Origin of the sequence: Paenarthrobacter sp. NPDC090520 (assembly GCF_044769205.1) — a bacterium.
In the GTDB taxonomy this organism is placed as follows: domain Bacteria; phylum Actinomycetota; class Actinomycetes; order Actinomycetales; family Micrococcaceae; genus Arthrobacter.
The window spans coordinates 111,682-168,253 of the sequence record NZ_JBIVXM010000004.1 but is presented as its reverse complement, the minus strand read 5'-3'; the positions used below and the strand labels follow the sequence as shown (position 1 = coordinate 168,253).

51 protein-coding genes and 1 tRNA gene (1 of these 52 cut by a window edge) are annotated in these 56,572 nt (G+C 64.3%); 26 read left to right on the top strand and 26 right to left on the bottom strand.

The window, feature by feature from the left end; genetic code table 11:
• Positions 1 to 88 precede the first annotated feature (88 nt).
• Both ACIQTZ_RS07210 and ACIQTZ_RS07205 read right to left on the bottom strand, forming a co-directional pair.
• Positions 89 to 1,183: a LacI family DNA-binding transcriptional regulator gene (locus ACIQTZ_RS07210; protein WP_402944870.1), complete on the bottom strand. Its 1,095-nt coding sequence runs from the start codon at positions 1,181 to 1,183 to the stop codon at positions 89 to 91.
• Positions 1,183 to 2,208, bottom strand: a complete 1,026-nt coding sequence (locus ACIQTZ_RS07205) for a hydroxyacid dehydrogenase (RefSeq protein ID WP_402978876.1) — start codon at positions 2,206 to 2,208, stop codon at positions 1,183 to 1,185. The genes ACIQTZ_RS07210 and ACIQTZ_RS07205 overlap by 1 nt, the downstream gene beginning before the upstream one ends.
• Before the next feature lie 256 nt (positions 2,209 to 2,464).
• Here ACIQTZ_RS07205 and ACIQTZ_RS07200 point away from each other — a divergent pair, with 256 nt between their 5' ends.
• The 5 genes from ACIQTZ_RS07200 to ACIQTZ_RS07180 all read left to right on the top strand — a co-directional run bounded on the left by ACIQTZ_RS07200 (position 2,465) and on the right by ACIQTZ_RS07180 (position 9,486).
• A complete protein-coding gene (locus ACIQTZ_RS07200; RefSeq protein ID WP_402978873.1) occupies positions 2,465 to 3,505 on the top strand; it encodes an ABC transporter permease in 1,041 nt (346 codons plus the stop codon).
• A complete protein-coding gene (locus ACIQTZ_RS07195; protein ID WP_402978870.1) occupies positions 3,489 to 4,436 on the top strand; it encodes a carbohydrate ABC transporter permease in 948 nt (315 codons plus the stop codon). The genes ACIQTZ_RS07200 and ACIQTZ_RS07195 overlap by 17 nt, the downstream gene beginning before the upstream one ends.
• 29 nt (positions 4,437 to 4,465) lie before the next feature.
• Positions 4,466 to 6,115 carry an extracellular solute-binding protein gene (locus tag ACIQTZ_RS07190; protein ID WP_402978867.1) on the top strand — a complete coding sequence of 550 codons (1,650 nt, stop codon included), beginning with the start codon at positions 4,466 to 4,468 and terminating at the stop codon, positions 6,113 to 6,115.
• Positions 6,116 to 6,184: 69 nt separating this feature from the next.
• Positions 6,185 to 8,134 carry a DUF2264 domain-containing protein gene (locus ACIQTZ_RS07185; protein ID WP_402978864.1) on the top strand — a complete coding sequence of 650 codons (1,950 nt, stop codon included), beginning with the start codon at positions 6,185 to 6,187 and terminating at the stop codon, positions 8,132 to 8,134.
• Entirely contained in the window at positions 8,131 to 9,486 is a 1,356-nt protein-coding gene (locus ACIQTZ_RS07180) for an alpha-L-fucosidase (RefSeq protein WP_402978861.1), read from the top strand. Before ACIQTZ_RS07185 ends, ACIQTZ_RS07180 begins: the two co-directional genes overlap by 4 nt.
• Positions 9,487 to 9,638: 152 nt before the next feature.
• On the opposite strand, the gene rarD is transcribed toward ACIQTZ_RS07180, so the two are convergent.
• The gene (gene rarD / locus ACIQTZ_RS07175) at positions 9,639 to 10,718 is read right to left on the bottom strand and encodes an EamA family transporter RarD (protein ID WP_402979164.1); all 1,080 of its coding nucleotides are present in this window, start codon (positions 10,716 to 10,718) and stop codon (positions 9,639 to 9,641) included.
• A 130-nt stretch (positions 10,719 to 10,848) separates the two neighbouring features.
• Between rarD and ACIQTZ_RS07170 the strand changes: the two genes are divergently transcribed.
• The 6 genes from ACIQTZ_RS07170 (at position 10,849) to ACIQTZ_RS07145 (ending at position 18,701) form a co-directional block, all read left to right on the top strand.
• Positions 10,849 to 12,288: an FAD-dependent oxidoreductase gene (locus tag ACIQTZ_RS07170; RefSeq protein WP_402978858.1), complete on the top strand. Its 1,440-nt coding sequence runs from the start codon at positions 10,849 to 10,851 to the stop codon at positions 12,286 to 12,288.
• Positions 12,289 to 12,418: 130 nt separating this feature from the next.
• Positions 12,419 to 13,780, top strand: a complete 1,362-nt coding sequence (locus ACIQTZ_RS07165; RefSeq protein WP_402978855.1) for a GAF domain-containing protein — start codon at positions 12,419 to 12,421, stop codon at positions 13,778 to 13,780.
• Between the two features lie 100 nt (positions 13,781 to 13,880).
• Positions 13,881 to 15,404: an aldehyde dehydrogenase family protein gene (locus ACIQTZ_RS07160; protein WP_402978852.1), complete on the top strand. Its 1,524-nt coding sequence runs from the start codon at positions 13,881 to 13,883 to the stop codon at positions 15,402 to 15,404.
• A gap of 95 nt (positions 15,405 to 15,499) precedes the next feature.
• The gene (adhP, locus tag ACIQTZ_RS07155; protein ID WP_400328852.1) at positions 15,500 to 16,522 is read left to right on the top strand and encodes an alcohol dehydrogenase AdhP; all 1,023 of its coding nucleotides are present in this window, start codon (positions 15,500 to 15,502) and stop codon (positions 16,520 to 16,522) included.
• Positions 16,522 to 16,953 carry a DUF779 domain-containing protein gene (locus ACIQTZ_RS07150; RefSeq protein ID WP_400328855.1) on the top strand — a complete coding sequence of 144 codons (432 nt, stop codon included), beginning with the start codon at positions 16,522 to 16,524 and terminating at the stop codon, positions 16,951 to 16,953. The genes adhP and ACIQTZ_RS07150 overlap by 1 nt, the downstream gene beginning before the upstream one ends.
• 239 nt (positions 16,954 to 17,192) lie before the next feature.
• Complete coding sequence (locus tag ACIQTZ_RS07145) at positions 17,193 to 18,701, top strand: amino acid permease (RefSeq protein WP_400328858.1); 1,509 nt, start codon at positions 17,193 to 17,195, stop codon at positions 18,699 to 18,701.
• Here ACIQTZ_RS07145 and ACIQTZ_RS07140 read toward each other — a convergent pair.
• From ACIQTZ_RS07140 to ACIQTZ_RS07125, 4 genes are all read right to left on the bottom strand, one after another.
• On the bottom strand, positions 18,698 to 19,333 hold the full coding sequence (locus tag ACIQTZ_RS07140) for a DUF2461 domain-containing protein (protein ID WP_402944839.1): 636 nt from the start codon (positions 19,331 to 19,333) through the stop codon (positions 18,698 to 18,700). The two genes, ACIQTZ_RS07145 and ACIQTZ_RS07140, sit on opposite strands and share 4 nt — an antisense overlap.
• Positions 19,334 to 19,453: 120 nt before the next feature.
• Complete coding sequence (locus tag ACIQTZ_RS07135; RefSeq protein ID WP_402944837.1) at positions 19,454 to 20,935, bottom strand: catalase; 1,482 nt, start codon at positions 20,933 to 20,935, stop codon at positions 19,454 to 19,456.
• A gap of 7 nt (positions 20,936 to 20,942) precedes the next feature.
• On the bottom strand, positions 20,943 to 21,419 hold the full coding sequence (locus tag ACIQTZ_RS07130) for a Fur family transcriptional regulator (protein WP_400272665.1): 477 nt from the start codon (positions 21,417 to 21,419) through the stop codon (positions 20,943 to 20,945).
• Positions 21,420 to 21,449: 30 nt separating this feature from the next.
• Entirely contained in the window at positions 21,450 to 22,280 is an 831-nt protein-coding gene (locus tag ACIQTZ_RS07125) for a hypothetical protein (protein ID WP_402944835.1), read from the bottom strand.
• A gap of 92 nt (positions 22,281 to 22,372) precedes the next feature.
• Between ACIQTZ_RS07125 and ACIQTZ_RS07120 the strand changes: the two genes are divergently transcribed.
• Both ACIQTZ_RS07120 and htpX read left to right on the top strand, forming a co-directional pair.
• Positions 22,373 to 23,644 (top strand): MFS transporter, encoded by a 1,272-nt coding sequence (locus tag ACIQTZ_RS07120; protein WP_402944832.1) that lies wholly within the window; start codon positions 22,373 to 22,375, stop codon positions 23,642 to 23,644.
• 93 nt (positions 23,645 to 23,737) lie between these two features.
• Positions 23,738 to 24,607 (top strand): zinc metalloprotease HtpX, encoded by an 870-nt coding sequence (gene htpX / locus ACIQTZ_RS07115; RefSeq protein ID WP_400328871.1) that lies wholly within the window; start codon positions 23,738 to 23,740, stop codon positions 24,605 to 24,607.
• 85 nt (positions 24,608 to 24,692) lie between these two features.
• Here the strand turns inward: htpX and efeB are convergent, their stop codons facing one another.
• The 5 genes from efeB to ACIQTZ_RS07090 form a co-directional block, all read right to left on the bottom strand.
• Positions 24,693 to 26,126: an iron uptake transporter deferrochelatase/peroxidase subunit gene (efeB, locus tag ACIQTZ_RS07110; RefSeq protein WP_402944828.1), complete on the bottom strand. Its 1,434-nt coding sequence runs from the start codon at positions 26,124 to 26,126 to the stop codon at positions 24,693 to 24,695.
• A complete protein-coding gene (gene efeO / locus ACIQTZ_RS07105) occupies positions 26,123 to 27,319 on the bottom strand; it encodes an iron uptake system protein EfeO (protein WP_402944825.1) in 1,197 nt (398 codons plus the stop codon). Before efeO ends, efeB begins: the two co-directional genes overlap by 4 nt.
• A 38-nt stretch (positions 27,320 to 27,357) precedes the next feature.
• Positions 27,358 to 28,212, bottom strand: a complete 855-nt coding sequence (gene efeU / locus ACIQTZ_RS07100; RefSeq protein ID WP_402944822.1) for an iron uptake transporter permease EfeU — start codon at positions 28,210 to 28,212, stop codon at positions 27,358 to 27,360.
• 223 nt (positions 28,213 to 28,435) lie between these two features.
• Complete coding sequence (locus ACIQTZ_RS07095; RefSeq protein ID WP_402978848.1) at positions 28,436 to 28,780, bottom strand: type II toxin-antitoxin system HicB family antitoxin; 345 nt, start codon at positions 28,778 to 28,780, stop codon at positions 28,436 to 28,438.
• 304 nt (positions 28,781 to 29,084) lie between these two features.
• Complete coding sequence (locus ACIQTZ_RS07090) at positions 29,085 to 29,576, bottom strand: YajQ family cyclic di-GMP-binding protein (RefSeq protein ID WP_397324373.1); 492 nt, start codon at positions 29,574 to 29,576, stop codon at positions 29,085 to 29,087.
• Positions 29,577 to 29,775: 199 nt separating this feature from the next.
• Between ACIQTZ_RS07090 and ACIQTZ_RS07085 the strand changes: the two genes are divergently transcribed.
• On the top strand, positions 29,776 to 30,042 hold the full coding sequence (locus ACIQTZ_RS07085) for a hypothetical protein (protein WP_397324371.1): 267 nt from the start codon (positions 29,776 to 29,778) through the stop codon (positions 30,040 to 30,042).
• A gap of 129 nt (positions 30,043 to 30,171) precedes the next feature.
• A tRNA-Tyr gene (locus ACIQTZ_RS07080) sits at positions 30,172 to 30,253 on the top strand.
• 363 nt (positions 30,254 to 30,616) lie between these two features.
• Here the strand turns inward: ACIQTZ_RS07080 and ACIQTZ_RS07075 are convergent.
• A complete protein-coding gene (locus ACIQTZ_RS07075) occupies positions 30,617 to 31,378 on the bottom strand; it encodes a potassium channel family protein (protein ID WP_402978845.1) in 762 nt (253 codons plus the stop codon).
• Between the two features lie 43 nt (positions 31,379 to 31,421).
• Positions 31,422 to 31,643, bottom strand: a complete 222-nt coding sequence (locus tag ACIQTZ_RS07070) for a hypothetical protein (protein WP_400328893.1) — start codon at positions 31,641 to 31,643, stop codon at positions 31,422 to 31,424.
• A gap of 177 nt (positions 31,644 to 31,820) precedes the next feature.
• Between ACIQTZ_RS07070 and ACIQTZ_RS07065 the strand changes: the two genes are divergently transcribed.
• The gene (locus ACIQTZ_RS07065) at positions 31,821 to 32,402 is read left to right on the top strand and encodes an acyl-CoA thioesterase (protein WP_402978842.1); all 582 of its coding nucleotides are present in this window, start codon (positions 31,821 to 31,823) and stop codon (positions 32,400 to 32,402) included.
• Here ACIQTZ_RS07065 and ACIQTZ_RS07060 read toward each other — a convergent pair.
• From ACIQTZ_RS07060 to ACIQTZ_RS07050, 3 genes are read right to left on the bottom strand one after another with little or no spacing between them, the layout of a single operon-like run.
• Complete coding sequence (locus ACIQTZ_RS07060) at positions 32,399 to 33,199, bottom strand: ABC transporter permease subunit (protein ID WP_402978839.1); 801 nt, start codon at positions 33,197 to 33,199, stop codon at positions 32,399 to 32,401. The genes ACIQTZ_RS07065 and ACIQTZ_RS07060 overlap by 4 nt on opposite strands.
• Positions 33,192 to 34,202 carry an ABC transporter ATP-binding protein gene (locus ACIQTZ_RS07055; RefSeq protein ID WP_402978836.1) on the bottom strand — a complete coding sequence of 337 codons (1,011 nt, stop codon included), beginning with the start codon at positions 34,200 to 34,202 and terminating at the stop codon, positions 33,192 to 33,194. Before ACIQTZ_RS07055 ends, ACIQTZ_RS07060 begins: the two co-directional genes overlap by 8 nt.
• Positions 34,168 to 34,875 (bottom strand): TetR family transcriptional regulator, encoded by a 708-nt coding sequence (locus tag ACIQTZ_RS07050; protein ID WP_400328905.1) that lies wholly within the window; start codon positions 34,873 to 34,875, stop codon positions 34,168 to 34,170. The genes ACIQTZ_RS07055 and ACIQTZ_RS07050 overlap by 35 nt, the downstream gene beginning before the upstream one ends.
• Before the next feature lie 258 nt (positions 34,876 to 35,133).
• On the opposite strand from ACIQTZ_RS07050, the gene ACIQTZ_RS07045 reads away from it, so the two are divergent.
• Together ACIQTZ_RS07045 and ACIQTZ_RS07040 are read left to right on the top strand one after the other, a co-directional pair.
• Complete coding sequence (locus tag ACIQTZ_RS07045; RefSeq protein WP_402978833.1) at positions 35,134 to 36,864, top strand: GDSL-type esterase/lipase family protein; 1,731 nt, start codon at positions 35,134 to 35,136, stop codon at positions 36,862 to 36,864.
• Between the two features lie 184 nt (positions 36,865 to 37,048).
• Complete coding sequence (locus ACIQTZ_RS07040; RefSeq protein ID WP_400328912.1) at positions 37,049 to 37,429, top strand: thioredoxin family protein; 381 nt, start codon at positions 37,049 to 37,051, stop codon at positions 37,427 to 37,429.
• Between the two features lie 91 nt (positions 37,430 to 37,520).
• Here the strand turns inward: ACIQTZ_RS07040 and ACIQTZ_RS07035 are convergent, their stop codons facing one another.
• Entirely contained in the window at positions 37,521 to 37,799 is a 279-nt protein-coding gene (locus tag ACIQTZ_RS07035) for a putative quinol monooxygenase (protein WP_385665677.1), read from the bottom strand.
• 83 nt (positions 37,800 to 37,882) lie between these two features.
• Here ACIQTZ_RS07035 and ACIQTZ_RS07030 point away from each other — a divergent pair, with 83 nt between their 5' ends.
• A complete protein-coding gene (locus ACIQTZ_RS07030) occupies positions 37,883 to 39,559 on the top strand; it encodes an AMP-binding protein (protein WP_402978830.1) in 1,677 nt (558 codons plus the stop codon).
• On the opposite strand, the gene ACIQTZ_RS07025 is transcribed toward ACIQTZ_RS07030, so the two are convergent.
• From ACIQTZ_RS07025 to ACIQTZ_RS07015, 3 genes are all read right to left on the bottom strand, one after another.
• A complete protein-coding gene (locus ACIQTZ_RS07025; RefSeq protein ID WP_400328918.1) occupies positions 39,560 to 40,372 on the bottom strand; it encodes an ABC transporter permease in 813 nt (270 codons plus the stop codon).
• Entirely contained in the window at positions 40,372 to 41,340 is a 969-nt protein-coding gene (locus ACIQTZ_RS07020) for an ATP-binding cassette domain-containing protein (protein WP_402978827.1), read from the bottom strand. The genes ACIQTZ_RS07025 and ACIQTZ_RS07020 overlap by 1 nt, the downstream gene beginning before the upstream one ends.
• A 111-nt stretch (positions 41,341 to 41,451) precedes the next feature.
• Positions 41,452 to 42,426 carry a DNA-3-methyladenine glycosylase family protein gene (locus ACIQTZ_RS07015; protein ID WP_402978824.1) on the bottom strand — a complete coding sequence of 325 codons (975 nt, stop codon included), beginning with the start codon at positions 42,424 to 42,426 and terminating at the stop codon, positions 41,452 to 41,454.
• A gap of 141 nt (positions 42,427 to 42,567) precedes the next feature.
• On the opposite strand from ACIQTZ_RS07015, the gene ACIQTZ_RS07010 reads away from it, so the two are divergent.
• From ACIQTZ_RS07010 to ACIQTZ_RS06985, 6 genes are all read left to right on the top strand, one after another.
• Complete coding sequence (locus ACIQTZ_RS07010; RefSeq protein ID WP_397324358.1) at positions 42,568 to 42,960, top strand: VOC family protein; 393 nt, start codon at positions 42,568 to 42,570, stop codon at positions 42,958 to 42,960.
• Between the two features lie 66 nt (positions 42,961 to 43,026).
• Positions 43,027 to 44,412 (top strand): cystathionine beta-synthase, encoded by a 1,386-nt coding sequence (locus ACIQTZ_RS07005; RefSeq protein WP_402944804.1) that lies wholly within the window; start codon positions 43,027 to 43,029, stop codon positions 44,410 to 44,412.
• 34 nt (positions 44,413 to 44,446) lie between these two features.
• The gene (locus ACIQTZ_RS07000; RefSeq protein ID WP_402978821.1) at positions 44,447 to 45,616 is read left to right on the top strand and encodes a cystathionine gamma-synthase; all 1,170 of its coding nucleotides are present in this window, start codon (positions 44,447 to 44,449) and stop codon (positions 45,614 to 45,616) included.
• Between the two features lie 4 nt (positions 45,617 to 45,620).
• Positions 45,621 to 46,928 carry a glycosyltransferase 87 family protein gene (locus tag ACIQTZ_RS06995; RefSeq protein WP_402978818.1) on the top strand — a complete coding sequence of 436 codons (1,308 nt, stop codon included), beginning with the start codon at positions 45,621 to 45,623 and terminating at the stop codon, positions 46,926 to 46,928.
• Positions 46,929 to 47,076: 148 nt separating this feature from the next.
• A complete protein-coding gene (locus ACIQTZ_RS06990) occupies positions 47,077 to 47,604 on the top strand; it encodes a winged helix-turn-helix transcriptional regulator (RefSeq protein WP_400328935.1) in 528 nt (175 codons plus the stop codon).
• Positions 47,601 to 48,935: an MFS transporter gene (locus ACIQTZ_RS06985; RefSeq protein ID WP_402978815.1), complete on the top strand. Its 1,335-nt coding sequence runs from the start codon at positions 47,601 to 47,603 to the stop codon at positions 48,933 to 48,935. Before ACIQTZ_RS06990 ends, ACIQTZ_RS06985 begins: the two co-directional genes overlap by 4 nt.
• A gap of 71 nt (positions 48,936 to 49,006) precedes the next feature.
• Here the strand turns inward: ACIQTZ_RS06985 and ACIQTZ_RS06980 are convergent, their stop codons facing one another.
• The 4 genes from ACIQTZ_RS06980 to ACIQTZ_RS06965 are packed head-to-tail and all read right to left on the bottom strand — an operon-like array spanning position 49,007 to position 55,300.
• Positions 49,007 to 52,090, bottom strand: coding sequence for a glycoside hydrolase family 2 TIM barrel-domain containing protein (locus tag ACIQTZ_RS06980; protein ID WP_402978812.1), 3,084 nt, complete (start codon positions 52,088 to 52,090; stop codon positions 49,007 to 49,009).
• Complete coding sequence (locus ACIQTZ_RS06975) at positions 52,090 to 53,022, bottom strand: carbohydrate ABC transporter permease (protein WP_402978810.1); 933 nt, start codon at positions 53,020 to 53,022, stop codon at positions 52,090 to 52,092. Before ACIQTZ_RS06975 ends, ACIQTZ_RS06980 begins: the two co-directional genes overlap by 1 nt.
• Entirely contained in the window at positions 53,019 to 53,969 is a 951-nt protein-coding gene (locus ACIQTZ_RS06970) for a carbohydrate ABC transporter permease (protein WP_402978807.1), read from the bottom strand. The genes ACIQTZ_RS06975 and ACIQTZ_RS06970 overlap by 4 nt, the downstream gene beginning before the upstream one ends.
• On the bottom strand, positions 53,966 to 55,300 hold the full coding sequence (locus ACIQTZ_RS06965) for an ABC transporter substrate-binding protein (protein ID WP_402978805.1): 1,335 nt from the start codon (positions 55,298 to 55,300) through the stop codon (positions 53,966 to 53,968). Before ACIQTZ_RS06965 ends, ACIQTZ_RS06970 begins: the two co-directional genes overlap by 4 nt.
• A 152-nt stretch (positions 55,301 to 55,452) precedes the next feature.
• On the opposite strand from ACIQTZ_RS06965, the gene ACIQTZ_RS06960 reads away from it, so the two are divergent.
• Positions 55,453 to 56,088 (top strand): TetR/AcrR family transcriptional regulator, encoded by a 636-nt coding sequence (locus ACIQTZ_RS06960; protein WP_402978802.1) that lies wholly within the window; start codon positions 55,453 to 55,455, stop codon positions 56,086 to 56,088.
• Positions 56,089 to 56,142: 54 nt separating this feature from the next.
• Here the strand turns inward: ACIQTZ_RS06960 and ACIQTZ_RS06955 are convergent, their stop codons facing one another.
• Positions 56,143 to 56,572: the end of an acyl-CoA dehydrogenase family protein gene (locus ACIQTZ_RS06955; RefSeq protein ID WP_402978799.1), read on the bottom strand. 737 nt of this gene lie beyond the right edge of the window; the window shows 430 of its 1,167 coding nt (coding positions 738-1,167); the start codon falls outside the window, past its right edge — the gene reads right to left on this strand; the stop codon is at positions 56,143 to 56,145.

Genomic DNA, 56,572 nt, shown 5'->3' with positions numbered 1-56,572 from the left:
ACTAGTGCCAGTTACATGGGTGCGGCGGAAATTTTCAGCAACCCTACGATCAGGCGAGGCCCACCTCAACAGAAGTGAACAGAAGTGCTCAGGATCTGCTGGGTGGTGACACCGAATCGCGGATCACGATGTGCGTTCCGACGGTGAGGGTGTTGTCTGCGGTGGCACCGGCGTCGTGGGGAGTGGCTGCCAGTGCCAGCCGGACGGCTTCGCGCCCGAGTTCTTCCAGGGGGACCCGCACCGTGGTGAGGCGTGGCCGGAGTTCACTGGCCACCGGAACGTCGTCGTAGCCCACCACGGAAATGTCCTGGGGTACCCGGAGGCCCCGCTCTTCCAAGGCTTCCAGGATTCCGGCGGCAACAAGGTCGTTGGCGCCGAACACGGCCGTGAAGTGGAGGTCCTGGTCCAGCAGTTCCCTCATCCGGCTGTAGCCGAAGCCCCGGCCAAAGGCGCCCTCGTGTACCAGATCAGGATCCCGCTCGATGCCCCGGGCATCCAAGGCGCGGTAGAAACCTGCCAGCCGTGAGGCCGTGGTGGAGAAATCGCGGGGGCCGCCTACGTACAGGATCCTGCGGTGCCCCTGCGAGATGAGGTAGTCGGTAATAGCGAAGGCGCCTCCTTCGTTGTCATAGGTGACCATCTTGGTGGGGACACCAGGGCCCAGGGAAGGGCGGCCGCACAACACCAACGAGGAACCGGCGGCTGCCAGTGCCCGCGCGCGGTCGGCCATCTGCTTGCGGTACCGGGGATCGTCCGAGGCTCCACCCACCACGATCACGGCATCCGTCCGCTGCTCGCGCATGAGGTCCACCAGGGCAAGTTCGCGTTCCTTGTCCCCATGGGTTGCCGTGATCAGGCATAGCCGGCCTTCAGCGCTCGCCTGCCGTTCAACACCGCGGGCGATGTAGGCAAAGAAGGGGTCCGCAACATCATTGATGATGATGCCCACCGTGCGCGTGGTGGCTCCTGCGAGGGCCCTTGCGTGGGCATTGGCCACGTAGCCCAGTTCTGTCACGGAACGGAAGATGCGCTCACGGGTGGCCTTGGCCACGGGATAGTTGCCGCTGAGGGCCCGTGACACGGTGGCCACTGACACCCCGGCGGCCTGCGCGACGTCGGCAATGGTTGCGCCGGTGCCGCTGCGTCCGGGGAGCTGGTCTGTGGGGGAACTCTTTTCAGTCACTAGGCGATTCTCGCAAGATCCGCGGCCAATACCGGATAAGCCAGGGGTAAGCCCTCGCTCAACCTGCGAACTTCGGTCACCGCATGGCTGCCCAGGCGGTGCACCTCATTCCCCAAGGCGCCTGCGATATGGGGTGTGATGACCACGTTGGGCAGCCCATGGAGCGGAGAGCCCGACGGGAGGGGCTCGGGATCTGTGACGTCGAGGTAGGCATCCAGCCGGCCGGATACCAACTCTTCGGTCAAGGCGGCGGAGTCGATCAAGGCTCCCCGGGCCGTGTTGACCACCAGGGTCCCGTCCTTCATGAGTTCCAGTTGTCGCCGGCCGATCAGGCCACGCGTCTCGGCGATGTCCGGGGCGTGGACACTGACCACATCCGACAGTGAACAGAGTTGGTCCAGCCCCACAGACTCCACTCCCAGGCGGGAAGCCTCGACGGCGTCCAGGTAGGGATCGTAGACCAGGACCCTTGCGTCGAGGTTCTTGAGCAGGCCGATCACCAACCTGCCCACGCGGGAGGCTCCGATGAGCCCGATGGTGACGCCGTTGGTTCCGATGGACGGGAATCCCAAGGTGCTTCGTGAGGCGCCTGTGGTGCGGAGTTGCTCGCTGAAACGCCGGGCACGCTTCAAGCCCATGACGATCGCAGCAAACGTGAACTCCGCGACCGGGACGGCATTGGCTGAGGCCGACGACGACACGTCGATGCCGCGTTGGTACACCTCGGGTGTCAGGAAGGTCTTGACCGTTCCGGCGGCGTGGACAATGCAGCGAAGGCGGGGGAGTTGGTCCAGCACGCGGCCGTCGATGACGGGCGCACCCCAGCCGGTGATCAGGAGCTCCGTATCTGCGAGCTCCCCCAGGGCGCCAGGTGCCGAGAAGTCGCTGACAGGCTGGTCCCTGACAAGCCTCACGATGCCGCGCAACCTGGCTTGGTCCTCCGTGCTGAACAAGGTGGGCAGGACGTTGCGGCCCATCACAAAGGCGGCCTTGATGGTGCCGGCCTGCTGGAGCTTGGTGGTCACGTGGATCCCATCGCATCTCGTAGAAAGTTATAGAAAGCGTTTGCTATTTGATCGCCACAGTAGGTGCGTGATCTGCCGCCTGTCAATCGCTCTACATGCCGTAAAGTGCGGCTTTGGGCATGTTATTGACATCACATAAGTTCTCTGGATAGTTTGTCACGCATAGTAAGCGCTTACTATTCCAACGCGGGGCGCCAGAGTACCCCAGCCACTCCACACCGCCCCGCACGCCAAGGGGCGCAGACAGAGGACAAGCATGAGCACCAACAGCCAGACACTGCCGCCCCAGGCGAGGTCCGACGTCGGCGGGCAGGCCCCGGTGGCGGAAGGCCGCCGTCGTTCACGGCCTCCGGGCGCAACGCTGCCCGGGCACCGCAAGCAAAGCCTCCTGGCCAGGATCCGGCGCGACAAGGTGATGTTGCTGCTGATCGCCCCGGGGTTCCTTTACTTCGTGGTGTTCCACTACATCCCGCTGGCCGGCAACATCATCGCGTTCCTGGACTACAAGCCCTACCTCGGCTTCATGGACAGCGTGTGGGTTGGCCTGGAAAACTTCGCGGCGATGTTCCAGGACGGCGCCTTCTGGGAAGCCCTCCGCAACACGCTGGTAATCACGGGACTCCAGTTGGCGCTGTTCTTCCCGGTGCCCATTTGCCTGGCGCTGCTCTTGAACAGCATCGTCTCGGACAGGATCCGGAAGTTCGTCCAAAGCGTGGTCTACCTGCCGCACTTCATCGGCTGGGTGATCATCGTTGCGGTGTTCTCCGAAGTCCTGGGTGCCACGGGCGCCGTTCCGCACCTGCTGGACAACCTCGGGCTGCCGCGCTTCGACGCGATGACCACTCCCGAATTCTTCCCCTTCCTGGTGACCATCCAGTCCATCTGGAAGGACGCTGGCTGGGGAACCATCATCTTCCTGGCGGCGCTCATGAACGTGGACCAGGAACTGTATGAAGCGGCCGCCGTGGATGGCGCGAGCGCGCGTCACCGCTTGTGGCACATCACGCTCCCCGGAATCATGCCGGTGATCATCCTGCTGCTCATCCTCAACCTCGGCAGCATCCTCTCGGTGGGCTTCGAACAGATCGTGCTGCAGCGGGACAACGTGGGCCCGGGCGCCGGTGAAGTGCTGGACACCTATGTCTACTTCCACGGCATCCAGGACGGACAGTGGGGCCCGGCCGCGGCGGTGGGACTCGTGAAGGGCGTTGTTGGTCTGGTCCTGGTCCTTGGCGCCAACAAGCTCGCGCATTTCTTTGGACAGGAAGGTGTCTATTCCAATGGCAAGTCAAAGTAGCACCCTGGTGGCCCGTCCGGGGCGCGCCGGCGCCAAGGCCAGGGTAAACCGCCGCAGCCAGCGGCCGGCCTGGATGGAGAAGCCCAACACTGCTGTCCAGTTGTCCAAGGCCATCGCCCTGGTGGCCATTTGCTTCCTGGCCCTCTATCCGCTGCTCGCCGTGCTGGCCACGAGCCTGTCCAGCCAGTCGGAGATCGCCGCCAACAACGGACTGGTGCTCTTCCCGAACGAGCCCACGTTCGCCGCGTACCAAACCATCTTTGCCGGGGGCGTGGTCACGGACGCCTTGGTCCGTTCGCTCCTGATCACGACCGTTGGAACGGCCCTTTCCCTGCTGGTCACTGTTGCCATGGCGTACGGCCTGACCCGTCGGGACCTCGTAGGCGGGCGCTTCTTCCTCATGACGGCACTGTTCACCATGCTCTTCAGCCCCGGCATCATTCCCAGCTTCCTCATGGTCAAGGAACTCGGCTTGCTGGACAGCTACGCCGCACTGGTCCTCCCCACGCTGATGAGCGCGTTCAACCTGGTGGTGGTCCGCTCCTTCTTCATGAACCTCCCGCAGGAACTCTTCGAGGCCGCAAGGATCGACGGTGCCGGGGACTTCCGCATCCTGGTCCAGATGGTGCTGCCCCTCTCCCGGGGTGTGCTGGCCGTCGTCGGGCTTTTCTACGCGGTGGGGTACTGGAATGCCTTCTTCAACGCGATGCTCTACCTCAACGACGACAAATGGCCGCTGTCCATGATCCTTCGCCAGTACGTCCTCCTCGGCCAGCCCATGGGGGACTCGGCAGTCGCCGAAGTGGCGGTGCCGTCCCAAGCGATCCAGATGGCCGTCGTCGTGATTTCCCTGGTCCCGATCGTGATCGTTTTCCCGTTCCTCCAGCGCTACTTCACCAAGGGCGTCCTCACCGGCGCCATCAAAGGCTAATCAACCATTCCACTTGAAAGGGAAGCCCCATGAACGCAGTACCCTCTGCCGGCCCCAGCCGCCGGAACTTCCTCTCGGTCGCAGGCATCGGCGCCTTGGCCCTGTTCGGCGGCGGCGCCCTGGCCGGTTGCGGCCAGCGAACCACCGGCGTGGCCTCCAACGCGAGCGAAGCCCTGCTGCCCACCACCGTTCCGCTGAAGGCGTCCATGGCAGACATTCCAGGCACTGCCGAGGGCGTTCCGGCCGCGTTCTACAAGTACCCCGCCCCTTTCCGGAGCGTCGCGAAGGCGCCCTTGAACGGCGGCAGGATCACGGCGATCACCAACCTCTTCGGCACGGCCCCGAATGGCCGTGCCGACAACCCGGCATGGCAGGCGATCGAAAAGCGACTGGGTGGGCAAGTGGACATCACGTCCGTGTCCTCGGACGATTACGCCACCAAGTTCAACACCATCATTGCCGGCGGCGAACTGCCGGACCTCATGCTCAACGACGGTGCCGCCGTGCCGAACATCGTGGAGTTTCTCCAAGCGAAATGCGCTGATCTCACTCCGTTGCTGGGCGGGGACAAAGTCAAGGACTACCCCAACCTGGCTGCCATCCCGGAGGTCTTCTGGAAGCAGACCGTCCAGGCCGGAAAACTGTACTCCTTGCCCATCCCGCGGAACCTCACGGGCGGCTCGGGCTTCGTCAACCAGACTCTCCTGGAAGCCGTGGGCCTGAAGTCCACCGAGGACATCAAGGACAAGGACGATTTCTACCGTGTGGCCAAGGAACTGACCAACCCTGCCAAGAACCAGTGGGCCCTGGGCAGCACCAAGTTCGGGCTGACGATGCTCCACCACATGTTCCGCACCCCGAACGTCTGGAAGAACGACGGCGGCAAACTCACCAGGGCGTTCGAAACGGACGAATACTTTGCCGCGATCGAATTCGCCGCCAAGCTCTACAAGGACGGCCTGTATGTCCCGGGTTCCGAGGGCTGGACCAAGTCGCAAATGGTGAACTCCTTCATCTCAGGCAAGGTAGCCATGATCTATGACGGCTTGCCCGCGTACATCGGTCCCACGGGCTACGGGCGCAGTGTTCCGGCAGCGAACAAGGCCAACAAGGCGGTCCCGTTCATTCCGGTGGGCCACGACGGCGGCAAGGCCCAGACGTGGCTGGACAACATCACTTTCGCCACCGTGATGCTCAAGAAGGCCGATGAGGCCAAGCTCAAGGAAGTCCTGGCCGTGGCCAACTTCCTGGCCGCACCGTTTGGCAGTGAAGAGTACCTGCTGCTCAACTACGGTGCAGAGGGCGTGGACTACACGCTGGATGCCAACGGCAACCCCGTGGTCACCGACCGCGCGCTCCTGGACAACGCCGTGCCGTGGAAGTACCTCGCAGCTCCCCAGCAGGTGGTCTACGATCCCAGCAACAAGGACATTGTGGACGTCATGCACAACGCCTATTCCAAGCTCATTCCCCTGGGCGTGGAAGATCCGTGCGGCACGTTGTTCAGCCCCACGAATGCGAGCAAGGGGGCCAAGCTCGGCCAGCCAGTCTCCGATGCTGCCACGGCGGTCATTGCGGCCCGTGGTTCCATGGACGCACTCAAGACTGCGGTGGCGGACTGGAAGAAGAACGGCGGAGACACCATCCGCGGCGAATACGAATCGGCCCTGGCCAAGTAGCGCTCCGGCCGCAAACAGACTCATCAGCGTGCGTCAGCCCTCCCGCACCAGACCCAAGGACCCAGCACCGTGAAACAGCCCTTCCCCACCAACCTGCCCTGGCTGCCCAAACCACAGACCGCACCCTCCCCGTTCACGGGCTGGACGCGGGCACAGTGGGAGGCCACAGCCGACCACTGGCTGGAGCACATCCGGAACTATTCCAGCCCGCTCAAGGCCAGTCCAAGGCTTCCCGGGCACGTGACCCGCGACGGCGAGCGCCGCGAGGGCATGGAAACCATTGGCCGGAGCCTGTTGCTGGCGGCTCCGCGCATCGCCGGAGCCCGCGGCCAGGACCGTTTGGCTTTGGCGGAGTGGTACCGCGGGGCGTTGCTGGCCGGTACCGATCCAGTGGGCCCGGAACGGTGGCCGTTGGGTGTGACCTGCAAGTCGCCGTTGCTGGGGGTGACCAATTCGATCGTCGAGGCAGCCAACATTGCCTTCTCGCTGTTCATTGCCCGTGAGTGGTTGTGGGATCCGTTCACGGAGTCGGAGAAGAAGCAGGTGGCCGGCTGGTTGCGGCACCACGCCCGCTTGGAGGTGTGGGGCAACAACTGGCAGCTGTTCCCTGCGATGGCCGAGGGGTTCCTTCGCTCGGTGGGCGAGGATGTCTCCGGCTGCACGGGCGGGCGCAACGTTGCCCGGGTGGAATCCTGGTACCTGGGCGATGGGTGGTACACAGATGGTCCGGAACACGCCATCGACTACTACAACGCGTGGGCCATCCATCCCTATCTCTGGGCCTGGTACAAGATGACAGGGCGGGAGGAAACCCCCGACGGGCAGCGGCATCTGGAGCGCTTGCGTGAGTTTGTGTCGACGCAGAGCCTGATGTTTGCCACGGACGGGGCGGTGCTCCATGTGGGGCGTTCCCTGGCATACCGGACAGCCGTCCTGGCGGCGTTATGGTGCGCTGAAATGTCCGGAGTGAATCCGTTGTCCTCCGCGGCCACGCGAAGGTTGGCGTCAGGGGTCTTGGCGAACTTCACTGCCCACGGAGTGGGTGTCGACGAACCCCTGAGCCTGGGGTGGTACGGCCCGCATGAAGGATCGTGCCAGGCCTACAGCGGTTTTGGCTCGCCCTACTTGGCCGGCATTGGTTTCCTGGGGCTGGCCCTCCCACCGGAACACCCGGTGTGGCAGGACGTGGAGGAGCCGCAGCCCAGCGATGGTCCGCCCATCGTTCGCCCGCTGCCGGACCTGGGGTGGACGTTGAGTACCCACGGAGGCCTGTCCCGCCTGACCAACCATGGCAGCGACCATTGCGGCCTGCCAGTTGGCGGTGGCACGGATCCGGACGATCCGCACTATGCCAAGTTCTCCTATTCCACCCACACCGCGCCGGGAACGGGACAGGCGTGGATGGACAACATTGACGGCCACCTCGCGTTGCTGGGATCCGACGGCGTGGCGAGCCGGCGTTGTGCGCTCCGAGGCAGCCGCACGGACGGCGTGGTCAGCGGCTCGGTCCATGTTCCCCAGTTGTACGGCAAGGCGCTCGCGGGTACTGCCGTCACCACGGTGTCCGTGACCAGGGGGATCCACGAAGTGCGCTGCCATCTGGTGCGCGGTCCGGTGGATTACCGGGTCCGTGAGGGTGGCCACGCGGTTGCCGGAAACCAGCCTGTGTCCGCGGGGACGTCAGGTGCCACAGCATGGGTGAACAACGGGGACGTTTTCGCAGCCGTCACGGGGATGCATGGTTGGGAGGACGCTGGAACCACCGGATACACGGGGTCCAACGCCATGGGTGAACACTCGGCGGTGCCGCATCTCTCTGCCCGGAGGACCACGGAGCAAACAGTGCACGTCGCTTTGCACACACTCACCCGGGACCCTGCCCCGGCACCCGAATCGCTGGAGGCGATGGCCGCCGTCGTGGTTTCCGGTACGGAAGTCACGGTGAGGTGGGCGGACGGCAGTACCCAATCCGTTGACCTGGCGTCGTTCGTGCCGTGGGACGGGCAGGTGGGGAAGTGATCGAGCTCAAGTACGGTGCTTCACGCGAGAATCCCCGCGAGGATGACGCCATGCGGCGCTTCCGCGGACACCGCGTGGGCCAATTCATCCACTGGGGTCTCTACGCCTTGCCAGCGGGCCGGTGGGAGGGCAAGGACGTGGAGTTCGCGGCCGAGTTCCTCCCGCGGATCGCCGGCATTCCGCAGGCGCGGTGGGAGGCGCTGGCCAACGACTTCACGCTGGCGGACTTCGACGCCGGCGCGTGGGCAGACACAGCGGTGGCCCTCGGAGCCAAGTACATGACCATCACCACCAAACACCACGACGGTTTCTGCCTCTGGCCGAGTGCCTACACGGACTTCCACATGGGCAACACTCCGTCCGGCCGTGATGTCCTGGCCGAACTCATCGAGGCCTACACGGCCCGTGGGATCGATGTCTGCTTCTACTATTCCGTGCTCGATTGGCACCACCCGGACTGGCGCTTCACGTTGGAGAACGACGGCGACCACGCGGCTTTCGCGCGCTACCTCGACTTCGCGATGAACCAGTTGGAAGAACTGGCGGACAGGTATCCGGACGTGAAGGGGTTCTGGTTCGACGGGACCTGGGACGAATCGGTGAAAGCCAACGGCTGGTGGACGTGGGAAGTGGAGCAAATGCTCAAGGAACGCATCCCCGGCGTGGTGGTCAACAGCCGCTTACGGGCCGACGATTTCGGTGCGCGGCACATGGATTCCAACGGCCGGCTCATGGGCGACTACGAGAGCGGATACGAACGCAGGCTGCCCGAACCGTGGAACACCGGCGTTGCCAAGCGCGATTGGGAAGCGTGCATGACCATTCCGCAAGCGTCGTGGGGTTACCACCAAGGCGAATGGGCGCAGTCCACGCTCAAGCACCCCCTGGACATTGTGGACATGATCGCCCACTGCACTTCCCTGGGCGGGAACCTGCTCTTGAATTTCGGGCCCCGTGGCGACGGTTCCATGGCTCCCGCCGAGGTGGAGATCGCACGCGGGGTGGGTGGATGGCTCGCGGTGAACGGTGAGGCGGTGTACGGCTGCGGCTTTGCTGACGGTTGGGAATACCCCGGTTGGGGGTACTTCACCGAGGACCAGTCCACGGGCAGGGTGTTTGCGATCGTCACGCGTGTGCCGGCCTCAGGGCGGATCCGGATCCAGCTCCCGGGTGGATTGGCCCTCGTGGGCCTCCGCTTGCTGGGCTCTGGAGCCCATTCGTTCAAGCCGTTGGCGGATTCCTTGGTGGAGGTGGACGTTTCCGGGATGCGGGGTGTGCCCGTGTTGGGCCTGGAAACCGCCGAGCGCGCGGGGGAGGGCTTAAGGGAGCCAAACCCGGACGTGCTCACGTAAGGGCCCGTACTGTTCCCACGAATCCGGCGAACTCCCGGGAAGCCTGCGCTTTCGCCGGGAAACTTCCAGCGAACCTGCAGGGTTCCCACGAACGCGGCGAAACCCGGCGCAACCCGGCGCAGCGTTCCCAGAACCCGGCGAAACCCCGGGACTCAGGCAGCCGCGAGCTTCGCCTGCCTCCGGAGCACCGCGTTCTTCCGGGCGGTCCGGAGCATGTCGATGGTGAGGAGCACCAGGGCCAGCCATACCACGCAGAAACCGATCCAGCGGGCCGTGGTCATGGCCTCGTGGAACACGGTGAGCGCCACGATGAACTGGAGCACCGGGGCAAAGTACTGGAGCAGGCCGATGGTGGTCATGGGCAGACGGCGGGCGGATGCTCCAAAGAACAGCAAGGGAACCGCGGTGATGACGCCCGAGGCCAGGATGAGCCAGAAGTGTCCCGGACCTTGGGTGGTGAGCGTGGCAACGCCGGTAGCTCCGAGGACCACCATGGTGATTGCTGCGAAGGGGGCCAGCACCACGGTTTCAACGGAGAGGCTGGTGAGCGCGTCCACCTTGGGTCCCACCTTCTTCTTGACGAAGCCGTACAGGCCAAAGCTGAAGGCCAGGAGCAAGGCGATCCACGGGAGCTGCCCGTAGGAGAACGTCAGCACGCCAACGGCGACGAAGCCGATTCCCACGGCGGCCCACTGCAGTGGCCGCAGCTTTTCCTTCAGGACGAACACGCCGAGGAGCACGGACACCAAGGGGTTGATGAAGTAGCCGAGGGAGGTCTCCACCGCGTGGCCGGTGGTGACACCGAAGGTGTAGGTGAGCCAGTTGACCGCGATCAGGCCTGCTGCCAAGGCCAGCGGTCCCATCACTGAGCGATCCTTCACCGCAGCAAAAAGGGTTCTCCAGGACCGCGTGATCGTGATCAGGAGGGCACAGAAAACCAAGGACCAGACAATCCGGTTGGCGACGATCTCGATGGCTCCGGCCGGTTGCAGCACGAAGAAGTAGAGGGGGAGCAGACCCCAGAGCCCGTACGCGCCGATACCAAACAACACACCCGTGGTGGTCTCACTCCGAACCGGTTTCACCGCAACAGCACCCGAATCCGTACTGCTGCCACCGCCGCCCCCAGCTGCCGCCGTCGTGGGCTGGTTCGAAGAGGACGTGGCTGCGGTGGTTTGTTCGGGTGTCGACACAAAAGCGCCAACACCACCCGCGGACGCAATATTCCGCAATATTCCCTGAAACATTAGGAATTTGTGTGACTCCTGCCATATGAGCGGCCGGGGCAGGGGTCGAGATCTAGAATTGGAAACCTGCGCGCCCCAACAACGGGCGTGGCTCACTGCTTCGGAAGGGCTCCCGGTGTCTGACTCAGCCGCAACAACCCCCAGTCGTCCACTTCGCGTTGCGATCGTCGGCGCAGGCCCGGCCGGTGTGTACGCCGCGGACATCCTGACCAAGTCCAACGAGGTCAAGGACGGGCAGGTGGACGTCAGCATCGACCTTTTCGAGGCGTACCCCGCGCCGTATGGCCTGATCCGTTATGGCGTAGCGCCGGACCACCCGCGCATCAAGGGAATCGTCAACGCGCTCCACAAGGTGCTGGACCGGGGCGATATCCGCTTCCTGGGCAATGTGACGTACGGCCGGGACCTGACGCTGCATGATTTCCGGGCTTTCTACGACGCCGTGATCTTCTCCACCGGAGCCATCAAGGACGCCGACCTGAACATTCCGGGGATCGAACTCGAAGGTTCCTTCGGCGGCGCGGACTTTGTCTCCTGGTACGACGGCCACCCGGACGTTCCCCGCGACTGGCCCCTTGAAGCCAAGGAGATCGCGGTGATCGGCAACGGCAACGTCGCACTCGACGTCGCCCGCATGCTGGCCAAGCACCCCGAAGAACTCCTGGTCACCGAAATTCCGGACAACGTGTACCAGGGCCTGAAGAAATCGCCGGTCACGGACGTCCATGTGTTTGGTCGCCGCGGCCCCGCGCAGGTGAAGTTCACCCCGCTGGAACTGCGCGAACTCTCGCACTGCAAGGACGTGGACATTGTCCTCTACCCGGAGGACTTCGAGTTCGACGACGCCTCGGAGGAGGCCATCCGCAGCAACAACCAGATCAAGACCATGGTCAACACCCTGACCAACTGGCTGGTGGAGGAACACGCCGAGTCGGAGCAGCCGTCCTCCCGCCGCTTGCACCTGCACTTCCTGCACAGCCCCGTGGAGATCCTGGATTCGCCCGATAACCCGGGCACGGTGTCCGCCATCAAGTTCGAACGCATGGAATTGGACGGCACGGGCAACGCCAAGGGCACCGGCGAATTCATCGAGTACCCCGTCCAGGCCGTCTACCGGGCCATCGGCTACCACGGCTCGCCCCTTGAGGAACTGCCGTACGACGCCCGCCGCGGCGTCATCCCGAACGACGGCGGTCGCGTCCTGGGTGCCGACGGCCAACCCGTACCGGGAATCTACGCCACAGGATGGATCAAGCGCGGTCCCGTGGGGCTGATCGGGCACACCAAGGGGGACGCACTGGAAACCATTGGCTGCCTGCTCGAGGACAGGCTGAACCTGCCCCCGGCCGAGAACCCGGATCCGAAGGCCATCATCAACCTCCTGGAGGAGCGTGGCGTCGAGTACACCACGTGGGAGGGGTGGAACCGGCTGGACGCCCACGAGGCCGCCCTGGGTGAGGCGTGGTCCGGCGGCGCGGACAACGGCGACGGCGTGGTCCGCGAACGCATCAAGGTGGTCCCGCGCGAGGAAATGATCCGCATCTCCCGCGGCTGAACCCCGGCGTAACCCGGCCGGCAGCAGGCATCGCTGTACCCAAAGCCCGGGTGCCGAACTAGACTGGCCCGTACCGCCCGCCGTGAACGCCGCCCCGTTACCGCGGCATGTACCGCAGCCAGGGAGTTCGATGAAGAGCCCAGTCCACCCGCCGCTTCCGGGTAGCGAAGCCGCCAAGCTGCTGCAGCGGCGTGCCCTTGCGGGCCACGAGCACCTGGAGTCCGGGGATCCGGCGGACCTGGCCGGCCTCCGCAGCCTGGTGCGCGAGTCCTGGCAACGTTCGGCCATCTTGCAGGCCAACCCGGACGTGGCCGAAGCGCCGCTCGCCATGGACCTTGACGAACTTGAGGACTACCGCGCGCGGCATCCGCTGGCCACCATCATGCCGGTGATCCGCAAGCTCCTGATCCAGCCCAGCCATGACAGCGGCCTGCTGGTGGCCGTAGGGGACGACGTCGGCCGCCTCCTCTGGGTTGATGGCGACCCCGTGATGCAACGCAGGGCTGAAGGCATGATGTTCGTTGCCGGTTCGGATTGGTCCGAGGCCTCCGTGGGGACCAGCGCACCCGGTACCGCGCTCGCCTTGGACCGCAGCATCCAGATCTCCGGCGCTGAACACTTCAAACGTTCGGTCCATCCGTGGAGCTGCACGGCCGTTCCGTTCCACGATCCCGATTCCGGGGCCCTTCTGGGTGTCGTCGACATCACGGGCACGGAGACAGCCGTAGCCCCACACACGGTTTCGCTGGTGGAAGCCACCGTGGCGGCGGCCCAGGCACAGTTACGGATCGAACGCCTGCAACTCGCTGCGACGGCAAACGCAAAACCACGACGCCGGAGCTCGCCTTCCGCCGCAAGCGCCGGTTCCGGGGACAAACCTCACAAGCATTCGCTGTACCGCAACAGCCTCCAACTCCTGGGCCGCGACCAGGCGTTGCTCAGCATCGACGGCAGGACTGCGACGCTGTCCGCACGGCACAGCGAAATCCTCGCCATCCTCGGCAACCACCCCGCAGGCCTGAGTGCAGATGACCTATGCACCCAGCTGTACCCCGGGGAAGGTTCAGCCGTGACGCTCCGGGCCGAGATGGTCCGGCTGCGCAAGGTCATCCACGAACTCAGCCCGGAAGCGGTCCCTGAATCCCGGCCCTACCGCTTGCCTGTGGAACTCCTGCCCGACTCGGGCCAGGTCCTCACCTGCTTGCAGCGCGGAGCCCACCGGATTGCCTTGGAGATCTACAAAGGTGCTGTCCTCCCACGATCGGAGGCGCCCGGCGTCGTGCAGTTGCGCGAACGGGTCTCGCACCTGCTGCGCGAGGCGCTGCTGAGCGACGGCAGCGCCGATTCGCTGCTCAAGTACGCCGAACTGCCCGAGGCAAGGTTCGACGTCGAACTCCGCCTTGCGATCCTGAAGCTCCTGCCGCCGCGCTCGCCCAAGCGGGCCGCGATCGTGGCCGATCTTGAGCGGCTGGAGGACGAGTTGGCCGTCTGAGTGACCTGACTCACAGGGTTGCAACGTAGCTGCAACCTTCCCGCTCCTAGGCTCGGATCAATGGCGACAGCCACCGTGATTCGCAGCAAAGGAGCTAGCAATGACTGTTTATGCACAGCCAGGTGCAGAGGGATCGAAGGTCACCTTCAAGGACCGTTACGAGAACTGGATCGGCGGGGAATGGGTGGCCCCGGTCAAGGGCGGCTACTTCGAAAACATCACTCCTGTCACTGGCAAGGCCTTCTGCGAAGTTGCCCGCGGCACGGCCGAAGACATCGAATTGGCCCTGGATGCCGCGCACAAGGTGGCGCCGTCGTGGGGCAAAACCTCAGCCACTGAACGCGCAGCCATCCTCAACAAGATCGCCGACCGGATCGACGAGAACGTGGAGCTCCTCGCCGTCGCTGAGACCTGGGACAACGGCAAACCAATCCGCGAGACCCTCAATGCGGACATCCCTCTGGCTGCCGACCACTTCCGCTACTTCGCTTCCGCGATCCGTGCCCAGGAAGGCCACCTGTCCCAGCTCGACGATGACACCACGGCCTACCACTTCCACGAACCGCTCGGCGTGGTGGGGCAGATCATCCCTTGGAACTTCCCCATCCTCATGGCCGTGTGGAAGCTCGCCCCGGCGCTGGCCGCAGGCAACGCAGTGGTCCTGAAGCCGGCAGAGCAGACGCCGACGTCCATCCTGGTCCTCATGGAACTCATCGGTGACCTGCTTCCCGCCGGTGTCGTGAACGTGGTCAACGGGTTCGGCGTCGAGGCGGGCAAACCCCTCGCTTCCAGCCCGCGCATCAGGAAGATCGCCTTCACGGGCGAGACCACCACGGGTCGCCTGATCATCCAGTACGCTTCCAACAACCTCATCCCCGTCACGCTGGAGCTGGGCGGCAAGAGCCCCAACATCTTCTTCGACGACGTCGCATCCCAGAACGATGCCTTCTACGACAAGGCCCAGGAAGGCTTCACGCTTTTCGCGTTCAACCAGGGCGAAGTGTGCACCTGCCCATCCCGTGCTCTGGTCCAGGAAGGCATCTACGACTCCTTCATGGCCGACGTCGTCGCCCGGACCAACAAGATCATCCAGGGCAACCCGCTGGACACCGAGACCCAGATCGGTGCGCAGGCCTCCAACGACCAGCTCGAGAAGATCCTCTCCTACATCGACATCGGAAAGCAGGAAGGCGCAAAGGTCCTCACCGGCGGTGCCCGGGCCGAGCTTCCAGGCGACCTGGCCGGCGGCTACTACGTCCAGCCCACCATCTTCGAAGGCCACAACCGGATGCGGATCTTCCAGGAGGAAATCTTCGGCCCCGTGGTCTCGGTGACGCGCTTCAGCGACTACAACGACGCCATCGGCATCGCCAACGACACCCTCTACGGCCTCGGCGCCGGCGTCTGGTCCCGCAACGGCAACGTCGCCTACCGGGCGGGCCGCGAAATCCAAGCCGGACGCGTCTGGGTCAACAACTACCACGCGTACCCCGCAGGAGCTGCCTTCGGCGGGTACAAGTCATCAGGCATCGGCCGTGAGAACCACGCCATGATGCTGGACCACTACCAGCAGACCAAGAACCTGCTGGTCAGCTACAACGAGAACAAACTCGGCTTCTTCTAAAGAGCTTGTGCACGGCAGCCGTCCGTCAGCTGGTCCCTGTGGCGGCCGCCGTGCACAACACATCCTGTTGTTCATCTGAAAGAGGGAGATCGTCAATGTCGACGACCATGCAAGCAGCAGTAGTTACCGAATTTGGAACCGACCTGAAGGTCATGGAAGTGGAACGTCCGACGCCGGGTCCCGGCCAGGCGCTGGTCCGCCTCCTGACGTCGGGGGTCTGTCATACCGACCTGCACGCCGCCGAAGGCGACTGGCCGGTCAAGCCGACGCCACCCTTCGTTCCCGGCCATGAGGGTGTGGGCGAAGTGGTGGAACTGGGCGAAGGCGTCACGGACGTTGCCGTAGGAGACCTCGTAGGCAACGCCTGGCTCTGGTCCGCTTGCGGCGACTGCCAGTACTGCCGCACAGGCTGGGAGACGCTGTGCGAGTCGCAGAAGAACGGCGGCTACAGCATCGATGGCTCGTTCGGGGAGTACATGCTGGTGGACACCCGTTTCGCCGCGCGCATCCCGGAAGGCTCGGACCCCGTGGAAGTTGCTCCCGTGCTCTGCGCCGGAGTCACCGTCTACAAGGGCCTGAAGATGACCGAAGCCAAGCCCGGCCAATGGGTCACCATCTCCGGAATCGGTGGACTGGGCCACATCGCCGTCCAGTATGCCGTGGCCATGGGCTTGCGGGTGGCGGCCGTGGACATTGCGGATGACAAGCTGGCACTCGCCCGGGAACACGGCGCTGAACTGACGGTCAATGCCCTGCACGAGGATCCAGCCGAGGTCATCCAGCGGGAAACCGGCGGTTGCCACGGAGTCCTGGTCACCGCAGTCCATCCCTCCGCCTTCGGCCAGGCGATCGGCATGGCCAGGCGCGGCGGAACGATCGTCTTCAACGGACTGCCTCCCGGAGACTTCCCGGCGCCGATCTTCGACATCGTCTTGAAGGGCCTCACCGTCCGGGGTTCGATCGTAGGCACCCGGCAGGACCTGGAGGAAGCGCTCGAGTTCTACGCGCAGGGGAAGATCAAGCCAACGGTCTCCACCCGCGAACTCTCTGAAGTGAATGCCGTCTTCGACGAGATGAAGCACGCCAAGATCGACGGCCGAGTGGTCTTGAAGTTCTGATGACCGCGGCCCCGGACATCCTGGAAGCTTCGGTGACACTGCCGGGGGAGGACTTCTCCCGGGTGGCACTGACCCCGGCCGCAGTGGAACTGCTGCGCAAGCTCTGGGAGCAACACGGACCCTTGATGTTCCACCAGTCCGGTGGCTGCTGCGACGGGTCTGCGCCCATGTGCTATCCGGCCGGTGACTTCCTGACGGGAGACTCCGACGTCCTGCTGGGCAGGTTCGATCTCGGCGATGACGGAGACTCCATTGGGGCCAAGCCCCTTGAGTTCTGGATGTCCAGGGAACAGTTCGCCTACTGGTCCCACACGCACCTGACAGTGGATGTTGTCCAAGGCCGGGGGAGCGGCTTCTCCGTGGAGGCGCCCGAAGGGAAACGGTTCCTGATCCGCTCCACCATCATGGACTGGGACGTGCCAGGTGTCTGACAGCAAGCATTCCTGAACGTCCAAGCCTGAGTAACTGGAAGGCCCCACGACGGCGAATTTTCCGCCTGAATGGGGCCTTTCGCATGATGTGGCGGGGGCAACAGCGGAAGTCACAGCAGCACCATCAGTCCCACTAGTCCATTTGTTGTCTCATTATTTGGGACAAATATGGCCGTCCATTGGCCGGACACTATCCTTGATGAGTCCTATACCACCCCCATCCAGAATGTGGCATATTTATGAACATTTTCAGGACCAAATCAATCGAGCAGTCGATAGCCGACGCCGATGAGCCCGGTCGCAAGCTCAAGCGAAGCCTGAGCACCTGGGACCTGATGATCATGGGCGTCGCCGTCGCCGTCGGCGCCGGTATCTTCTCCGTGGGCGCCAAGGCAGCGGCAAACTTCGCGGGCCCGGCGGTCACCATTTCCTTCGTGGTTGCGGCTGTCACCTGTGCCTTGGCCATCATGTGCTACGCGGAATTCGCTACGGCGATCCCCGTGGCAGGCTCCGCCTACGTCTTCACCTACGCCACCATGGGCGAGGTGCTCGCGTGGATCATCGGCTGGAACCTCATCCTTGAACTTTTCACCGCTGCGGCCGTGATCGCCAAGTACTGGGGCATCTACCTCAGCAAGGTCTTTGGCCTCATGGGAGTGGACATGCCTCCCGCCATCAACATCGGAGGCGTGGACCTCTACTGGGGCGCCTTCCTCATTGTCGCCATCTTCACGGTGCTGCTGGTGCTGGGGACAAAGTTGTCCGCCCGCGTCGGCAACATCTTCACGCTGATCAAGATCGGCGTGGTCCTGTTCGTGATCGTCGTCGGCTTCACCTACGTGAAGTTCTCCAACTACACCCCGTTCGTTCCTGCCTCGCAGCCCACCGCGGGCAGTGGCGTGGACGACGTCATGAAGCAGTCCTTCTTCGGATTCCTGACCGGTGCCGTACCGGCGCAATACGGAACCCTCGGCATTTTCGCGGGCGCAGCACTGGTGTTCTTCGCTTTCATCGGCTTCGACGTCGTTGCTACCTCCGCTGAAGAAGTGAAGAACCCGCAGAAGACCCTTCCGCGCGGCATCTTCGGCGGCCTGGCCCTGGTGACGCTCCTCTACATCCTGGTCTCCCTGGCCTTGACCGGCATGGTCTCCTACACGCAGCTCGCGGCCGAGAAAGCCCCGACGCTGACTACGGCCTTCGAGGCCGTGGGTAACAACGATGCCGCCAAGGTCATTGCCTTCGGTTCACTGGTGGGCCTGACCACCGTGATCATGGTGCTCCTCATGGGCCTGGCGCGCGTGGTCCTCGCCATGAGTCGGGACGGTCTCCTGCCCCGTGCCCTGTCCAAGACCAGCGAGAAGCGCGCCACGCCTGCCCGGCTGCAGATCATTTGTGGTGCGGCGGTGGCCCTGGTTGCCGGGCTTACCGCCGTTGACCTGCTCGAGGAAATGATCAACATCGGCACGTTGTCCGCGTTCGTCATGGTGAGCCTGGGCATCCTGGTGCTTCGCAAGAAGCGCCCTGACCTCAAGCCTGCCTTCCGTGTGCCCTTCGGCAAGGTAGTGCCGTGGATCTCCGCGATCCTCTGCCTCTACCTGATGACCAACCTGGCTGTGCAGACCTGGATCTTCTTCGGCATCTGGCTGGTTGTTGGCATGGTCATCTACTTCGCCTACGGCCAGCGCCACTCACGGTTGAACGAGAAGTTCGCCGCGGCCAAGGAGGCTGTGGACTCTCCCGTGGGCTAGGGTACGGCATGTTCGCTGACCCAGTCCACCAATGGCCGGAGGGTTTCCCAGCGGGCGGCGATCTCCTGGCGGGCCGCTGCGGTGGAGAGCCACTCCGGCTCACCCACCTCCACGCCTGCTGAGAGTGACTTATGCTTCAGGAGTTCGGCCCGTGGATGGTCTTTGTCGAACCCGCGGGGCACGGTCTTGAGCTTTTCGCCTTCGATGGCAAAGCCCGCAGCGGCCACTGCGTCAACGATCTTCCGGAGTTCTTCGCCGCTGCCCGGGGCATCCACGGCGGCGCGGAACCGGGCCAACTGCGCAGGGGTATGTGAGTGGTAGCCGCCGCCGATCAGGAGTCCGTCGGCGCTGATCTGGACGTAGAAGCCCACGCCTTCCTTGCTTTCGGCGAAGGCACCTTGGGCCGTCTTGTACGGCGACTTGTCCTGGGAAAACCGGATGTCCCTGTTGGGCCGGAAAATCTTAGCCGGCCCGAACTCCGGTTCCAGCCCCGAGAGGAGAGCCGAAAGCGGCTCTCTCACCTCGGCGTCGTACGTCTTTTTGTGCTCCAGCCACCACTCGCGGTTGTTGTTCCCTTCCAATTCCTCGTAGAAGCGGAAAGCGGCAGAGGGGATTCCTTCAAATGTGCTCATGCAAGGATCCTAGGGATGCGCTACCGGGCGAAGCCATAGCGGGAAAAGCCTATGTGGAAAAGAAAAACACCCCGCCGCGGAGAAGAATCCGCAGCGGGGTGTTCCCGTTAAGGCTGACGCTTAGAGCTTGTTGGCTGCTTCTGCGTCGGAGGCACCTTCGCCGGCGCCGAGGTTGGCGCGCAGCTTGGCGCCGAGTTCGGCATCAACGTTGGTCCAGTACTGGATGGCGCGTTCCTTGATGTCGGCGCTCTTCACGCCGCCAACAGCACCGGTGATGGTGTCGAGGAAGCGTGCCTTGGCAGCCTCGTCGTAGACCTCGCGGTACAGCGCACCGGCCTGGCCGAAGTCGCTGTCCTCAGCGTGCAGGGAGTGTGCGGAGAGGGTGAGCTCGCCGTCGTTCTCCCAGCCACCGGCCGGGGAAGCCGGCTCAACAGCAGCCGGGCCACCAACGGTGTTCGGAGCGTAGACCGGGGTGGACGGGGAGTTGAACAGGTAACGTCCCTGGCCATCCTGGCTGTAGTTGTGGACCGGGCTCTTGGGCTGGTTCACGGGGATCTGGGCGTGGTTGGTGCCAACGCGGTAGCGGTGTGCGTCAGCGTAGGAGAAGATGCGGGCCTGCAGCATCTTGTCCGGGGAAGCAGCGATACCCGGCACGAAGTTCGACGGCGCGAAGGTGGCCTGCTCGATCTGCGCGAAGTAGTTCTCCGGGTTCTTGTTCAGCTCCATGGTGCCCACGTGGATCAGCGGGTAGTCAGCGTGCGGCCACACCTTGGTGAGATCGAACGGGTTGAAGCGGTAGGTCTTGGCGTCCTCGTAAGGCATGACCTGGACGTGCAGTTCCCAGGACGGGAAGTTGCCGGCCTCGATGTTCTCGTGGAGGTCGCGGATGTAGAAGTCTGCATCCGAACCGGCCAGGGCTTCAGCCTGCTCGCCGGTGATGGAGTTGACGCCCTGGTTGGACTTGAAGTGGTACTTGACCCAGAAGCGCTCGCCCTCGGCGTTGATCCACTGGTAGGTGTGCGAGCCGTAGCCCTGCATTTCACGCCAGGAAGCCGGGAGGCCACGGTCGCCCATGAGCCAGGTGACCTGGTGTGCGGACTCGGGGGAGAGGGTCCAGAAGTCCCACTGCATGTCAGCGTCACGCAGGTGGGTACCCGGGAGGCGCTTCTGGGAGTGGATGAAGTCCGGGAACTTGATGCCATCGCGGATGAAGAACACCGGGGTGTTGTTGCCCACGAGGTCGTAGTTGCCCTCGGTGGTGTAGAACTTCACGGCGAAACCGCGGGGGTCGCGCCACGTGTCGGGAGAGCCGTTCTCGCCGGCCACGGAGGAGAAGCGGATCAGCATGTCCGTCTCGGCACCCGGCTGCAGGAAAGCGGCCTTGGTGTACTTGGAGACGTCAGAGGTGGTCTTGAAGGTACCGAAAGCGCCGCCACCCTTGGCGTGCACAACACGCTCCGGAACCCGCTCGCGGTTGAACTGTGCGAGCTTTTCCACCAGGTAGTGGTCGGTGAGGATGATGGCACCGTCGGCGCCGACGGACTTGGAGTGCGCGTCCGACGTAACGGGGGCACCTGACTGTGTGGTCGAAATGGCAGTCATGTTTCTCCTATTTCTGGGTTGCTGGTTGTTTGGGAAGCTGTTGTTTGGCTTGGCAGTCCTGGCAGATTCCCTGGTAAAGGACGTCTGCGATCTGGATGGTCATTGGCTTGGAGTTCTCGTCCCAGTGCGGCGTGAGGCACGGTGCGTGTCCCACCGCGCAATCCACGTCCTCCACCCGGCCGCAACTGATGCACACGGCGTGGTGGTGGTTGTCGCCTACCCGCGTTTCGTACAGCGCGGGTGAGTGCGGGGGTTCGAAGCGTCGCAGCATCTGCAAATCCGTGAGGTCGCTGAGCACCACGTAAACGGACTGCGCCGTCAGTTCAGGAAGCTCTTCGCGTGCAGCGGCAAGGATGCCCTCTGCCGGAGAGTGCGGATGATGCTGGACCGCAGCCAACACTGCCAGCCGCTGTTTGGTCACGCGCCGTCCATGGGCATGCAGGGCTGCGGCCCATGCTTGCTGGTCGGTCGTGTGATCGGTCATGCATTCATTGAAACACTTATTTTGATGAGTTCACAATAAGGCGAGACTAACTTCCGGTAAACGGAACACATCCAACAGCGGACTCCCGTCTTCGGCCCCGGATCTGCCCACGGCATGGATCCGCACGGCAGAACCGGCGCGTTCGCCTTCCACGGCTACACAACTGAAGCCGCTCAGGCCGCTCGTCAGGGGCAGTGCACCAAGCGACGCGGCCATGGCCACCAGTTCGCCGGGAAGCAGCCCGGCTATGGAGGCGGCTCCACTGGCAGGTTCAATGACGCTATGGTGCCGGGAGGCATCCACCGCCGCCACCAGGGGCACCAGCGTCCGGGCACGCACGACGCCGGCGCCTGGGCCAGGTGCGAACGGCACCCCCGGCGGCGGTTGGGTGCGTGGGTGGTGGACAGCCGAAGGTTGTTCCGGCAGGAAGGGGCCCTCCGCAAAGAAACGAAGCGACTCCCGAAGTTCCGAGTCCACCCTTTCCAGGGTTTCCTCTGGTTCGGCCAGCCGCCGGTGGGCAGGCAGCGCAAGCTGGCGTCCCGGCGTCGTGGTTTCAGAAGCCCAACGGCCGAAAAGGTGGAACGTGGGGGTGGAGGATTCCGCGACCGGCTCACCCAGGGCCGAGCCGAGCGGATGCCAGCGGTGCGCGAACATGACGGCGCACCGGACGACACCCAGGACATCCTGCAAAGCGGCCCGGGCGAGGTTATGGCACAGCAGCCAGTCGGCAGCGGAGGCCTCGCCGAATTCGGTGGAAGGATCGGACAACCGGACCACAAGGTGTCCCGCCGTCAGCGGGTGGCGGGGCCGGGCTATTTCCCAGATGGCGGAACGGAACAGCAATTGACGTGACAACGCCATACGTACCCCTCCTTCCTTCCCCGGGTGAGCCTACCAAGGGTGTGGTTACGCCGGGAGTCCTGCCCACGCCGGGCACTGGGTAGGGTTGCTGGGTGGCAAGACTCCTGGCAGATATCACTCCCCTCAAAGAAAGCCCGGCCTTCCGGAGGCTCTGGTTGGGGGCATCGGTAGCTGCCGTGGGCACGCAGCTGACGCTGGTGGCCGTCAGCCTGGAGGTTTACCGACTCACCCAGGAGAGCCTGTACGTGGGGCTCCTGGGCATTTTCGCCTTGGTTCCTTTGGTCATTGCCGGGCTCTACGGCGGATCGGTGTCGGATGCCTATGACCGCCGAAAGGTGGCGTTGGTGGCCTCCCTGGTCCTCTGGGTTACCACCGCAGGATTGGCGCTCCAGGCTTGGTTCGAGGTTGGCAACATCTGGCTGCTCTACGCCTTGGTTGCCGTGCAGAGCGGAGCGCAGGGCATCAACGGTCCCGCGCGCAGTGCCATCATCCCGCTCCTGGTGCGCAAGGACCTGCTGCCGGCCGCCAATGCCCTGAACATGCTGACCTTCGGCTTGTCCATGACGGCGGGGCCGTTGCTGGCGGGCGTCCTGGTGGCGACCATCGGCTTCGGTTGGACCTACACCATCGACGTCGTCAGCTTCACGTTCGCGTTGTGGGGCCTTCTCAAGCTTCCGCCGCTCCCGCCCTCCAAGGACGCCGTGCGGCCAGGCCTCCGTTCGGTGGTTGAGGGCTTCAGGTTCCTGGGCACCCGGCCGAACGTCCGCATGACCTTCATCATCGACCTCATCGCCATGATCTGCGCCCAGCCCCGCGCCCTCATGCCGGCGATCGGGGCGGTAATGATCGGCGGGGGTGAGACCACCGTGGGTGTGCTTCTTGCCTCCACGGCTGTAGGTGCCTTCCTCGCTGGCCTGTTTTCCGGTCCCCTCGGCCGCGTACGCCGCCAAGGCAGCGCCGTGGTTTTCGCCGTGGTGGGTTGGGGCGCCTCCATAGCCGCATTCGGCGCAGTGGTGCTCATGGCGGGGGATTCCGGGCGGAATGGCGTGACGTTATGGCTCATCCCTGCTGCAGCTTGTTGCGCGCTCGCAGGAATCTCGGACTCAGTCAGCGCCGTGTTCCGCACCACCATCCTGCAGTCGGCCACCCCGGACCACATGCGGGGACGGTTGCAAGGCGTGTTCATCGTGGTGGTGGCCGGCGGTCCCCGAGTGGGGGATCTGTTGGCCGGCGGTGTCACCCAGTTCCTGAGCGAAGGTGGCGTGCTGCTGATCGGCGGGGTGCTCTGCATGGTCCTGGCATGGCTGGCGTCGCGCGTACAGCCGGGCTTCGTGGCCTACGATGCGAAGCATCCGTTGCCGTAGGCGTCGGCGCCGAATGCCGGAACATGCTGGCCGGCGTCGACGTTAATCCAGACAGAACTCCAGCAAAAGGGCCAACGAAAGCGAAAGAACACCGTGCACAAACACAACAATGGACTCAAAACCGCCGCGCTGTTCGGTGTGCTGTGGGCTGTGCTGTTGGGTTTGGGGGCCATCATCGGCGCCGGCACCCGCAGTTCCGCGCCCATCGTCATCATGGCGCTGATCGGCGTCGCCACCACGGCCTACGGCTACTGGAACAGCGACAAGATCGCCATCCGGTCCATGGCTGCCTACCCCGTCAGCGAAGCGCAGGCACCCCAGCTCTACCAGATCGTGCGGGAACTCTCCGTCCGGGCCAACAAGCCCATGCCGCGGATCTACCTCTCGCCCACCATGACCCCGAACGCCTTCGCCACGGGCCGCAACCCCAAGAACGCGGCCGTGTGCTGTACGGAGGGAATCCTGCACCTGCTGGATGCGCGCGAACTCAGGGGCGTGCTGGGCCATGAACTCATGCACGTCTACAACCGGGACATCCTGACCTCCTCGGTCGCAGCGGCCGTTGCCGGTGTCATTACTTCTGTCGGCCAGATGCTGCTGTTCTTCGGGGGAGGGGACCGGCGGAACGCCAACCCGATTGCGATGATCGCCATGGCCTTGCTGGCGCCCTTCGCAGCTTCATTGATCCAGATGGCCATTTCCCGGACCCGCGAGTACGACGCCGACGAGGACGGGGCCGAGCTGACCGGAGATCCGTTGGCCCTCGCCTCTGCCCTGCGCAAGATCGAATCCGGAGTGACCCAGGTGCCCCTGCCGCAGGACCAGCGCCTGGTCAATGCCTCGCACCTGATGATCGCCAACCCCTTCCGGGGAGGCGGAATGCGGCGGATGTTCGCTACCCACCCGCCCATGGCGGACCGCATCCGCAGGCTCGAACAGATGGCCGGGCGCCCGCTCTCCTAAAAGCGCGGCACGAAGTGCCGAAAATGCCTGAAGCCCGCTGTTCTGTTGCTGGGCGGCAACGGGACAGCGGGCCAGCAACGGGCAGCTAGGCGAACAGCCCTTCGCCGATGTATCCGCCTTGCTGTACACCCGGCGGTACCGCGAAGAGCCCCGATCCGGTGTGCTTCAGGTACTCGACGGACAGGGTGTCGCCCTTGGCCAGCGCCAACTGCATGGGCACGTAGTGTGTCCTGGGGTCCTTCACGAAGGCGATGAAGAACAAGCCCGCATCCAGGTGGCCCAGTCCGTCCGAGCCGTCGGTGAAGTTGTAGCCGCGGCGCAGCATCCGGACCCCACCGTTCTGCTCCGGGTGGGCGAGCCGAACGTGGGAATCCAGCGGGATCAGCGGATCGCCGTCGCGCCCGGCGATCTTGAAGTCCGGGGCCGTGAACTCGTCGCCGCCGGACAACGGCGCACCCACGCCCTTGGTCCGGCCAATCAGGCCCTCCTGCTCCCGCAAGGAGGTGCGGTCCCAGATCTCGATGTGCATCTGGATGCGGCGTGCCACGAGGTAGCTTCCGCCCGTCATCCAGTTCTCCTCCGGGCTATCGCCGGATGGCACCCACACGTGCTCGTTCAACAGCGATTGGTCCTCAACCTTCAGGTTGTTGGTGCCATCCTTGAAGCCGAAGAGATTGCGCGGCGTCACCTGGGCCCTTGACGTGGACGACGTCCGGCCGAAGCCGAGCTGCGACCACCGGACACGGACCTTGCCGAAGCCGATCCTGGCCAGGTTGCGGATTGCGTGCACAGCCACCTGGGGATCGTCGGCGCAGGCCTGGACCACCAGGTCCCCGCCGGTCCGGCCGGGCTGAAGATCGTCGCCCGGGAAGTGGGGGAGGTCGATCAAAGCCCCGGGCCGGCGGCCATCCAAACCGAAGCGTGCCTTGCCGTTCTTTTCGAACAACCCGGCACCGAAGCCAAACGTGAGCGTCAGCTGGGAAGCTTCCAGGTCCAGGGCTTCCCCGGTGTCTTCGGGTGGCGCGTCGTAAGGACCATCGACAGCACCCGTGGCGCCCGTTGCCCTGCCCGCGGTCATCGCCTCGGCGGCTGCGGTCCAGTCCTTCAGGAGTTTGACCAGTTCCTTACGGTCCTCGGTGGTCACATCAAAGGCGGCCATATGCAGGCGATCCTGCGCCGGCGTGCTGATTCCGGCCTGGTGCTCACCGAAGAACGGGACCACCGAATCCGCGGCGGGCGTGGCAGCGCTCGCGCTCCCCGCTGTCACGGCGTCGTGGCCCAGGAAGCCTGCGGCCAGCCCCGCCACGGCACCGGCGCCGCCTACGCCGGCGAGCGAGAGCAGCCCGCGCCGGGACAACCGCGAGGCACCACCGCCGGCGGCAGCACCGCCGTCGGACGTTCCGTGGTTTGCCTCCCCGGCAGAAGGCACGACGGCGGCGCCCTCACCGGAGCCGGTGGCGGCATTCAGTTGGTCCGGGCGGTGATCACCATCGGTGTGCCCGAAGGGGCAGCCGGTCACAGGACTACGGCTGAGGTGAGCTTGGACAGCGGTTCGCCGAGGGAATCGACCAGGGCAGCGAGTTGCTGCACCTGCTCCTGGCTGAGCTCGTTGTAGTAGGCAAAGCCATCACCCTTGGCGTGCTTCTTGAGCTCGGTCTGCAGGGCAGCGAACTTCTCGTCCAAGGACTTGGCGAGCTCGGCGTCCTTCTGCTCCAGGGCAGGCTTCAGGCTCTCGAACGCGATCCGAGCGCCGTCCACGTTGGCCTGGAAGTCCCAGAGGTCCGTGTGGGACCAGATTTCTTCCTCACCCGTAACCTTGCCGGTGGCGACTTCGTCCAGGAGTTCCTTGGCCCCGTTGCCCAGCTTGTCGGCGGTGAGTTCCACAGTGCGGGTGCGCTGTCCCAGGTCCTCGGTGTCGGCGACGAGCTGCTTGGCGATCGCGCTGCGCTCGGCCTCGGTCATGGCGGTGTAGCCCGCCGGCGGGAACAGGTCCTTCTCTGCCTTGTGCCAGCCGGTCCATTCCTGGCCGGGCTCAAGGTCCGCTTCACGGGCGTCAAGCTTGGGGTCGAGGTCGCCGAAGGACTCAGCCACGGGTTCGATCCGCTCCCAGTGCATGCGGGTGGAGGCGTAGAGTTCGCGGGCCTTGGCCGCATCCCCGGCAGCGAAGGCGTCGGCGAAGGCCTTGGTGCCCGTGACCAACTGTTCGGTCTGGTCCTTCACGTAGGCGGCGTACTGCTGGGTTCCCGTGTCCAGGAGCTTCTGGAAGTCGGCGTCCACACTGGGCTTGTTTCCGGACTCGGTGACCTCGAACGAGGCACGGATGCCATCGCCCTGCATGCCGGGCTTGCAAGCGGTGTTGTACTTGCCGGCCGGTGCGGTGACCACCAGGTTGCGGGAGATCCCCGGGCCGATGTTCTCCACTTCGCCAATGATCCGCAGGCCGTCCTCGGCCAGCAGGTAGAACTCGGTGACTTCGTTGCCGTCGTTCTTGACCTGGAACGTCAGGTTGCCGCTTGGCGCCGTTGCCGAGGACACCTTGCATTCGCTGGCCGTGCTGCTGACCTGGATGGGGCCATCCGTGGCATTCGAGGAGGTCTTGGTGTTGTCCGTGCAACCGCTCAGAACCAGGGGTACAGCTGCTGCGGCACCGATCACGGCGAGGGTCTTGCGGAAAGCGGAGGACGACGCGGAGCGCCGGAAAGTTCCAGACATTGAGGGATCCTTGGATTCGGAGGAAAGTGCCACGCGGGCTACGGGTGGGCCGTGACAGTTGAAGAGGACGGGGAGTTCTTTGCCTTGGGAGGTGCAGCCCGGTTGGCCCTGATGTACAGGAAGAGCACCGGAATGACGTAGAGCAGCCAGGCTGCCGCTTCAAGCCACGTGGTGGCGGGGGAGAAGTTGAGCGTGCCCTTCAGCAAGGTGCCGTACCAGGACGACGGCGGGATCGCGGCTGAGACGTCGAAGGCGAGGTTGTGGAGTCCTGGCAGGATGCCAGCCTCTTGGAGATCGTGGATGCCGTAGGCAAGCACGCCTCCGGCGATGATGATCAGGCCCACGCCGGTCCAGGTGAAGAATTTGCCGAGGTTCACTTTCAGGACGCCGCGGTGCAGCAGGTATCCCAGGCCGGCCGCGGTCAACAGGCCCAGGAGGGCGCCGAGCAGGGGAAGTGTGCTTTCGCCGGTTGCCTGGGCAGCGGCCCAAATGAAGAGTGCTGTTTCCAGGCCTTCACGGCCAACGGCCAGCGCTGCCACGAGCACCAGGCCCCACGCGGCCCCGTCGGCGGCTTTGTCCACATGCGAGCGGAGTTCGCCTCCCAGCGTGCGCGCGGTCCGGGCCATCCAGAAAACCATCCACGTCACCAGGCCGACGGCGACGATGGACAGTCCACCACCGATCGCTTCCTGGGCTTCAAAGGTGAGGCCGCGGGGGCCGAACGTCAGGAGGGCACCGAACCCCAGGGAGACCGCAACGGCCAATCCCACGCCGGCCCAGAGCCGGGGGATCAGCGCCTTCCTGTCCGTCTTGATGAGGTAGGCCATGAGAAGCACCACCACGAGTGATGCTTCGAGGCCTTCGCGCAGGCCGATCAGGAAGTTGGCGGTCATCAGGGTGTCTTTCGTTCAGGGAGCCTTACTTAGGCTCGCCTAAGCAAGAAGGATACTGGCGAGACTGCATTACGCAAAACCTTTGTGCGCTAAATAGTTGCCTCCATTACGGCGATCGATGGACTTATGGGCGCAAAAAAGCCGGGGTCCGGCTCTGTGGTCAGAGCGGACCCCGGCTTTCGCGGTGCCCGGACGGGCGTTGTTCGCTGATGCAGGGTGGGCGCTATCCGGCGAGGCGTTCAACGAGGTAGCGGTTCAGCGAGACCCCTTGTTCCTGGGCGAGAATGACCAATTGGCGGTGCTTTGCGGGAGAAACGCGCACCCTGAGATTTCCACTGAACTCGCGCTCAGCCAAGGGGAGCGGTACTTGCTCACCTTCGCTGATCATGTCCTGTACTACTTCGTTGACCAACTTTTCCAGCCCGTGCAGAGCGTCGTCCTTGTCGGCAGACAGCCAGGAGAGCGACGGGAACTCAGTAACTTGAGCGACATACTCCTGGTCCTCAGGGGACCAGGAGACTGTGTAGCGGTAGTGCGCCACCTTCGGTATTTCAGTTGTCGCCATCATCGTCTGCCTCTTCTGCCAAGTCGGCGAAGTTCACGTTCTTCGGAGAATTGCGGGCTGCAGCTTCTATGTCCTCAACTCTGACCGCAAACAATGGTCACACTATTGGGACCATTTGGCCAGTCACTCACAGCGGCAATGTGGCATCGCGGGTGGGTTCTTTTCGCGGTCGATCTGCAGTCAGGCTATTGCCATAATGAAACGAGGACCGCAGGGTCAAGGCTGATCGCTGCGGCCCTCGGAGATTCTGCGGACTCTGTGCGGACTACTGGAACAAGCGCCCAGTAATCACGCGGCCAATTCCGCTTTAGCTGCGGAAGTTCACGAACTGCAGGTCGGCTTCCTCGAACTTCTTGAGGATCGCCATGGTCTCCTGCAGGTCATCGCGGGACTTGGAGGTGACGCGGAGTTCGTCGCCCTGGATCTGGGACTTGACGGACTTGGGCGCTTCGTCGCGGATGATCTTGTTGATCTTCTTGGCGATGTCCTGTGCGATGCCTTCCTTGATGGTGCACTCCAGGCGGAATTCCTTGCCCGAGGGGAAGGGTTCGCCCTGCTCCAGGGACTTCAGGGAGATGCCACGCTTGATGAGCTTGGACTGGAAGACGTCCAGTACCGCAAGCACACGGTCTTCGGAGTTGGCCTTCATGAGGATCTTCTCGCCGCTGAAGTCGATCTCCGCGCCGACGCCCTTGAAGTCGTAGCGCTGTGCGATTTCCTTTTGCGACTGGTTGAGCGCGTTGGCGACTTCTTGCTTGTCCACCTTGCTGACGACGTCGAATGTTGATTCGCCTGCCATGACTCTCCTTAGGTTGGGGGCCCGGTAAGGGCGGTTTTTCTGCCATCAAGCCCTGTTTGTCTGCCCTCAAGCCTAGTACGGAAGCAGGTGGAAGTGGCTGGGGATCCCTTTCACAGTTCGCTCACAGCACACGCATGGTTGGAACCGAGCCGGCTGCCTGAGAGTTGTACCAGTTGGAAAAGCCACCCTGGAGGTAAGCATGAGCAACAAGGCCGTCCACTACGTCAGTAAGTCCGCAAGCGCTGCGGCCGGTTCCATCGGAACGGCGGCGGCAGCCGCGGCAAGCGCAGTTGCGGCGGCCGCCGTGGCAGCGTCGATCGTGCTGAGCCCGGTCCCGAATGCTGCTGCACGGATGGATGGCGTCCACGCGGACCTGCAGAGGGCCGTGGAGCTCAACCAAATCACCGCCGAACAGGCTGCGAAGTTCGAGGCCAAACTGGCCGGCCGGATCCTTGGTGAAGCCTGAAAATACGGGCGAATTCCGCACCTCGGGACTCGATTAGATTCTTGGCCGGAAGTTCTGTAAGGTTGTCTCTGCCTTCGGTTACCGGATCGAAAGAAATGGTCTTCCGGAAGTGATCTTCTTTTGAAGTTCGGCAGATTACCCGAGCGGCCAAAGGGGGCTGACTGTAAATCAGCTGGCACTGCCTACGGGGGTTCGAATCCCTCATCTGCCACCCAAACGGGAAATCCCCGGAACCACTGGTTCCGGGGATTTTTTGTTTGCCCACGCGGTCATCTTCGCCAAGCGTCCTTGGAACCTCCCCGGCTGTGTCGCCCGGCCCACTCCAGCGCGGCAGGCGTGTACCGCCACGACCTACTTTGACCGCCATGCCGGGCGACTAGTCGCAGCCCAGGGGCGTGTCGCGGGAGCGGAGACTCCAAAGGGGGTCGTAGCGGTACGGGCCGACGCCGACTCCCCGCCGATCTGCGGCCCGCCAGGCCGCCGTCGTATGCCTGTCAGTCCCTGGCGGCGCCTGTCAATCGCGGCCCGGGCGGCCCGTACGGGCGAGCCCGGGCGCGTGCAAGCAACCCCGGACCTATCGGCGCTCCTCGTTTAACTCCCGCAGCTCGGCGATCTCCTGGCGCAGGGCCGTGATCTCAGTCATCAGGACCGCAATCTCGGCACGCACAGGCGCCTCAGCGGCCAGGGTCTTGTCTTCGACGGCGGCTGCCACGCCTTCAGCGTTTTCCTCGATGCGCTGCACCAGCCACGAGGCAATGGAAGCGGTGACAATACCCAGGACGGCAATGCCACTCATCATCAATGCGGCAGCCACCACGCGGCCCATGGGTGTTACGGGGTAGAGATCGCCGTAGCCCACGGTGGTAATGGTGGTGATGGCCCACCATAAGGCGTCGCCGAACGTCACGATTTTCGCGTCGGGGGCGCTCTGTTCAACGTCCAGGACGGCGAGCGCACCCACCAGCACCAGCATTGCGGCTGAGCCGGCCACGTAGGTGGCTATGCGTCCGCGCAGGGTTTCTCCCACAGTGCGGTGCAGCACGGAGAGCAAGGTGACGAGCCGAAGGAGCCGGAGGGGGCGGAAGAAGGGAAGCACCACGATGAGGAGCTCGTGCAGGTTCCAGAAGAACCATCGCTTGCGGTCGTCGGCGAGCCAAAGGTTGGCGATGTAGTCCAGGGCGAAAATGCCCCACGTGATCCAGAGGATCACTTCGAAGGGCTGGGCCGCGGCGCCATCGACGCGTCCTATGACCTGCCAGGCGTAGGCACCCAGGAAGATCAGGGCCGTGATCATGAGGGGCCACTCGACGAGGTCCCGGTATCGCGCTTGCGTCATACCGGAATACTAGTCACGGTGTGGCCCAGCACGGCCGTGGCAACTACGCCGCCGGGGTTTCGAGCCAGTAGCCGTCCAGGTGGTGGACCAATTGGCGGCCCAGACCGCCCTTGAGCTGGACCCACAGGGTGCTGCGGTCATCGGTCATGCCGTCGATGGTTCCTTCGATGCGGTTCCCTCGGGCGTCCGCCAGGACCACTTCCTGGCGGATGGCGAGCTCGGGCCAGACGTCCCCGCCGGCCGTGGTGGTTTGCAGTGTGCTCAAGGGAGCCCCCCGTTTGTTGTACGTGTTCATGAGTTCCAGATATTGTGCACGGTTTTCGTGAACCTGCGGTAAACGTTTGTGCAAACGTTGGACATAAACCCGCCTTGACTGGCGGGTGCGGTCCGCCTGGTGGATACCCCTTTCCGGCACATGTTACTGATGGGTAACATGGGGAGCATGCACCTGCTTCTCCGCACGATCATGCTGCTCTTTACCTCCGCCAAACGTTCACCGCTCGCTGTCTGGGATACCTCGTCCCTGCCCTTGCGCGTCCTGCCGACTGACATCGACATCGCGATGCACGTCAATAACGGCATGTACTTCTCGCTCATGGACCTGGGCCGTTTCGACCTCATGGTGCGCAGCGGCATTTGGCGAAGGATGCGCAAGCGCGGCTGGAGCCCGGTGGCCGCGGGGGAGACCATCGCCTTCCGGAAATCGCTTCAGCTATGGCAGCGCTACACGGTGGAGACCAGGATCATCGGCCTGGACGCCAAGGCCATCTACTTTGAGCAGCGCATGGTGGTGGACGGGGAGATCTATGCGCGGGCCCATATTGCCACGCGACTGGTCGCCAAGGGAAAGCCGGTGAGCCAGGAGGACATCCTCGCCGAGTTCGGTGCCCCGCCCGCGGATCTGGAACTTCCGGACTGGATCCACGAATGGCGCGAACACAATGCCCTCCCGGGCGCCCGCCGTCCGGCCCCGCATACCTGGGGCGCGGCGGAGGCGCGGGAGCGCACTCGAGGCAACAGTTAGACGCCCACGTCGCGCCGCTGCAGGGCCACAGCGCCCACGGCAATGAGCGCCGCCGAAATGCCCAGCAAGCCAACTGCGGCTCCCCAATCGGCGCCGTTCGTTACCGGCGAATTGCCGTAGGCCCAGTGGTAGGGCGAGAGGTTCAGCAACCACTCCATGTTCGGGCTCTGCCTGCCCACTGCGTTGAAAACGTACCCCAAGACGGCCACTGCCGCGCCGGCGGCAATCCCGTAGACCTTCCTGCCGGTCAGCGCCCCAAGGCACAAGGCAGCGGTTCCGCTGAGCAGTGCCAGCCCGGCGAACAGCACCACGGCTCCGGCGAGGTGCCCGACGGCGATACCCAGTTGCGCTGGACCGTTCAGTACCAGCACCAGGACGAAGACGAGCAGCGCCAGCGCGGCGACGCGGACCACCAGTGCCAGGGCCCGTTCCAGGACCACCTGGATGCGCGTGACGCTGTGGGCCAGCGTGAGCTCCAGCAGCCCGGATTCCTCGTCGCCGCCCACGGCTGCGGCACCCCAGCCCACGGATGCCAGGGACATGAGCAGGAAGCCGATCAGCCCGAACAGCGTGGCCTGGGTGTAGCCGGTTCCCGTGGCGATTTGGTCGTAGTTCAGGGCCTTGGTCATCCCCTGTGGCAAGGCATCGATCATCTGCTGCATCTGCGAGCTGCCCCCGATGGACGGGTAGAGAGGCAGGTACAGCAGGATGGCGCCTGTCAGTCCCAGCCCCCACGCGATGGTGGAGCGCCAGGAATCCGTCAGTGCCTTGGTGAAAAGGGGCAGGATCCTAGGCATGATGGGCTTCTTCCTTGGGTGCGGCGGCTTGGCCGGTGGCGGCCGGCGTGCCGGGTGAATGGTGGCCGTTGCCCTCGTAGTGGCCCGTGTAGAGCGTGAGCACGGCTTCTTCGAGGTCCGGTTCCTCCAACACCAGGTCAGTGAGTTCCAGCCGGGCCAACTCGCGCACCAGCGGTTGGACCTGGCCGGACAGGGTGGCAGTGGCCTCCACGGCAGAGCGGGAGGCGCCGTCGGGGGAAACTTCCCGCAGCGCCACATTGGCGACGCCCGGCACCCGGGCCAGCAGCGCGCCGACGTCGTGCGTTTCCGTTCCGGTGACGTTGAACTTCACCTGCCGCACGGCCGCGTTCCGCAGGGCTTCCACAGTGGAAATGGTGACGATGCCGCCGTCGCGCAGGATCGCGACAGCGTCCGCGGCCTGCTGGACTTCGCTCAGGACGTGGGAGCTGAGGAAAACGGTGGCGCCGTTGTCCACGGCCTCGCGGACCATGGCGTGGAATTCCTGCTGGACCAGTGGGTCCAGGCCACTGGTGGGCTCGTCCAGCACCAGGAGTTCGGGCCGGTGCATGAAGGCCTGGAGCAGCCCCAGCTTCTGCTTGTTGCCTTTGGAAAGCTTCCGGGTTTGCCGGTCCAGGTCGAGGTCCAAACGGTCTGCGAGCGCCTTGACGTGGGCGCGGTCCACGGGGCCGCTGATGGCCTCGAAGTGTTCCACGACGCGTCGGCCGGTGGTCCGGTTCTCCAAGTGCAGTTCGCCCGGAAGGTACCCGATCCGGCGGCGCAACGCGGTTCCGCCCCGGCGTGGATCCTGGCCCAGGACGGAGATGCTTCCTGCGCTGGGACGGATGATGTCCAGCAGGCAGCGCATGGTGGTGGTCTTGCCCGCGCCATTCGGTCCGATCACGCCGAACACTGTGCCGGCGTCCACGGCGAACTCCAGTCCGTGCAGGACTTCGCGGTGGCCGAACTTCTTACGCAACCCCTCGACGACGATTGCCTGGGTCACGGGGCATGCTCCCTTCGGTGGTGCTTGGTTGGTGGTGGAGGGCTTCGCGGGCCGATTCGAGGAACCGCGAGTCTGTGTAGAAACCGTGGGTGTAGATGTCCAGGGCGGGAAGGGTCAGGTGCCGCAGGAGTTCGGGGCCAATGCCATGTGGCTCGGAGACCGGCGTGCCGAGCGCCCGGGAAACATGCCGGCCCAGCATGAGCATGGACAGGCTGTTGGACGCGATGACCACGGCCGTGGCGCGGACGTCCTCGAAGGCGCGGATGGTGCCGGCTTTGATGCCTGTGTGGATGATGTCCTCCGTTTGGCTGACCACCCCGTCGAAGAAGGCATCTCCGGCGTCCGACTCGTCGCCCAGGGATTGGCGGATGTAGGCGATCTCGTCGGCGTACTCGTGCGGGTTGTTCAGGTAGTCCTGGATGAGGAGCCGGGTGGTCCCGGGGTCGGCCTTCTCGCGTCCCTGGCTGGCTGTTTGGGCCAGGACGTGCTGGTCGCAGACTTCGCGAAGGCCGGCTTTGCTGCCGAAGTGGTGGATCACCAGGCCGGGGCTCACTCCCGCCTCCGCTGCGACGGACCGGACGGTGGCGCGGGCAAAGCCGTCCCGGCCGAACAGGCCGATGGCGGCGTCCCGGATACGTGCCCGGGTGGTCAAATCCTCTGCGGTTGAACGCATGTTTCAAAGACTAAACACATGTTCAACCCGCCGCAAGAGCTTTCGGAAAATAACGATGTTGCACCAATGGCCGCGTCGATTAACAGGTAGGCGCCGCCGTCCAACATACTTGCCTGACTGTGTCCGGTGGGGAGGCAGCAGCCGGGCGTTCCGCCCAAGTTTTTATGGGGTAGCAGTATGGGTTCCACAGGGTCAAAAAGTGGCCATGCCCGCCGCGGGCTTTCAATCTGCGCAAGCCTTCTCTTGCTGGCCGGGGGTGTGTTTGGAACAGCGGTTCCGGCAGTAGCCACGGATACGCCGGCGCCGTCCGTGTCAGGTGCCATCGGCCAGTTGTACAACACGAGTGCCTGGGCGCGGAGCGTCCTGCTCAAGCCAACTGCCAAAGAGGAATGTGCGGCCTCCGGGTGCGTGCAGCGCTTCACCGGTGGAGACATCGCCTGGTCAGCCCGGACCGGTGCGCGGGTAGTGGTCAACGGTCCGGTCCGCACCGCATGGTGGGACAACGGCGGCCCGGCGGGATACCACGGCTACCCGACGACGGACACGGCCCTTGGCCTTCGCAACGGTGGCTCCAAGCAGGTGTTTGAACGCGGAGCCATCACGTCTTCTCCGGGTACCGGTGCGCAGCGCACCACAGGTGCCATCCATCTTGCCTGGGTCCGTTCGGGCACTGACAGCGGGTACCTTGGCTACCCCGTCACCGGGGAACGGACGGGACTGCCCGACGGCGGTGCGTACCAGGTCTTCGAGCGCGGCTTCATTGTGTGGTCGGCAGCCAGTGGGGCGCATCCCTCCATGGGGGCCATCCGTGGGCGCTGGCGGGAATCCGGCCTGGAGGGCGGAGAGCTCGGCTACCCCACCTCGGATGAGGCCGCCGGGCTGAAGAACGGGGGATCGGCGCAGCAATACCAACGCGGAACCATCGTTTGGTCTCCGGCCACCGGGGCCCGTGTGCTGACCGGGGCCATCCGGGCTTACTGGTCCTCAACGGGGGGACAGAACGGGGCGCTTGGTTACCCCGTGGGAGAAGAGAACCGCCAGGCGAATTTCGTGTACCAGCAGTTCCAAGGCGGCACCGTGTACTGGTCCGCGGCCACAGGAGCCCACTCCACCACGCATGGTGACATCCACAACCGCTACGTGGCACTTGGCGGCGGGGCGGGCCAACTGGGACTGCCGTTGACGGACAAGATTCCCAAGGCCGGGGGGCTGGTCCAGCAGTTCGCCAACGGCTGGCTGGTATGGGGTCCAGCCTCAGGAACCCGGATTGTCGGCCATCCAAGCTACAAAGTGTGGTCCGTGAACCCGGGCGACTTCGGCTGGCCCGTCCGCGACACCTGGACCGATTCCCGTGGCGACCACGTTGCCTTCCAAAAGCTGGAGACCATCTGGAACCAAACCACCCAGGAACTGTATTCGGCGGAGGCAGTGGATGCTTCCACGGCCGTAATCCTCGGAGACTCGCAGCTGGACCTCGACTCCTGGGGTGAACAGGGGGCCCGCGCGGCAGGCTACCCACGCCAGGTGGTCCGCAGTATCGGCGGGATGGGCTACGTCTCCGGGAGTTCGGTTGGTTCCGCGACGGACGCCGTCCTCCTGGACCGGATCCTCCTGCCGCAGGGGAACCCCGGAGTGGTGATAGTGAACCTGGGCGGCAATGATGCCCGGATCATGGCCACCGACGCCGCCATCCTTTCCCAGGCCGACAAGCTGTGGGATGAGCTGCGGCGTAAGTATCCGCGGAGCACCATCGTCATCAACGGCGTGCTCTCCCGCTACGATTCCACCCACTTCCAGCGCCGCTGGGTGGATGGCATGCTGATGCGCGAGGCCGCGCTCCGGGGCTGGCCGCACGTTTCCATGGCCGGCACCGCCACCATCGCCGGAGCAGACGGAAACTACCTGGACAACATCCACATGAACCAGACCGGCCATAACAAGGTGGCGCCACTCTACGCGTCGGCCCTGAAATACGTGCTGGGCAGGTAGGCACCCGGTGTCCGGCGGTTAGGCACTCCCGTCGCGGGGCCTGCTTTGCGTTCTTTGCAGCGCTGTTGGAGCGCACGGCGGGCCCCGCAACGGAGCAGGTTCCGTGGTTATTCCCGTTGACGCGGGAAGCGAACAAGCGGTCCCCGCACGGGACTTCCAGACCAGGGTCGCGTACGGTGGAATCATGGCTACAGTTGACATCACTGGAGAACAGTTCGCACAGACCATTGAGGGCAACGACATTGTCCTGGTGGATTTCTGGGCCGCCTGGTGCGGCCCGTGCCGCCAGTTTGCCCCCGTTTACCAGGCGTCGTCGGACAACCACTCCGACGTCTTCTTCGCGAAGGTGGACACCGAGGCCGAGCAGCAGCTCGCCGCCGAGGCAGGAATCACCTCCATCCCCACGCTGATGGCTTTCCGTGAAAAAGTCCTGGTCTTCTCGCAGCCAGGTGCCCTCAACGGTCCGCAGCTCGAGCAGGTCATCGAGGCCGTGAAGGGCCTGGACATGGAAGAGGTCCACGCCCACGTCGCCAAGCAGCGCGCTGCACAGGCCGAAGAAAACTAGAACTTCCCCGGCGATCGACGGGATCGCCGGAAACGCAATGAGGTCGCCGGATAATTCCGGCGACCTCATTGCGTTTGCAGCGACTTCGGGATCAGAGGCGTTCCAGCTGGACCGGCTCTGCCAGCAGGGCGCTCAGGGATTCGTTCAGGTCCTGGACGGCGATGCCCTTGGAGTGCTTCTCCAGCAGTTCCTCGGACTCCCAACGCTCGGTCAGGACGAGCTTCTCTTCGGTGGCTTCGGTCAGTTCGTAGCGGATGCAACCGGGCTCGTTGACCACCTCGTCGATCGCGATCTCGAGGGCGAGCTTCACACGGAAGAATTCGCCGTCATTGGGGATGAACGTTGCCTGCAGGTCGATGGGTGCACTCATGCCTTCAACACTACCGGGAGGACACGTTCACCTTTGAGCTGTTTACGGTTCTGTTGCGGGCGACGGCTTGGTAGCGTTCCGTCATGTTGTCCTACACCGCCGGTGACACTGACGTCCCGCTGCTTGAAGAGACCATTGGCGCCAATTTTGAACGCGTAGCCGCCCAGTTCCCGTTGCGCGACGCCTTGATAGAGGCTGCAGCCGCGCCGGGCGGGGAAGCCCGCCGCTGGAGCTACCAAAAGCTGAACGACGACGTCGACCGTCTCGCCCGCGCGCTGCTCGCCTTGGGCGTGGCCAAGGGAGACCGGATTGGCATCTGGAGTCCCAACTGCGCCGAGTGGACCATCCTGCAATACGCCACCGCCAAGGTCGGTGCTGTGCTGGTCAACGTCAATCCGGCCTACCGGAGCCACGAGCTGGAGTTCGTGGTGAAGCAAAACGGCATGCGGACGCTGGTCACTGCTCCCACGGACAAGAACAGCGACTACGTGGGCATGGCCAGGGCGGCCCTCGCCTCATGTCCTGAGCTCAAGGAATTGGTGTTCCTCCCCGGCGATCCGCTCCTGGGCCTGCGCTCCGGCGTACCGGAAACCGGCCACGAACTGACGTACGCCGAACTGCTGACCCGGGCCGACGCCGTCGGGCCTCCCGCGCTGCGCGAGCGGATGGCGCAACTGGACCCGCACGATCCCATCAACCTGCAATACACCTCCGGCACCACGGGGTTCCCCAAAGGTGCCACGCTGACCCACCACAACATCCTCAACAACGGACACTCCATCGGGCGGCTGCTCGGCTATACCGAACACGACCGTGTGGTGATTCCCGTGCCGTTCTACCACTGCTTTGGCATGGTGATCGGAAACCTCAACGCACTCAGCTTCGGTGCCGCCACGATTATTCCGGGGAGGGGCTTCAATCCGTCGGCCGCGCTGGAAGCCGTGCAGGACTTCGGCGGGACCTCGCTGTATGGCGTGCCCACCATGTTCATAGCCGAACTGGCGCTGGAAGACTTCGGATCCTACGATCTGTCCACGCTCCGGACCGGGGTCATGGCAGGCTCCCTGTGCCCCATCGAGGTGATGCGCCGGGTGATCGGCGAGATGCACATGGTGGACGTGGCCATTTGCTACGGCATGACGGAGACCTCGCCCGTTTCCACCATGACCCGCGCGGGCGACACCTTGGAACAGCGGACCACCACCGTTGGCCGCACCATGCCGCACCTGGAAAGCCGGATCATCGATCCTGGCTCCGGAGACGTGGTGGAACGGGGCGTAATCGGCGAACTGTGCACCCGTGGATACGCCGTGATGCAGGGCTACTGGGGCCAACCGGACAAGACCGCCGAGGCTATTGATGTCGACGGCTGGATGCACACCGGAGACCTCGCCCGCATGGACCAGGACGGGTACGTGGTGATCGAAGGCCGCATCAAGGACATGGTGATCCGGGGCGGGGAGAACATCTATCCGCGCGAGATCGAGGAGTTCCTGTATCTGCACCCGTCCATCCAGGACGTGCAGGTGATCGGCGTTCCGGATGCCACGTACGGCGAGGAGCTCATGGCCTGCATCATCCTCAAACCCGGGGCAGCCGCCCTCACTGCCGAGGACGTGGCGGAGTATTGCCGGGGCAAGCTGGCCCACTTCAAGATCCCGCGCTACGTGGATGTCCGCGAGAGCTTCCCCATGACCGTCTCCGGGAAGGTCCGGAAGATCGACATGCGCCAGGAAGCGGTGACGCGCCTCCACCTCTAATCAGTTGGTATTGCGCGCTATGGTACGGATACCGACCACAAGCCCGACGGCGGCAGTCGCCACGGCTGCCACCAGCCCCCAGAAAGTGTGGATACCGACGGTTCCGGCGAACAGTTCGCGTTCGGCATTGACCAGATAAGTCAACGGATTGAACAGGCTGGCTACCTTCATCCAGCCAGGGCCGGCTTCGATCGGGAGCATAATGCCGGACAGGATCATGAGTGGGAACAGCAGCGTTTGCTGGACGCCCCAGAAGATCCATTCCTTGTTCTGCGACACCAGCGCCAAGGCGTAGGACAGGGCCCCGAGCCCGATGCCGAAGATACCCAGGATCACCAGTCCCAACAGGACGTGAGCGGGATGAAACACAAAGCCGAACGGGATGCAGACCACTGAGATCAGCAAGCCCTGCACCACAAGCGGAGCCCATTCCTTCAGGGCCCTGCCCACCATCAGCGACGATCGCGAGAGCGGGGTGGCCAGGATCCGTTCATAGGAGCCGGTCATCAGCTCGTACTGGAGGTTGGAGCCGGTCATGGACGTGCCGAACAGGGCTATCATCACCACCACTCCAGGCAGGAACCACTGCAGCGTCGACTGGCCGCCGAACGCCGGTGCCCCTACGGCTGCTCCGAGCAGCGGCCCAAACAGGCCCAGGAATACCAGCGGTTGAATGAGGGAGAAGATCAGCGAGAAGGGGTCCCGCAATGGCAGGAGCATCTCCCGCCAGAAAACAAACCAGGTGTCGTTGAGGATTCCGCCGATCCGCGGTTTCTGAACCTCTGTTGCCAGGGTTACTGCTTGTCCGGCCATCAAACCTCAGCTCCTTCGCGCAAGCTCCGCCCGGTGAGTTCAAGAAAGACATCGTCAAGCGTGGGCGGCTTCAGTTCCAGTGACCGGGCGGGAGCACCGGCGTCGTGCATTTCCTTCAGCAGGACCGGCGCCAACTGGGCGCCCCGGGCAAGCCGCAGGCTGAACCGGACGACGCCGTCGTATGCGTTTTCCTGAACCTCGCCTTCGGTTGCAGCACGACCCAGGAGCCCCCGGACCTCGGCAGCTGAGCCGGCGGCCACTTCGACGGCCATCAGGTCCCCGGCGAGGTTGGCTTTGAGGCGGGCGGCGGTGTCATCGGCAATGATCGTGCCGTGGTCAATGACGATCACCCGTTCGGACATGGAATCCGCCTCATCCATATAGTGGGTGGTCAGCACAATGGTGGTTCCGTGCTCCTGGCGCATACGCATGATGTGTTCCCACAGGTTGGCCCGGTTTTGCGGGTCCATCCCGGTGGATGGCTCATCGAGGAAGAGCAGCCCAGGCGAATGCATCAGGCCCAATGCCACATCCATGCGCCTGCGCTGGCCGCCGGAGAGCTTGATTACCGTTCGCTTGGCGAGATCGGTGAGGTCCAGTGAAGACATGAGGGATTCGGCCCGGGCTTTGGCGTCGGCGGTGTTCATGCCATGGAAGCGGCCCTGCATGATGAGCTCGTCGATCACACGGTAGCTGTGGCCGCCGCCGTTGCCTTGGCCAATGTAGCCAATCTTCGCCCTGACTCCGGCGGGATCCCGGCCAACGTCGATACCGGCTACCGTGGCCCTTCCCGAGGTGGGTTTCAACAGAGTGGTGAGCATTCGCAGGGTGGTCGATTTTCCGGCCCCATTGGGGCCCAGGAACGCGACGAGTTCGCCCGGCGCGACGTCGATGTCCACCCCCTTGACCGCCTCGACTGTTTCCTTCTTGACGGTGAAAGTCTTGGTGAGCTGCTGGGTATGGATCACGGTGGCTCCCGGGGCTGGGCTGGCACTGCTGGGGTCCTTTGGACGCCACGCTATACCCGCCGCAGGGCACCGTAAATACTCCTGCGGACAAGTCCCGTCCGCATTGACTGCTTAGTGGGAGCGGTGGTCCTGGACCGTCATGCGGGGGCCGAACGTGGGTTTCCGGAAGCCGCTCAGGTAAAGCATGCGGACCAGCCGTTGCCGTTGCCCCCGCCAGGGTTCCAGGAGTTGGAGCATCCCGGCGTCGTCCGTCTTTCGGCCGGTCAAGGCGTACCCCACGTAAGCCGCCAAATGGTAGTCACCCACGGAAATCGAATCCGGGCAGCCATGGGTCCGCTGCACCACCTCGGCAGCCGTCCAGATGCCGATGCCAGGAATGGTCTGCATTTTGGCTCCGGCTTCAGCAGCGCTGAGCGCACCCAGGCGTTCAAGCCCGACGGCGGACTGCAGCGCCCGCATCACCGTGGCCGAACGCTGTGGTCCCACGCCGGCCTTGTGCCACTCCCATGAGGGGACGGCAAGCCACTGCCGGGCCGTGGGCGGAACCAGGAGGCCCTGCGGTGCTACCCGGCCCGGTGCTTTGGTGCCGTAGCGGTACATCAGATACCGGTACCCGCGGCGCGCCTCCAAAGTGGTGACCTTTTGCTCCAAAATGGTGGGCACCAGTGAATCGACCACCCGCCCGGTGGAGGGCAGCCGCAAAGCCAGGTTCCGGCGTCGTGCTTCAGTGACAAGGCGGGGGAGGGTGGAATGGAAGGCGGGCTCGTCGAAAGCTGCCCAATCGTCGTCGGCGCCCAACAGGCGCGGGACACCGGCGATGGCGTCTTCCGCACCTGGACCCCAGGCCTGTGCGTCCACCCATGAGCCGGACCCCAAACCGCCGGAGGAAAGCCGCAGCGTCACAGGTCCGGAAGCGGTAGTGAATGCCAGCCAGTATCCGCTGGGGTGGGCTGCGAAGGAAGGGTCGCCGTTGCCTCGCTGCAGCGGGAACAGCGTTTGATCCAGGCGGTAAGGGGATCCCGGATGCCACCTGAGCGATGCGTCCGCCGCGGCCGCAACAAGCGGCGGAGCTTCAGCAATGGTCATGCTTTCATGGTCCCATGCCGGGCTGACAATTTGCCCCGTGAAGCCCTTACCGCCGCTGGGGTACGCGGCTAGACTCCCTGATGTGGCGTGGAACAGGCCGCGCCACCCCAGGAAAATCCCCAGGAACAAGGAGCGCCAGCCATGGCCGCGATTGTGCATTTCGAAATTCCCACGGACAACAAAGAACGGGCCAACACCTTTTACCAGAGCACCTTCGGCTGGAACCTCAGCCCCATGCAGGGGATGGACTACACGATCGCCCTCACCACCGACTCTGATGAGCAAACCGGCATGCCCAAAGAGCCTGGGGCCATCAACGGAGCCCTCTTTCCCCGGTCGGAGAACCTGAAAACGCCTATCCTCACCATTGATGTTGACGACATCGACGCCGCCCTCGGCCAGGTGGAACAGGCCGGCGGTTCGGTGGTGCAGGGCAAGGACGCCGTGCCAACCATGGGTTGGTACGCGTACTTCAAGGACACGGAAGGCAACATCCTGGGACTGTGGCAGACGGACCAATCCGCGGGAAGCTAAGCAGATGCGGCTGGCCCGGGAGGCCCCGGAACGGGCCGATCCCGGGCAGACGGTAACTTTGTACCTATGAAGTACGCCCAGTCCGTGTTGGACCTCATCGGCAATACACCGCTCATCAAGCTCAACCACATCACGGACGGGATCAAAGCCACAGTCCTGGTGAAACTCGAGTACGTCAACCCCGGTGGATCCATCAAAGACCGGATCGCCGTGAAGATGATCGAGGACGCTGAAAAGGACGGCCGGCTCAAGCCGGGCGGAACCATCGTTGAACCGACCTCGGGCAACACGGGCGTGGGGCTGGCCCTCGTGGCCCAGCAAAAGGGCTACAAATGCGTATTCGTGGTGCCGGACAAGGTGGGCGAGGACAAACGTGCCGTCCTGCAGGCGTATGGCGCCGAGGTCGTGGTGACGCCCACCGCCGTCGCTCCCGACAGCCCGCACAGCTACTACGGTGTGTCCGACCGGCTGGTCCGCGAGATTCCCGGTGCCTTCAAGCCGGACCAGTTCTCCAACCCCGCCGCGCCGGGCAGCCACTTCGAGTCCACCGGGCCGGAGATCTGGCGGGACACGGATGGCCGCGTCACGCATGTGGTGATCGGGGCCGGAACCGGCGGCACCATCACCGGCACAGGCCGGTTCCTCAAGGAAGTTTCGGCGGAGCGCCCCGAGTCCGACGGCGGCCGGGTCAAGGTCATCGGAGCGGACCCGGCGGGCTCGGTCTACTCAGGCGGGACCGGACGGCCCTACTTTGTTGAGGGCGTCGGGGAGGACATGTGGCCGGACAACTACGACCAGTCCGTCCCGGACGATGTCATTGCCGTCTCCGACGCTGACTCCTTTGCCATGACCCGGCGCCTGGCCCGCGAGGAAGGGCTGCTGGTGGGCGGCTCGTCCGGCATGGCCGTGGTAGCTGCCCTGCAGGCCGCCAAGGACCTGGACGAATCCGCCGTGGTGGTGGTGATCCTGCCGGACTCCGGCCGCGGATACCTGGCGAAGATCTTCAACGACCAGTGGATGCGCTCCTACGGCTTCCTCTCCGGCGGCGAAGAAGCGTCAGTTGGCGAGGTGCTGAAGTCCAAGACCGGAGAATTGCCGGACCTGGTCCATATCCACCCCAACGAGTCCGTCCGCGATGTCATCAACATCATGAACGAGTTCGGCGTCTCCCATATCCCTGTCCTAACGCAGGAGCCGCCCGTGGTGATGGGCGAAGTGGTTGGTGCCGTGGATGAGCGGAGCCTCACCTCCAAGCTGTTCAAGGGCGAAGCGAAGCTCACGGACAAAATCGCCGAACACATGGGCGAACGCCTGCCCGTGATCGGCTCACTGGAGACCATTTCCGCCGCGCGTGAGCTGCTGTCCGACGTCGATACCGTCATGGTCACGTTCGCCGGAGCCCCCGTGGGGATCCTGACGCGCCACGACCTGCTCGCGTACCTGAGCAACTAAGCGCCGAGCCAGAAGCACAGAAAGAGGAGCCTTCATGTCTGCCAACACCAACGCAGGTTTCAACACGCGCGCCGTCCACGCCGGCCAGGACTTCGAACCCCGTACCGGTGCCGTGGTGCCGCCGCTGCACTTCAGCTCCACGTATGCCCAGGACGGCATTGGGGGCCTGCGCTCCGGCTACGAGTATGGCCGCGGCGGCAACCCCACCCGTGACGCCTTGCAGGAGCAGCTCGCGGCACTCGAAGGAGGCACGGCCGCCTTTTCCTTCGGATCCGGGCTCGCTGCCGAAGATTCGCTGATCCGTGCCATCGCACGGCCGGGCGACCACATTGTGCTCGGCAACGACGCCTACGGTGGAACCTACCGGCTCATCAACCGGGTCCTCGGCGACTGGGGGATCGGCAACACTCCCGTTGACATGTCCGACCTCGACGCCGTTGCGCGCGCCGTGGCGGCGAACCAGACCCGCATTGTCTGGGTGGAAACGCCGTCCAACCCGATGATGAAGATCACGGACATCGCGGCGCTCGCCACCGTAGCGCACGACGCCGGTGCCCTCCTGGTGGTGGACAACACCTTCGCTTCTCCCTACTTGCAGACCCCGCTCGCCTTGGGTGCCGACGTCGTGGTCCACTCCACTACCAAATACATTGGTGGCCACTCCGACGTGGTGGGTGGCGCGATCGTGGTCAAGGACGCCGAGCTGGCGGAGAAGATCGGTTTCATCCAGTTCGCAGTGGGTGCCGTATCAGGACCCATGGACGCTTTCCTGACCACCCGAGGCCTCAAGACGCTCGGCGTGCGGATGGACCGGCACAGTGAAAACGGCCAGGCAGTTGCCGAGTGGCTCCTGACGCGCCCCGAGGTGGAGGCCGTGCTCTACCCGGGCCTCCCGGACCACCCGGGCCATGATCTCGCCGCGAAGCAGATGAAGAAGTTCGGCGGCATGGTGTCCGTCCAGTTCAAGGGTGGGGAAACGGCGGCGCGCACTGTGGCCGAATCCACGTCCGTGTTCACGCTCGCGGAATCCCTGGGCGGCATCGAGTCCCTCATGAACTACCCGTCCGAGATGACCCACGCCTCGGTCAAGGGCACCGCACTGGCCGTCCCCGTGAACCTCCTGCGCCTTTCCTGCGGGATCGAGGAATCAGAGGACCTGATTGCCGACCTTGAACAGGCTTTCGCCAAGATCAGCAATGGCTAGGACCGTGGCATCTTCTACACCTGCGGTTTCCCAACCGGCGACGCGTTCCACGGCCAAGCGCGGCTGGATCCTGACCATGGCCGCCGCGCTGACACTGGCCGTGGCGGTCTGGTTCCTGTACACGGACTACGAGCCGGCGCTGAACGACTTCGAGGTTTACTACTACGGTGGCGGAAGGGTCCTTGCAGGCGGCGACCTGTACGCCGTCCGCGATGGCCTGCCGTTTACCTACCCGCCCTTCGCTGCGTTGCTGTTCACGGGACTGGCCGCACTGGGTTTCTTCGGTGGGAGCCTGGTCTTCATCCTCGCAGCGCTTTTTGGGGCCGGCGTGGTGGCCGCCTGGCTGGCTCGCCACTACTTCTTCGGCCTGACCTCCTGGCGGGTGGCATTCGCCGACTACCGGTTCCGGACCACTGCGTTGCTGGGGACAGGGGCCATCCTGCTCCTGGGTCCGTGGCGCGATACGTTCGTCTTCGGCCAGATCAACATTGTTTTGATGGGCGTCATCCTGGCCGACTTCGCCCTGCACGGTAAGTCCCGGGCCGGTTTGATCCGTTGGCCTGCCGGATTGCTGATCGGCATGGCGGCAGGTGTGAAGCTCACGCCCCTCGCGTTTGGCCTCTACTTCCTGGTACGCAAGGACTTTAAGGCCCTGGGGTGGATGGCCGCCGGGTTCTTTGGATCGATCGCCTTTGCCTGGGCCGTCTTGCCGCAGGCGTCCTTGGCGTTCTGGACGCAGATCCTGCCTGACACGGGACGTATCGGTGGGCCTGGCTACGTGGACAACCTGTCGCTCAAAGGCCTCCTGATCCACTTCGGCATGCCTGATTCCTCAACCACCAGCCTGGTATGGCTGGTCCTGTCCCTGGGGCTGGCAGCCCTTGCCGCCTTGATCATCAAGTGGGCCGTGGACGTCGAGGAGAACTTCGTGGCAGTCTCAGCCACTGCCGTGTTGATGCTGCTGGTCAGCCCGGTTTCGTGGTCCCACCACTGGGTGTGGGTTGCCGTTGCGCTGCCGAGCATGGCCTTCGCGATGCACCGGGTGCCTTCCCGCAACGGCCGGATGCGGACGGCGGGCTGGATCATTGTGGCCTTCTCCACTATTGCCTTCTACATGACCCCCAAGAACCTGGCCGTGTGGGCGGGAGCCGCCGAATGGGGGAAGGATCCGCAGACGCAATGGCAGCTCATGGTGTCCAGCCTGGGCGTGGTGTGCGGGATCGCGATGATGGTGTACTGGGCACTTGCCTACCACCCGTCCCGGGCCGGGCTGAGGAACGGGTTGCCGGGACCTGTCGTCGAGCCCCGGTAGCCCAGCCGAGCCGTCACCACTGACTTTGGCGACAGCTGGCCGGCTGAGCAATCGAATGAGGTTGCTTTCACACTCCCGGCCCGGCAAAGAAGGTCGCGAAGGTACGCCCATCTAGCTTTCTTTAGAAAAGTCAGCTAGCTTTCAGGGTATGCCTTTGCGATCTGACTGGTCTGCACGCACCTGCAGCCTTGCCCGCGGCCTCGATGTCCTCGGTGACCCCTGGGGAAGCCTCGTCCTCCGCGAGGTCTTTTTCGGGAACGGCCGGTACGACGCCATCAAAAAACGCCTGGAAGTGGCGGACAATGTGCTGAGCAAGCGGCTTGGCTGGCTGGTGGAGTCCGGACTCCTGGCACAGCGGCCCTACAAGGACGGCGCACGGACCAGGCAGGAGTACGTCCTCACGCCCAAGGGGGAGGACTCGCTCCCGGTCCTCAACGCCATCATCATCTGGGCCGAGAAGCACCTGGATGCGCCCAACGAGGTTTCGCATATGCGGGTCATCCACACCGACTGCGGCAAGCCAACCTCGTCGGCGGATACGTGCACCCACTGCGGTGCGGCACTGACTGCCGCCAACACCAGCTGGCACAGTCTCAAGCGCAGCGAACAGCCCATGCCGCTCGCCGTCGCGCCGCCCGCGGCCTACGAACACGCCGAAACGGAGATCCCCGCATGACCGCGCCCGAGACCACCGAAGTTCCCACCCGCAAGCGGCGCCGGCTCCACCCTGCCTGGATCGTCGCTGCCGTCGCGTTCCTTGCCCTCGTAGGGGCTGCGGGATTCCGTGCCGCACCGGGCGTCCTCATGGTTCCGTTGCAGCAGGAATTCGGCTGGTCCACCACGGTGTTGTCCCTGGCAGTCAGCATCAACCTGGTCCTCTTCGGCCTGACGGCACCGTTTGCGGCGGCCTTGATGGAGCGCTTCGGCATCCGAAGGGTCACTGCGATTGCCCTGTGCCTCATCGGTTTGGGATCTGCACTGACGGTGTTCGTCAACCAGTCGTGGCAGATTCTCCTCACGTGGGGTCTGCTCATCGGGCTGGGCACCGGTTCCATGGCCCTCGTGTTTGCCGCAACCATCGCCAACACATGGTTCGCCAAGAGCCGCGGACTGGTGATCGGCATCCTCACTGCAGGCAGTGCGGCCGGCCAGTTGGTCTTCCTTCCCTTCATCGCCATGCTGGCCCAGGATCCCGGCTGGCGCGGGGCCTCGCTGCTCATCGCCGCCGGTGCGCTCGCCGTAGTTCCGCTGGTGCTGCGGTGGCTGCGGAACTCGCCCTCCGACGTCGGCGTCCTGCCCTACGGTGCGGAACCCGCTTTGGAAAGCACGACGGCGGCCCCCGCCGCTGCGGACAGCCCTGCGGTTAAGGGGGACTCACCGAACGCGGCAGTCCGGGCGCTCCAGGTCCTCAAGCGCGCCAGCAAGGTCCGTACCTTCTGGGCTTTGGCTGCAGGCTTCGCGATCTGCGGGGCCACCACCAACGGTCTGATCGGTACACACTTCATTCCTTCGGCCCACGACCACGGCATGCCCGAAACGACGGCCGCGGGCCTGCTGGCCGTCGTCGGAATCTTCGACATTGTGGGGACCATCGCTTCCGGTTGGCTGACCGACCGGTTCAACCCCCGTATTTTGCTGGCTGTCTACTACCAGTTCCGGGGCATCGGACTGCTGGTGCTGCCGCTGTTGCTGGGCTCGTCCGTTGAGCCAAGCATGATCATCTTCGTGGTGGTGTACGGGCTGGACTGGGTGGCCACCGTGCCTCCGACTGCCGCGATCTGCCGCCAGGTGTTCGGGGCCGACGGCTCCGTGGTTTTCGGCTGGGTGTTCGCCGCACATCAGCTTGGTGCGGCTGCGGCCGCCCTGCTTGCCGGATACATCCGCGATGCCACCGGACACTACAACTACGCCTGGCTGGGGGCAGCCGCGATGTGCACGGTGGCTGCCGTGATCAGTGCGACGATCCGCAAGGACGCTGCCCGGAAAGAACCTGTAGCCGTTCAGTAGCCACGTTGTGGGGCCCGCTTTGCGCGCTATCTTCGTCCGAAAGCGCGCAGAGCGGGCCAGGCAACCTTCGTCTACAGCCGGGTCACGCGGAACGTCAACGTCCGGGCTTCGGGCCGGAGCGTGAAGTCGGGCCACACGTCCGGACCGCAGGCCCGGGACCCCAAACCATGCTGGGCGGCGTCCAGATACAGGTAGCTGCCGCTGCTGGATGGCAGTTCGTGTGGATGCGCTGCTCCCGAGATTTCCTGGGCCGTGTGCCGGGTGAGAGTGAAGCCCGGCAAGCGATCCCTGGAGTCCGGCAGGGCCTCAAACCCAAGCCACGGAGAGCCGGCGTTGTGCAGTTCCAGGGATCGGACGCTGGAGCGGTGGCCGGACTCCTGCGGCTTGGAATAACGGACGGACAGTTCATCGATGCCGGAGGAGTAACGCCCTACGAGTGCTGAGTGGACGCTGTCCGGATACGACTCCCGTGGACCGCTTCCGAACCAGGAGGCGTGATCCACGGACGCCGGCAGGTCGAGACGAACGCCCACCCGGGGCCACACCATGTCCCAGCCCGAGCCCGGCACGATCTCCAGGCGCAGCCAGAGCCCGCCTTCGCAGAGTTGCCATTCTTCGGCAACGGACACCCACTGGCGGCTGTTGGCAGCGGAGTACCGGGTCCGCTTGTGAATGCTGTCTGTGCCTGCCGCGACTTCCTCAACTCGGCCAACCAAGCGGTCCAACCCAGCTTTGCGCCACGTCTCCGCGAGTGAAGGAGCCGGGACGCCGTCGCCGTTGTTGAGCCACGGATCGGCGGGGTCGTAACTGCCACGCCCCGCGCCGGCGTCGTTATCGGTGGGTGCCCGCCACAGTTCCAGGCGCGGCCCGGCTACCGGGAGGCCGGCCAGTTCAACAAGCTTTCCGCCGTGGAATGTTGCCGGCCCCAGGGAGAGAGTGCCGGCCGGAATGCCCGTGGGGCTGGAGATAGGCATGGGGCGGGGTCCGGTCCTTCGGTTTCGGGGCCGGACGGGTTGCAGCTGGGCAGCGGAGACCACGTGACCGGCATCCGCCCACTCGGTGTCTTTGCGCAGCACAACCTCGGCCGTGAACCACTGTTCTCCGTCACTCCCGGACGCAACCGGAGGGACGTCAAAGCGCGCCGTTTCGCCGGCACCAAGCGGCTGACCGGCTGCATTGACCGCTTCGAGTTCGCCCGAAGAGGTCACATGGCCGTCTGTTTCCCATCGCCAGCGAATCACGACGTCGGATGCATCCGCCGAGTGCCGCAGGTTGGCGAGCGTCAGGACCTGGTGCGTCCCGCCGTCGTGCGGTTCAGGCAAGAAGCCCACGCGCAGGGGAGCCACAACCTGCTTGTACTCGAACAGGCCGGGACTTGGCGTCGAGTCGGAGAGGACCATTCCGTCCATCACGAAGTTGCCGTCGTGGACCACCTCGCCAAAATCGCCACCATAGGCGAAGAACTCCGTACCATCCGCGGCTGTGGTGCGGATGCCATGATCGCGCCACTCCCAGACAAAGCCACCGTGCAGGCGCGGGTAGCGGTCCACGAGCTCCTGGTACTGGTCGATCGCCCCGGGACCGTTGCCCATCGCGTGCACGTATTCGCACAAGATGAACGGCTTGGTGCGTTGGCGCGCCGATTCAGCGGCGGAGCAGCCCAGCAGCAACGCACCCGTATCATCGCGGCCAATTGACGCGGTCTCCGGCACGGAGGAGTACATCCTCGAGTACACGTCCGTGTAGGCGCCGGTGTAGTCGCCTTCGTAGTGGACCGGCCGCCCGGCGTCGCGGGCATGCGTCCAGGCGGACATGGCCGCCAGGTTGGAACCGGTCCCCGACTCGTTGCCCAGGGACCACATGACGATCGAGGGATGGTTCTTGTCCCGCTCAACAGTCCGTTCCATCCTGTCCAGCAGGGCCGCACGCCAGGCAGGATCGTCGCTGGGATTCCCCGCCCAGCCCTGTGCCTCGAAGCCGTGCGTCTCCAGGTCGCATTCCAGGATGACCCAAAAGCCGAGCTCATCGGCGAGGTCCAGCAGCCGCGGGTGGGGCGGGTAGTGGCTGGTGCGAATGGCGTTGACGTTGAACCGCTTCATCGTGGCCAGGTCCTCGCGGGCGAACGCCTCATCGAAGACCCTGCCCCGGTCCGGGTGGGTTTCGTGCCGGTTCACTCCGTTGAAGACCACCCGGCGGCCATTGACCAGGAAGCGGTCGCCTCGGATCTCCACAGTGCGGAAGCCCAGCCGCAGCGTGATGGTCTCGGCCTCGCTGCTTACGGTGGCCGAATACAGCCGCGGCAGTTCCGCGGACCAGGGCTCGACGGCGGCGATCGCCACCGGGGCGACGTCGGCAGGCGAGTTCCAGACGACGTCGACATCCAACTCAGGTACCGTCAAACGGATCGGGAACGCGGCCGGGGATGCGGTAATTTCCGGCTCGATGGTTCCTCCGCCGGTGCTCGAATACCCCGTGCGCAGCCACACGTCCTCGATTCCTCCGTGCGGCCGGGCATACAGCGTCACATCGCGGAAAATCCCCGGCATCCACCACTGATCCTGGTCCTCGACGTAACTGGACGCCGACCATTGATGGACGCGGACCGCGATCAGGTTGGTCCCTGTCCGCACCGCATCCGTGACGTCGAACTCCTGGGCCAGCCGGCTGCCCGCGCCGACGCCGATCTCCACGCCGTTAACCCATACCTTGTAGCGGGATTCAACACCATCGAAGCGCAACACAACCCGTTCGGCCGAGGCCCAGTCGGCGGCCAGTTCGAAGGTCCTCCGGTAATCTCCCGTCGGATTTTCGTCCGGTACGAACGGTGGATCGATGGGGAACGGGAACTGGACATTCGTGTAGATGGGCCGTCCGTACTGGCCGTCTCCTTCCAGGACCCAGTGGGCGGGAACCGGCATCTGGTCCCAGCCTGAGTCGTCCAGGCCTTCGGCCGCAACGCCTTCTGTGCTCTCGCCGTGGGGAAGGACTCCGTGCCCGCCGGGTGTTCCTGGCGCTCCGGGCAGGAGACGGAATCGCCACTGTCCGTTCAATGACAGGGTGGGCGCATTGGTGTGCAGCCACGAGCGTGCGGGTAAACGGTTGCCTGATCCGGGGCCTGGATCGGTGATGTAGGCAGTCTCTGGGGACACGGTCATTACTTGACGGCTCCTTCTGTCAGCCCGCCGCGCCAGAAGCGCTGCAGGACGATCATCGCGATGCTGAGCGGGATGATGGACAACAACACCCCGCCGGTAGTGAGTTCGTAGAATTCGGGCAAACGGTCAACCTGGCTGAGCCAGTTGTTCAGGCCGAGCGTGATGGGGTAGAGATCGGAATCGGACAACATGACAAGCGGCAGGAAGTAGTTGTTCCAGATACCCACCAGTTGGAACAGGAATACGGTGACCAGGGCCGGAGTGAGGACTTTGAGGCCGATCGTGTGGAAGATCCGCAATTCCCCGGCACCGTCGATCCTCGCTGCTTCGATCAAGGCAGTGTCCACCGTGGCGTCCGCGTAGATCCGGCACAGGAAAAGACCGAACGGTGAGACCAAGGACGGAAGCAGCACGCTCCAGTAGGTGTTGGCGAGCCCCATCTGGCTGAACAGCAGGAACAACGGGAGGGCCGTAGCCGTGCCGGGAACCAGGACGCCGCCAAGAATGGTTCCGAACACGAGGTTCCTGCCGCGGAATTGGTACTTGGCCAGTGCGTACCCGCCGGCGGCCGCGAAGTAGGTTGCCAGCAGGGCGCCCGCACCGGCGTAGATGGCCGAGTTCAGGAACCAGCGGCCGAAGATGCCGCCGTCGTAGCTCAGGACCTTGCCGAGATTCTCCCCGAGGGCGAACGTGGGAGCGAACCAGAACCCGTTGGTGGAGAACAGGTCCGCCGTGGATTTGGTGGAGGCTACGAAAACCCAATACACGGGGATGAGGAAGTAAAGGGCGACCACCACCAGGATGGCCGTGACGATGATGGTTGATGAATGACGGCGGCCTGCCGAACGGTCCGGGCCTCTCGCCGGCCGTTTGACCGGCCCGGCGGTACCGGCTGTGGAGGCTTTGGTTTTGCTGGTGGCTGTTACGGTCATGATGACTTCCTGTTCGTGAATGCGAGGAAGGCGAAGGACAGGGCGAAGGCTGCGACGGCGATGATGACCGATTGCGCGGCCGCGACGTTGTAGTCGTTGTAGGCAAACGCCGTGGTGTAGGCGCTGAGGTTGGGCGTGTACTGGCTGTCGATCGCAGGCGCAACCGTCTTGAGGACCTGCGCCTCGGCGAACAACTGGAGGGTGCCGATGATGGAGAACACGGTGGTCAGGACCAGTGCCGGGCGAATCAAGGGGAGCTGGATGCTCCAGGCGACCCGCCAGCTTGAGGCGCCATCGACTTTGGCGGCCTCGTACAGTTCACCGGGAATGGCTTTCAGCTGGGCCACGATGATGAGCATGTTGTAGCCGGTGTAGCTCCACGTCACGATGTTGGCGATGGACCACAGGACGCTGTTGGCGCCGAGGAAGTCGGGCGTGATGCCGACGATCTTGGCTGCATCGAACAATGGACTGAGCCCCGGCACGTACAGGAAAGACCACAGAATGGTGGCGATGACTCCGGGAACGCCGTAGGGCAGGAAGTAGGCGGCCCGGAAGAAGCCGGGCCAGCGGGCGGAAGCCGATTCGAGGAGCAGGGCCAGGATGGTGCAGAGGACGATCATCACCGGCACCTGGACAATGCCAAAAAGGAGCATCCGGCCGATCGAGGCCACAAAACTGCCGTCACCCAGGGCGAGGGCATAGTTGCTGAAGCCGGCGAACTCACTGGTGACACCTGCTTCACCGAACAGGCCGCTGCGCGTGACCTTGGTGAAGCTGGAGCCGACGGCGGCCAGGATGGGCAGCACGAAAGTCAGGGCAAAGAGTGCCAGAAAGGGGGCCAGCAGGATCCAGGGTGCGCGGGTGGCGGCGCCGTTGCGCTTGCTCCGGTTCGTCGACGGTCCCGGACGCTGCGCTTTAGGCGAAGGACGGGTAGTGGTGGTCATGCCGATTCCTTCCGGATGGTGAGCCCCTTGTTCTTGAAGACGCTGATGATTTGCTGCTCTGACGCCACCACGGAGTCCACCAGGCTGGTGCCCGAGGCCTTCTTGCGGAAACCGTCGCTGAGGATGTTGAACGACTGCTGGGTGACCGGCCACCAGGACCATTCGGTGTTCTGCTGCTTGGTAGCGGGTACGAAGACTTCCTCGTTGTAGCGCTGTCCGCCGAAGAACTCCGAGGCCTGCTGCCGCGGGGTGCCTATGAACTCCGGATTGGGCGACCAGCCGATGCCGCTGTACTTGATCTCCGCGTCGATGCCTTCCTTGGACGTCGTGAGCCACACCGCGAAGTCGAGGGCTTCCTTGGGATGCTTGCTGTTGGCAAGGACAGCCGCCGAGGAACCGCCGAGGTAGGTGGAACCAAAACCGCTGCCGCCCCATGTGGGCATGGGAGCCACCTTCCATTTGCCCGAAGCTCCGCTGACTCCCTCAATGAGGGCATCGCCCCAACTGCCTGTGATGGTTGAAGCAATGCCACCCTTGGCCGCAGCGGCAAACCACGCAGGGGAGAAGGCTCCGTAGGCGGTGTTGACGATGTCCTGGTCAATGGCCCGGTCAAAGAAGCGGGCGGTGTCCAGGGTGGCGTCGTCGGTCATGTTGATGACCCAACCGTTCTCCTCGGGACGCAGCCAAACGGCTCCTGCCTGGGACGCGTACGAAGCAAAGGGCGAAGCGTCGCTGATGGGGAAGCAGTCGATGTAGGCATCCTTCGATCGGAGTTCCTTTCCCAGGGCCGCCCACTCATCCCAGGTTGCAGGTGTCTTTCCGCCCACGGACTCGAGGATGGCCGGCTGGTAGAACAGGGCCATGGGTCCGGAGTCCTGGGGGATGCCGTAGACACCTCCTGCGTAGCTCACCTGGTTCCACAGCGTCTTGTCGTAGAGGTGGGCGTGATCGTTGGCGCCATACCGGGACACATCAACCAGACCGTTCACCAGGAGGAACTCGGGAATCGATCGGAGTTCCACCTGGGCAAGGTCCGGCCCGCCGCCGGCTGCCAGGGCTGAGTAAAGCTTTTGGTACCCGCCTGAGTTGCCGCCGGGAATCCAAACCACATCCACCTGAACGCCGGGGTTTTTGGCGTTCCAAATGTCGGCCACCTTCTGGAAGTCCTTGAGCCACGCCCAGTAGGTGAGCCGCACGGACCCTTCCGCGGGCGGGATGGTGGCCAGGGTATTGACTGACTGGGTTCCGGGGGTTGCGCACCCTGCCAGGAAGCCCATGGCGGCAGTACCCAGTCCGGCGCCAAGCAGTTGTCTTCGCGTGAGAGCGGTCATGTGCCTTCACCTCTTTGTGTCGGTTAGTGAGGCCGTTGGGCGCAGGGAGGAGACACCCATCCGACGGCCGAATGTGACCACGGTAACACAAAAGTCGAGTGACTACTCGAAATTCGTGGTAGCCGGCATATCCGCCTGTACACTGGCATGCCATGACCACAAAGGAAGGGAACCGCTCGGGGCGACGCGGTCCCTATGCCAAGTCGGAGGCCCGCAGGCGGACGATTTTGGATGCCGCCCATGCGGTTTTTGCGGCCAGGGGCTACCGCGGAGGGTCCTTGCAGGAAGTTGCTGACCAAGCCGGCATGAGCCAGACCAGCCTGCTGCACTACTTTCCTTCGAAGAGCGATCTGCTCATGGCAGTCCTTGCCCGGCGCGACGAGATCACGGAGACAGCAAACCCGGCGGACATGGCGGAGGGCTTCGCCGAGGTGGTGTTCCGGACGGCGAAGTACAACGAGGACATTCCAGGGGTCATTGAGCTGTACACAGTGCTGTGCGCGGAGTCCCTGACGGAAGGGCACCCTGGCCGGGAGTACTTCATGGATCGCTTCGACCGCCTGCGCAGGAGTTACACCCGGCGGTTCACGGAACTGCAGGGCGAAGGAAGGCTGCGGCCCGGGGTCGAACCAGCGCAGGCGGCAGCATCATTGGTGGGGCTGTGGGACGGACTGCAGACGCAGTGGCTCTTGGCCCCCGATGAGATTGACGTCGCGCAGGGTCTCCGTGGATTTTTCGAGCTGGTTCTCCTGCCGGAACCGGTAGCCGGTCCGGATTCAGGCAAGTAGGCCCATTGCGGGGCCACTCGAAAGCGCGCAGAGCAGGCCCAGCAACGCATGGGATCAGCCGCGGAAGGCCCCGATGCCCGTGATGTGCTGGCCGAGGATCAGGGTGTGGACTTCGTCCGTGCCCTCGTAAGTCCGGACGGACTCCAGGTTGTTCGCGTGCCGGAGCGGTGAATAGTCCAGGGTGACACCATTGCCGCCCAGGATGGTGCGTGCTTCACGGGCTATGGCGAGTGCTTCGCGGACGTTGTTGAGCTTCCCCACGGAGATCTGGTGCGGTTCAAGGCGACCCGCGTCCTTGAGCCTGCCCAGATGAAGGGCAAGCAGGGTTCCCTTCTGGATTTCCAGAAGCATGTTCACGAGCTTCTCCTGCGTGAGCTGGTACCCGGACAAGGGGCGCCCAAATTGCAAACGCGTCCCGGCGTACTCGAGCGCGGCCTCATACGAATCGCGGGCCGCGCCCATGGCTCCCCAGGCGATTCCGTAC

Excerpts from the sequence above, each read along its gene's own strand:
- ACIQTZ_RS06985 (WP_402978815.1), top strand. The coding sequence starts at position 47,601 with ATGACCGCGCCCGAGACCACCGAAGTTCCCACCCGCAAGCGGCGCCGG.
- ACIQTZ_RS07075 (WP_402978845.1), bottom strand. The coding sequence starts at position 31,378 with ATGACGCAAGCGCGATACCGGGACCTCGTCGAGTGGCCCCTCATGATC.
- ACIQTZ_RS07090 (WP_397324373.1), bottom strand. The coding sequence starts at position 29,576 with ATGGCAGGCGAATCAACATTCGACGTCGTCAGCAAGGTGGACAAGCAA.
- ACIQTZ_RS06980 (WP_402978812.1), bottom strand. The coding sequence starts at position 52,090 with ATGACCGTGTCCCCAGAGACTGCCTACATCACCGATCCAGGCCCCGGA.
- ACIQTZ_RS07145 (WP_400328858.1), top strand. The coding sequence starts at position 17,193 with ATGAACATTTTCAGGACCAAATCAATCGAGCAGTCGATAGCCGACGCC.
- ACIQTZ_RS07190 (WP_402978867.1), top strand. The coding sequence starts at position 4,466 with ATGAACGCAGTACCCTCTGCCGGCCCCAGCCGCCGGAACTTCCTCTCG.
- ACIQTZ_RS07130 (WP_400272665.1), bottom strand. The coding sequence starts at position 21,419 with ATGACCGATCACACGACCGACCAGCAAGCATGGGCCGCAGCCCTGCAT.
- ACIQTZ_RS07035 (WP_385665677.1), bottom strand. The coding sequence starts at position 37,799 with ATGAGTGCACCCATCGACCTGCAGGCAACGTTCATCCCCAATGACGGC.
- ACIQTZ_RS07085 (WP_397324371.1), top strand. The coding sequence starts at position 29,776 with ATGAGCAACAAGGCCGTCCACTACGTCAGTAAGTCCGCAAGCGCTGCG.
- ACIQTZ_RS06970 (WP_402978807.1), bottom strand. The coding sequence starts at position 53,969 with ATGACCACCACTACCCGTCCTTCGCCTAAAGCGCAGCGTCCGGGACCG.
- ACIQTZ_RS07160 (WP_402978852.1), top strand. The coding sequence starts at position 13,881 with ATGACTGTTTATGCACAGCCAGGTGCAGAGGGATCGAAGGTCACCTTC.
- ACIQTZ_RS07165 (WP_402978855.1), top strand. The coding sequence starts at position 12,419 with ATGAAGAGCCCAGTCCACCCGCCGCTTCCGGGTAGCGAAGCCGCCAAG.
- ACIQTZ_RS07025 (WP_400328918.1), bottom strand. The coding sequence starts at position 40,372 with ATGGCCGGACAAGCAGTAACCCTGGCAACAGAGGTTCAGAAACCGCGG.
- adhP (WP_400328852.1), top strand. The coding sequence starts at position 15,500 with ATGTCGACGACCATGCAAGCAGCAGTAGTTACCGAATTTGGAACCGAC.
- ACIQTZ_RS07150 (WP_400328855.1), top strand. The coding sequence starts at position 16,522 with ATGACCGCGGCCCCGGACATCCTGGAAGCTTCGGTGACACTGCCGGGG.
- ACIQTZ_RS07065 (WP_402978842.1), top strand. The coding sequence starts at position 31,821 with ATGCACCTGCTTCTCCGCACGATCATGCTGCTCTTTACCTCCGCCAAA.
- ACIQTZ_RS07125 (WP_402944835.1), bottom strand. The coding sequence starts at position 22,280 with ATGGCGTTGTCACGTCAATTGCTGTTCCGTTCCGCCATCTGGGAAATA.
- ACIQTZ_RS06960 (WP_402978802.1), top strand. The coding sequence starts at position 55,453 with ATGACCACAAAGGAAGGGAACCGCTCGGGGCGACGCGGTCCCTATGCC.
- ACIQTZ_RS06990 (WP_400328935.1), top strand. The coding sequence starts at position 47,077 with ATGCCTTTGCGATCTGACTGGTCTGCACGCACCTGCAGCCTTGCCCGC.
- ACIQTZ_RS07135 (WP_402944837.1), bottom strand. The coding sequence starts at position 20,935 with ATGACTGCCATTTCGACCACACAGTCAGGTGCCCCCGTTACGTCGGAC.
- ACIQTZ_RS07060 (WP_402978839.1), bottom strand. The coding sequence starts at position 33,199 with ATGCCTAGGATCCTGCCCCTTTTCACCAAGGCACTGACGGATTCCTGG.
- ACIQTZ_RS07040 (WP_400328912.1), top strand. The coding sequence starts at position 37,049 with ATGGCTACAGTTGACATCACTGGAGAACAGTTCGCACAGACCATTGAG.
- ACIQTZ_RS06965 (WP_402978805.1), bottom strand. The coding sequence starts at position 55,300 with ATGACCGCTCTCACGCGAAGACAACTGCTTGGCGCCGGACTGGGTACT.
- ACIQTZ_RS07005 (WP_402944804.1), top strand. The coding sequence starts at position 43,027 with ATGAAGTACGCCCAGTCCGTGTTGGACCTCATCGGCAATACACCGCTC.
- ACIQTZ_RS07140 (WP_402944839.1), bottom strand. The coding sequence starts at position 19,333 with ATGAGCACATTTGAAGGAATCCCCTCTGCCGCTTTCCGCTTCTACGAG.
- ACIQTZ_RS07195 (WP_402978870.1), top strand. The coding sequence starts at position 3,489 with ATGGCAAGTCAAAGTAGCACCCTGGTGGCCCGTCCGGGGCGCGCCGGC.
- ACIQTZ_RS07050 (WP_400328905.1), bottom strand. The coding sequence starts at position 34,875 with ATGCGTTCAACCGCAGAGGATTTGACCACCCGGGCACGTATCCGGGAC.
- ACIQTZ_RS07200 (WP_402978873.1), top strand. The coding sequence starts at position 2,465 with ATGAGCACCAACAGCCAGACACTGCCGCCCCAGGCGAGGTCCGACGTC.
- ACIQTZ_RS07000 (WP_402978821.1), top strand. The coding sequence starts at position 44,447 with ATGTCTGCCAACACCAACGCAGGTTTCAACACGCGCGCCGTCCACGCC.
- ACIQTZ_RS06975 (WP_402978810.1), bottom strand. The coding sequence starts at position 53,022 with ATGACCGTAACAGCCACCAGCAAAACCAAAGCCTCCACAGCCGGTACC.
- efeO (WP_402944825.1), bottom strand. The coding sequence starts at position 27,319 with ATGTCTGGAACTTTCCGGCGCTCCGCGTCGTCCTCCGCTTTCCGCAAG.
- ACIQTZ_RS07030 (WP_402978830.1), top strand. The coding sequence starts at position 37,883 with ATGTTGTCCTACACCGCCGGTGACACTGACGTCCCGCTGCTTGAAGAG.
- ACIQTZ_RS07015 (WP_402978824.1), bottom strand. The coding sequence starts at position 42,426 with ATGACCATTGCTGAAGCTCCGCCGCTTGTTGCGGCCGCGGCGGACGCA.
- efeU (WP_402944822.1), bottom strand. The coding sequence starts at position 28,212 with ATGACCGCCAACTTCCTGATCGGCCTGCGCGAAGGCCTCGAAGCATCA.
- ACIQTZ_RS07010 (WP_397324358.1), top strand. The coding sequence starts at position 42,568 with ATGGCCGCGATTGTGCATTTCGAAATTCCCACGGACAACAAAGAACGG.
- ACIQTZ_RS07095 (WP_402978848.1), bottom strand. The coding sequence starts at position 28,780 with ATGATGGCGACAACTGAAATACCGAAGGTGGCGCACTACCGCTACACA.